This is a genomic window from Sphaerisporangium aureirubrum (assembly GCF_042658925.1).
Lineage (GTDB): Bacteria > Actinomycetota > Actinomycetes > Streptosporangiales > Streptosporangiaceae > Sphaerisporangium > Sphaerisporangium aureirubrum.
Genome location: NZ_JBHSRF010000046.1, coordinates 1 through 57303, shown reverse-complemented (window position 1 = coordinate 57303; position 57303 = coordinate 1). Strand labels below are relative to the sequence as shown.

The following is a 57303-nucleotide window of genomic DNA, read 5'->3' as shown; positions in this document are numbered from 1 at the left end:
CGCACGAACCCGACGGTGTCGGTCAGCGTGAACCGCCGGCCGTCGGGCGTGCGGGCCTGGCGCACGGTGGGGTCGAGGGTGGCGAACAGGGCGTCCTCCACCAGCACCCCGGCGCCGGTCAGCCGGTTGAGCAGCGACGACTTGCCGGCGTTGGTGTATCCGGCGATGGCGACCGACGGGACCTCGCGGGCGTGCCGCCAGGACCGCTTGGTCTCGCGGGCGACGGACATGCCGCCGATCTGGCGCCGCAGCTTGGCCATGCGCTCGCGGATGCGGCGGCGGTCCAGCTCGATCTTGGTCTCACCGGGACCGCGGCCGCCGATGCCGACGCCGCCCGCGGCCCGGCCGCCGACCTGGCGCGACAGGTTGCCGCCCCAGCCGCGCAGGCGCGGCAGCAGGTAGCTGAGCTGGGCCAGCTCGACCTGGGCCTTGCCCTCGCGGCTCTTGGCGTGCTGGGCGAAGATGTCCAGGATGAGGGCCGTGCGGTCGATGACCTTGACCTTCACGACCTCTTCGAGCTGCCGCAGCTGACCGGGGGTCAGCTCACCGTCGCAGATCACGGTGTCGGCGCCGTTGGCGATCACGATGTCGCGCAGCTCCGCCGCCTTGCCCGAGCCGATGTAGGTGGCGGTGTCGGGCCGCTGGCGGCGCTGGATCAGGCCCTCCAGGACCACGGACCCGGCCGTCTCGGCGAGAAGCTTCAGCTCCTGCAGGGAGTTCTCGGCGTCCATGATCGTGCCGGTGGTCCAGACCCCCACGAGCACCACGCGTTCCAGCCGCAGCTGCCGGTACTCGACCTCGGTGATGTCCTCGAGCTCGGTCGAGAGCCCGGCCACCCGGCGGAGCGCCTGGCGCTCCTCAAGTTCGTAGTCGCCGTTGGCGAGGGTCTCGTAGGGCTCGTTCCGCATGAAACTCGTCTTCGTGGCTATGTTGCGCTCCTCGGCGCTCGTTGGGCTCACCGCTTCACTCAGTCCAACACTGACGCACCTGCGGTGTCTTCCCCGATGGTGCCACGCGGGCCCGACGGTTTCACCTACTTATCACCGGGGTTTCCGCTCGTGCCCTCCCGGGTCAGGCCTTGAGCACCTTGGCGTCGCCCGAGCCGGTCTTCACGACGATGCGGTGCGGGGAGACGTCGTCGGTGGAGACGTCGACCGTCCGGTCGCCGGATCCGGTGTTCGCCGTCACCTGGTAGCTGCCGGAGGGCACCCGGACGACGCCGGTGCCGGAGCCGGTGCTCACCTGGACGTCGTCCGGCACCCCGGCGAAGCGCAGCTCGACGTCGCCCGAGCCGGTCTCGGCGATCGCCCGCTTGCCCGCCAGCTGGTTGGCGTCGATCTCCCCGGAGCCGGTGAACGCGTCGAGGTCGCCCCCGATGGCGCGCAGGGTGATGTCGCCGGAGCCGGTCTTGACCCTGACCCTCATCCCCTCGGGGACCTCCACGCGGTAGTCCACCCCGCAGGCCCAGTCGTCGCCCTTGCACTCGTAGGAGAGCCGCAGCGTGCCGCCGTCGACGGGGTGCGCGGCGGCGGGCCGGTCGCCCTTCCAGTGCAGCGTCTCGGTCACCCGGACCCCGGTGCGGGAGCTCCCGACGACCACGATGGCGCCGGACCCCGCCTCCACGTCGAGCGCGGTCACCGAGCCGGTCACGTCGTATCCCTTGGTCTCACTCTTGGTGGGCGAGGCGATGGTGCTCAGCCCGCAGCCGCTCAGCAGGATTCCGGCGCAGAGCACCGCTCCGGCGGCGATCACCGGTGTCGTCTTGGTCATGCTGTGAGAATGCCGTCCCGCATGGCCGCGCTCCATCGGGGAAGGCCCCGAGACAGACCCTGGCCCGACCCTCACCGGAGTCCGCGTTGACCCCTGAGACAGCCATGAAGTAGCGTCGATTCCGCGATTCAGAACAGATTTTCCATATCATGGAAACCCAGAAGGGAAGCCCATGGACGGCGTCGACATCAAGGGCCCCATGCTCGACCGTTTCGACCAGATCCTCACGCCGGAGGCCCTGGACTTCGTCACCGCCCTGCAAAGGGAGTTCGACGGCCGCCGCCGCGAGCTGCTGGACGTCCGCCAGGCCCGCCAGGCCGGCCTGTCCGCGGGCGGCACGCTGGACTTCCCCGCCGAGACCAGGGAGATCCGTGAGGACGGCTCGTGGCGGGTCGCAGCCCCGGCACCCGGCCTCGAGGACCGGCGAGTCGAGATCACCGGCCCGGTCGACCGCAAGATGACCGTCAACGCGCTCAACTCCGGCGCCAAGGTCTGGCTCGCCGACTTCGAGGACGCCAACTCCCCGCTGTGGGAGAACGTGATCAACGGCCAGCTCAACCTGCGCGACGCCCTGGACCGCACCATCGACTTCGACGCGGGCGGCAAGCGGTACGCGCTGCGCCCCGACGACGAGCTGGCCACCGTGGTGGTCCGCCCGCGCGGCTGGCACCTCACCGAGAAGCACGTGGTGGTGGACGGCGAGCCGTTCTCCGCGTCGCTGTTCGACTTCGGCCTGTACTTCTTCCACTGCGCCGCCCGGCAGATCGCCAAGGGCCGCGGGCCGTACTACTACCTGCCCAAGATGGAGTCCTACCTCGAGGCGCGGCTCTGGAACGACGTGTTCACCCGGGCGCAGGAGCTGCTCGGCGTGCCGCACGGCACCATCAGGGCCACCGTGCTGATCGAGACCTATCCGGCCGCGTTCGAGATGGACGAGATCCTCTACGAGCTGCGCGACCACTCGGCCGGCCTGAACGCCGGCCGGTGGGACTACCTGTTCAGCGTGATCAAGAAGTTCCGCACCCGGGGCCGGGAGTTCCTGCTGCCCGAGCGCAACGCGGTCACCATGACGGCCCCGTTCATGCGCGCCTACACCGAGCTCCTGGTGCGCACCTGCCACCGGCGCGGCGCGCACGCGATCGGGGGCATGGCGGCGTTCATCCCCTCCCGCCGCGACCCCGAGGTCAACAAGGTGGCGCTGGAGAAGGTCCGCGCCGACAAGACCCGCGAGTCCGGCGACGGCTTCGACGGCTCCTGGGTGGCCCACCCCGACCTGGTGCCGGTCTGCCGCGAGGTGTTCGACTCCGTGCTCGGCGACCGGCCGAACCAGCTGGACCGGCTGCGTGAGGACGTCTCGGTGAGCCCCGCCGACCTGCTGGCGGTGTCCAAGACCCCCGGCGAGATCACCGAGGCGGGGCTGCGCAACAACGTGGACGTGGCGCTGCGCTACCTGGCGGCGTGGATGGGCGGCACCGGCGCCGCGGCCATCCACAACCTCATGGAGGACGCCGCGACCGCCGAGATCTCCCGCTCGCAGATCTGGCAGTGGATCCACAACGACATCCGGCTCGCCGACACCGGGAAGGTGGTCACCCGGGAGCTGGTGGAACAGGTGATCGCCGAGGAGCTCGCCGGGATGCGCGAGGAGCCCGGCTTCGACGCCGGGCGCCTGGAGCAGGCCGCCGAGCTGTTCAAGGAGGTCGCGCTGGACGACGACTTCGCCGAGTTCCTGACCCTGCCCGCCTACGCCCGCATGCCATGACCGCCGCGCCGTCCCCGATCGCCGGGCTGACGGCCCGGCTCCTCGGCCTGTTCGGGCCCGGGTCGGTGATCACCGACCCGGTGCGGCTGCGCACCTACGAGTGCGACGGGCTGACCTACCACCGCGCGACGCCCGCCGTGGTGGTGCTGCCGGAGACGGCCGAGCAGGTGGCGGCGGTGGTCCGGGAGTGCGACGCGGCGGGCACGCCGTTCGTGGCCCGCGGCGCGGGCACCGGCCTGTCCGGCGGCGTGCTGCCGCGCACCGACGGCGTGCTGATCGTGATGTCGCGGATGCGGCGGATCCTGGAGGTCGACGTCCCGAACCGCCGCGCGGTCGTGGAGCCGGGGGTGACCAACCTCGCGATCACCGAGGCGGCGCGGCCGTACGGCTACTACTACGCGCCCGACCCCTCCAGCCAGCAGGTCTGCTCGATCGGCGGCAACGTCGCGGAAAACTCCGGCGGGGCGCACTGCCTGAAGTACGGCTTCACGGTGAACCACGTGCTGGCGGTGGAGCTGGTCACCCCGCAGGGCGAGATCGTGACGCTGGACGCCGCCGATCCCGGGTACGACCTGCTCGGCGCGTTCATCGGCTCGGAGGGCACGCTCGGCATCGCCACCAAGATCACGGTACGGCTGACCCGCGCGCCGGAGACGGTGACCACGCTGCTCGCCGCGTTCCCCGACGTGGAGTCCGGCGGCACGGCCGTGTCCGAGATCATCGCCGCGGGCATCGTGCCCGCCGCCATCGAGATGATGGACGCGCTCGCCATCGAGGCGGCCGAGGCGGCGGTGCGCTGCGACTACCCGGCGGGCGCCGGGGCGGTGCTGATCGTCGAGCTGGACGGCCCGTCGGCCGAGGTGGCGCACCAGTTCGCCCGCGTCCAGGACCTGTGCCGCCGCAGCGGCGCGTTCGAGCTGCGGGTGGCCGACGACCCCGCCGAGCGGGCGGCGATCTGGAAGGGGCGGCGGTCGGCGTTCGCGGCCGTGGGGCGGATCAGCCCCGCCTACCTCGTGCAGGACGGCGTGGTGCCGCGCACCGCGCTGCCCCGGGTGCTCGCGGGCATCGAGGAGCTGTCGGAGCGGTTCGGCATCCGGGTGGCGAACGTGTTCCACGCCGGGGACGGCAACCTGCATCCGCTGGTGCTGTTCGACGACGCCGAGGAAGGGGCGGGCGAGCGGGCCGAGCGGGTCTCCGGGGAGATCCTCGGGCTGTGCGTCGCGAACGGAGGGTCCATCACGGGCGAGCACGGCGTGGGGGTGGACAAGGCTAAGCACATGCCCGCGATGTTCACACCGGAGGACCTGGACACCATGCAGCTGGTGCGCTGCGCCTTCGATCCCCGCAACCTGTCCAACCCCGGCAAGATCTTCCCCACCCCGCGCCTGTGCGGGGAGGCCCCGGGCGTCCGCAAGGGCGTCCATCCCCTGGTCGCCTCCGGAGAGGCGGATCTGTTCTGATGCCTTCCCTCGCTCCCCCCTCCCCGGCCCACGGCGCGCGGGGCCGGACGTGAACGCCGCGGCGGCGCTGGCCGCGACCGGGGCGGCCGTGCGGGACGCCGGGCCGGACGACGCGGTCGCCGGGGTGGTGCCGCGCTGGGTCGCCTCTCCCGCGTCCACCGAGGAGGTCTCGGCGGTGCTGCGGGCCGCCGCCCGGCAGGGGCTCGCCGTGGTTCCCGCCGGCGGCGCCACGAAGCTCGGCTGGGGCGGCCCGCCGGAGCGCTGCGGGCTGCTGCTGGACACCCGCCGCCTGGACCGCGTCGTGGAACACGTGGCCGGGGACCTGGTCGTCCGGGTGGAGGCCGGCCTGCGGGCCGACACGCTCGGGCGGGTCCTGGCGGCGAGCGGGCAGGAGCTCGCGCTGGACGTGCCGCCCGGCCCGGCCACCGTCGGCGGCGTGCTCGCCGCCGGGGCCGCCGGGCCGCGGCGCCTGCGGTACGGCACCGGGCGCGACCTGCTCATCGGGATCACGGTGGTGCTGGCCGACGGCACCGTCGCCAGGTCCGGCGGCAAGGTCGTCAAGAACGTCGCGGGCTACGACCTCGGCAAGCTGTTCGCCGGTTCCCTCGGCACCCTCGGCGTGATCACCGAGGCCACCTTCCGGCTGCACCCGCTGCCCGCCGCCCGCGCCTGGGTCACCGCGACCGTGCCCGACCCCCGCCGCCTGGCCGCCGCCGAGGCCGTGGCCGGGTCGCAGCTCGACCCGAGCGCCGTCGAGATCGACGTGCCGGGCCTCGACGGCCCCGCGACGGTGGCCGTGCTCATCGAGGGCGTCGCGGCCGAGGAGCGCGCCAAGGCCGCGGGCGACCTTCTCGGCGCCGGCACCCCGCCCGCCGTGTCCCCGCCCCCCTGGTGGGGCCTGCCGCCCGCCGGGGAGTACCTCATGGAGCTGAGGGTGCCGCCCGCGGCGCTGGGGACGGCCCTCGGCGTGGTGGCCGCGGCCGCCGGGCCGCTGCCCGTCCGGGCGCGCGGCTCGGCCGCGACGGCCGTCCTCGGGCTCACGCTGCCCGCGGACACGCCCGCGGCGGCGGCGGGCGCGTTCGTGTCCGAGGTGCGTGACGCGCTGGCCGGGTACGGCGGGAGACTGGTGGTGCGGACCACCCCCGTGGAGACGCCCGAGCCGTTCGCCCGGTGGGGACCGGTGGCGGCGGCCGGGCTGATGCGGCGGGTCAAGGAGCGGTTCGACCCCGAGGGGCGGATGGCTCCGGGGCGGATGCCGGGAAAGGCCGGGTGACACCATGGACCCTGAGCTGATCGACGACTGCGTGCACTGCGGCTTCTGCCTGCCCGCCTGCCCGACCTACTCCCTGTGGGGCGAGGAGATGGACTCGCCGCGCGGGCGGATCCACCTGATGAAGCAGCACGTCGAGGGCACGCCGCTGACGGAGGAGATGGCGGGGCACTTCGACGCGTGCCTCGGATGCATGGCCTGCGTGCCCGCGTGCCCCTCCGGGGTGCGCTACGACCGGCTGATCGAGTCGGCCAGGGCCGAGGTGGAGCGGGTACGGCGCAGGCCGTTCGCCGACCGGGCGTTCCGCGCGCTGGTGTTCGGGCTGTTCCCCTACCCCCGCCGGTTGCGGGCGCTGCGGCTGCCCCTGAGGGCGGGCCAGGGGCTCCTGGCGCGGGCCCGTCCCGTGCTGGAGCGGGTGGACCCGCGGCTGGCGGCCATGGCGGAGCTGGCGCCCCCGGTGGCCCGCCGGGTGCGGCTGCCCGAGCGGGTGGCGGCGCGGGGGCGGCGCCGGGCGACGGTCGGGGTGCTCACCGGGTGCGTGCAGGGCGAGTTCTTCCCCGAGGTGAACGCCGCCACCGTCCGGGTGCTGGCCCTGGAGGGCTGCGACGTGGTGATCCCGCCCGCGCAGGGCTGCTGCGGCGCGCTGTCGGTGCACTCGGGGCGGCCGGAGGAGGCGGCGCGGTTCGCGCGGCGCACCATCGAGACGTTCGAACGGGCCGGGGTCGGCACCGTGGTGGTGAACGCGGCCGGGTGCGGGTCCAGCACCAAGGAGTACGCCGAGCTGCTCGCCGGCGACCCGGCCTGGGTGGAGCGGGCGCGGGCCCTGCGGTTCGCCGACCTCGCCGAATACCTGGCCGAGCTCGGACCGGCCGCCGAGCGCCACCCGCTGCCCCTCACCGTGGCCTACCACGACGCGTGCCACCTGGCCCACGCCCAGGGCGTGCGGGCCGAGCCGAGGGCGCTGCTCGCCGCCGTGCCCGGCCTGGTGCTCAGGGAGATCCCCGAGGGGTCGATGTGCTGCGGGTCGGCGGGGACCTACAACCTGTTCCAGCCGGAGGCCGCCAGGGAGCTCGGCGACCGCAAGGCCGAGCGGGTGCGCGAGGTGGGCGCCGAGCTGCTGGTGTCGGCCAACCCCGGCTGCACCATGCAGATCGCGGCGGCCGTGCGGCGCGGGGGCGGGGACATCCGGGTCGCCCACACCGCCGAGGTGCTGGACGCCTCCCTGCGGGGCCTCGCGCCCGGCGTGCTCGGCGCGTCCCGGGGCGGGGGCCGATGAGCGGGCCGGACGGCCGTGCGCGGGGCGGCGCGACGGTGCAGAGCGTGGACCGGGCGCTGGACGTGCTGGAGGCGCTCGCCGACCGGGGCGGGTCGGCGGGGCTGTCGGAGATCGCGGCGCGGACCGGGCTGCCGTACGGGACCATCCACCGGCTGCTGAGGGCTCTGCTGGCCCGGGGGTATGTGCGGCAGGAGTCGGACCGCCGGTACGCCCTCGGCGGGGCCCTGGTGCGGCTCGGCGGGGTGGCCGAGCGGATGGTCGGCGTGTGGGCGCAGCCGTACCTGGAGAAGATGGTGACGCTGTCCGGCGAGACGGCCAACCTGGCCGTGCTGGAGGGCGACTTCGTGGTGTACGTCGCGCAGGCGGCCTCGCCGCGCCGGCTGCGGATGTTCGCCGAGGTGGGGCGGCGGGTGCTGCCGCACAGCACGGCGGTGGGCAAGGTGCTGCTGGCGGACCGGCCGGACGCGGCGGCCGTCCTGGCGCGCACCGGCCTGCCGCGCCGCACCGGGCGCACCGTCACCTCGGTGGACACGCTGCTCGCCGAGCTGGAGCTGGTCCGGGACCGGGGCTACGCCGTGGATCTGGGCGAGGAGGAACTCGGCGTGCACTGCCTGGCCGTCCCGGTGCGGGACGGGAACCGGGTCGTGGCCGCGATGTCCATCTCGGGACCGGCCGAGCGCATCGAGTCGCTGGACAGGGCGGCCCTGGCCGAAGGCATGCGGGAGATCGCCAGGGACTTCGGCACCGAGGTCGGCCCGGGACGCTAGATCACGTGGCAGGCGCCGTGCTCGCAGAGGCAGAAGATCGCGCCCGCCGGGTCGGCGACCACGGCGACCCTGCCGTGCGGCATGTCGTAGGCGCCGATCAGCACCCTGCCGCCCGCGCGCCGGATCCGCGCCTCGGCCTCCCCGCAGTCGTGCACGGTCAGGTAGTTCTTCCAGTGCGGCGGCAGGCGCGCCGAGTCCTCCGACATGCGCAGCCGCCCGGCCACCGGCGTCCGGGCCACGCTCCACAACACGTAGTCGAAGTCGATCCCGTCGCCGATCTGCTCCGGTTCGTAGCCGAACAGCGCGGTGTAGAAGACGTCGGCCACGGTGGCGCTGCGGGCGTGCAGCTCGTTCCAGCACAAGGCGCCGTAATCCTTGTACTGGATGGGGCCGGTGTCCCTGCCCTTCTCGTAGAGGCCGAAGCACGCGCCCTCGCGGTCCACGGCCAGGGCGAGCCGCCCGAGTTCCGGCACGTCGGACGGCAGGACGACCAGCTCGCCGTTGTTGGCCTGGACCCGCACGGCCGAGGCGTCGACCTGGGAGGTGGCGAGGTAGACGTTCCACCTCGCCGGCGCCTTCTCCAGGCCGACGGCCGGCGGCAGCAGGCCCGCGACCGGCGCGCCGTCGAGGAGGCACACCGTGTAGTTCCAGACCTTCGGGCCGAGACCGTGGTAGGTCCAGCCGAAGATCTCGGTGTAGAAGCGAGCGGCGGTCTCCGGGTCGGGAGTGGTGAGCTCAGGCCAGCACGGCGCGCCGTCGGGGTAGTGGGTGCGCAGCATCCGGAGACCCCCTCAAGCGTGGACGGCCAATCAACTCATGGTTTCACCAGCCCCGCGGTGTGCCTCGGGCGGGGTTCAGCGCTGCTGGGGCGTGATGTTGATGGAGCCGTTCTGCGGGACCGGTACCACCTGCACGCGGCCGTCCTGGATGGCCTTCCAGAGGATGGCGCCCTGCGGGCCGAGCACCTTCACCAGCTCCTTGATCGACTCCAGCTCGGTCTGCACCTTGGTGTTGATCTGCTGCTGGGCGAGGTTCTGCTGCTTGGCGGCCTGCTCCGCGGCGAGCGCGTCGATCAGGCTTTGCGGCGGCTCGGGCTTCTGGATGGTCAGCACCACGTCGCCGCAGTCGCCGCTGCCCGCGTAGTTGGGCTGGCAGAAGTAGTCGGCCCCGGCCGCGTCCCTGATGAACTGCCGGGCGAGCTGGCCGACCCGCTGCTCCCACTGCTGCTTGGCGTTCGGGTCGTTGAACAGCTTCTTCCACTCGAACTCCTGGGACGCGGCGTCCATGGCGCGGTCCAGGGGCTGCTTGAAGTAGAAGTTGAGCATGCGGCGCCAGCCGTCGGAGGTGCGCTCGCCCTGGAAGTAGGCGCCGTACTTCAGGCCGATCTTCTCGTGGAACTGGCGCAGGACCGCGCAGTTGGTGTTCAGGGTGAACGTCGCCGAGCCCGCCACCTGAAGCTCCACGTTGTCCTTGGACACGATGCTTATCGGCTTGGACTCCGCGTCCTCGGAACCGGAGAAGTCGAACGTGCGCTGGCCGAACGGGTAGGAGTACGAGGTGTCGCCGGGGCCGAGGAACGTGGCACCGCTGGACGGGGTGATGCACTTGGTGAACTTGATCGGCTCGAACGGCCCGCCCGCGTAGTGCAGCAGTACCTCGTCCGGCGCCGTGCTCACCTTGGTGCAGCCGCTCGCCACGAAACCGAGCACCACGATCGCGATGACGGCGAGCAGCACGCCCCGCAGGAGCAGCCGCCTACGTCCCCCGCCGCCGGCCTGCCCGTCCGCTGTCTTCCGTGCGTTCATCGCCGTCCGCCTTTACTCGTCCTTTACGGTCGGCCGATCTTAAGGCACGGTCAGGCGCACTGCGCGAGCATTGTCTCCTTGTCCGCCGAGGTGACGGCGAGTTCGTACTTCAGCGCGACCTGGGCGAAGCGCAGGACGTACGCGCAGCGGATCCCCCGGTTCGGCGGCAGCCACGTGGCCGGTCCCGAGTCGCCCTTGGAGGAGTTGGTCGAGCCGTCCACCGGCATGAGGTTCAGCGGGTCGTTGGCGATCTGCATGCGCTTGGACCTGCTCCACCGGGAGGCGCCCATCTGCCAGTCGTAGGACAGCGGCATGACGTGGTCGATCTGGACCTCGGCCGCGTCCTCCTTGCGCCATTCGATGGTCGTGCCGGTGTAGGGGTCGTGCAGCGTCATCGACACCAGCACGCAGTCCGAGCCCGACCGGTACTTCAGCTCTTTGCCGTCCCGGGCCAGCACGTCGTTGCGGGTGTCGCACCCGTTGCGGCCGAACGGGATGCCGTCCACGCTGTCGGCCCACGCGTACCCGAACTCGTCGCGGTCGTAGCCGGTCTTGGGGCCCCGCCCCTTGGTGTCGAGCTTCTCGATCACCTTGGCCGCCGCCGAGCGGTCCTTGTCCGACTTGACGGCCCCGAGGCCGGGGTCCGTGCCGTCCGGGTTGTCCAGGGGGCTGACCCCGGTGCTCCCGGAGCTCTTCGCGCCGCCGTCCCCGCCGCCGTCTCCTCCTCCGCCGCCGCCACTGGTGGCGTCGATGGGCGCGCACCCCACCAGCAGCACCGCCACCAACCCGGCCACGACCGCCCGTGTCCCACGCCGACCCACTGCCCACCCCCAGGTAAAGGACCCGTAATACCTAGGTATAGCAGTTACCCCCCGGCGCCCCCTTTACCGCCAAATTTCGTGACTTCCAGGTGAAAACGGTCCGCCACCGGATGGTGACGGACCGTTTCATCGAATGGGTCAGGCTCTGCCGTAGGCGTCGTCGAGGCGCTCGATGTCGTCCTCGTCGAAATGGCCGAAGGCCACCTCGAGGATGCGGGCGGCGGGGCCGGAGGAGGCCAGGCGGTGGGTCTGGCCCGCGTGGATCAGCACCCGGTCCCCGACGGAGGGCTCGACACGCTCACCGTCGATCTCGAACACCAGACCCGGGTCCAGCGCCACCCACAGCTCGTCACGGTGCTTGTGACGCTGCAGGCTGAGCCGCTGACCCGCCGCCACCTCGATGATCTTGACGGTGGACGTCTCGTTGTGGGTGAACCGCTCGAAGGCCCCCCACGGACGCTCGTCCCGCACCACCGCGCCGAGCCGGTCGATCTCCAGCACTACAGCCCTCCACTCACCTGCGACAAAGAGAATGCCTACTCTCCCATAAACCGGTTAATAACCCGAGAACCTCATGAAAGCAGTAGGTATCCGACCTACGCGGTCAGAGGCCGTACTCCTTGATGATGCGCTCGTGACGCTCCACCTCGATGCCCGCGCTGCGGGCGAGGTCGAGCCAGGCCATGGGGTGCACCCAGCGCTCGGTGGCGTCGTCCAGGACGGCGTCGAGCTCGCCCGAGTCGACGCCGGGCGGCACGGCGATCCAGCCGTAGACGCCCTGGAGGCGCTCCCCCGAGGTGGGGTGGGTGACGGTGTAGTTCTCGTCGCTGTAGACCCACATGGGCCAGCCGCGCTCGGCCAGCACCTCGTTGAACTCGGTCCAGTCGTGCTCGTCGGGGGCGGCGCCGTCGAAGAACCAGCTGGTGTACCCGCCGGGACGCAGCATGGAGACCCCGGAGAAGGGGATGACGAAGCTCTCCTGCTCCTGGGGGTCGTCCGGCACCGGCTCCAGCGGGCGGGGGTCGATGACGATGACGTCGCCCGCGTTGTAGTCCATGCCGCGGGGCTGCGGGATCAGTAGCCGGGCGGTGGCGGGGCCGGTGCGGACCGACAGGACCTCGCGGCGGCTGCCGTCGGAGACGGGGAGCACCACCCGTACCAGGTGCCACTCCTCCTCGATGGGGCCCTCGGTGCTCTCGATCTCCATGCCGAGCTTCTCCGCGCCGGTGCGCACCAGGGCCCAGTCCTCGGCGGCGGTCGCCATGACGATCATGCGCCAGACGTCCTCCTCCTCGGAGGCCCCGGACTCGACGACCTCGCGGAGCACGGCCGCGCCGCCGGCGTTGTCGCCGAGCTGCTGCGCCGCACCGGCGAGCAGGCGGCGCGCCTCCAGCGCGACACCGCCCTCCGCGCCGGCCTTCAGCGACTCGCCGGCCGCGTCGCGCGCCTGCTCCCAGCGCTCGCGGGCGCGGTGCAGACGGCCGAGGGCGAGATGGCGGGCCGGGTCGGGCAGCATGGCGGCGAACCGCTCCACCCGGTCGTCCTGCTCGGCCTCGATGAGCACACCGGTGAGGTAGCCGACGTCGTCGGGGTCGGCGGTCGCGGGGTCGGCGTCGTCCACGATCTGCTTCCACAGCAGGTCCGCGCCGAGCGGGGCGTACCCGAGGAAGCCGAGGGTGGTGGCGTGGCGCCGGGTGGCCTCGAGGTCGGTGCCCGACAGCGGCCACAACCAGCCCACCCACCGCTCGGGGTCGGCGTTGTGACCGTCGGCGGCGTCGAAGTAGGCCACCAGCTCGTCCTGCGGGCCCGGGGCGGGCAGCGGCGTGACGGCGTCGGCGGCGGCCCGCAGCTCGGCCACGCGCTCGGCGACGCCGTCGGCCACCCGCAGGTCGCCCGTCCAGGTCTCGGCGAGGTCGGCCAGCGCGCGAGCCTGCCACACGCTCTTGCGGCCGACGGCGAGGTGGCCGCCGATGAGGGCGAGCTCGACCCGGCCGCGGTGCACGCCCATGGCCTCGTAGTAGCCCATCCACTGGCGCATGACCCGGCCGAGCTGCCAGGTGTTGGCGATCACCTGGTCCAGCAGGCGGACCGCACCGGCCCACTCGACCCAGTCGCGGGGGTGGTCGCCGATGACGTCGAGGTCGGGCAGCGCCTCGAGCGCCGGGGTGGGGCGCCCGGCGGTGGCGAGCACCAGCGCGCGCAGCACGCCCTCGCGGTGGGGCTTGGCCACCGGGTCGTCGGCGGGGAAATCTTTGGCGGAGTCGAGCTCGGTGAGCGCCTCCTCGGTGCGGCCGACGGCGAGCAGCGCGCGCACGCCCATGGCGGCGAGCTCCCAGCTCACCTGGCCGTCCGCGGCGCGGCGCCCGGCCACGGCGGACTCGTAGTACGCGATGGCCTGCTGCTGCTCCCCGGCGTCCAGCAGCGCGGAGACGTACTGCACGGCGAGCCCGCAGAAGGCCGCCGAGCCGTGCGCCATGTCGTCCAGGGCCGCGCCGAGGGCGGCCAGGCGGTCCGCGGCGTACCCGGGGCCGTCGGTGTTGGCCTGGGTGACGGCGAGCGCCTCGATCGCGGCGGGCGCCGACGGGCACTCCTTGACGTCCGCGCGGCGGGAGAACTCGATCAGGGCGTCGGCGTCGCCGATGGCCACGGCGCCCTGGTGGCGGTCGCCGACCCGGCTGAGCAGGTGCCAGTAGCGGGCGAAGTATTCGAGCCATGGCAGTTCCAGCGACTCGGCCTGCTGGGCCACCGCCGGTGCCATCACGTCGAGCTGGGCATAACGGCCCTCGAAGACCTGTGCGGGCAGGTCACCCAGCGCGATGGCCAGACCGGTGTTACCGGCTTCGTGCAATTGCCGCTGGGTGTCCGCCACCCATGCCCAGATGTCAACGTCCATGGCAGGCCAGTCTGCCAGTTCAGGGGGCGTGCCCCAAACATGCGGGCGGTGCGCTGGGGATACCGATGACCGCGTGCGGCCAGAAGCACGAGAAGTCACGGAAGTTGTCCACAGCGCCGCGACGGCGGAGCACCACGGCGCGTCCGGTTTGCGGGGGCCGGGCGGGGACGCCGTGCCGCGCCCGCGTCAGGTGAGGGTCGCGGCGGGGTAGTCGCCGGAGGCGACCAGGACGGCGGGGCCGGTGAGGTGGCTGGTGTCGTCGGCCAGAGTGACGGTGAGCAGGCCGCCGAGGACCTCGACGGTCCAGACGCCCGTGGTCTCGCCCGCCGCGTGCGCCGCGGCGACCGCGGAGGCCACCGCGCCCGTGCCGCAGGAACGGGTCTCGCCGCAACCGCGCTCGTGCACGCGCATGACGACCCGCCGGTCCCCCACCGAGTTGATCATCTCGACGTTGACGCCCGTCGGGAACACCGCGGGGTCGAAGCCCGGCTGGGGTCCGAGGTCGAACCGGGCCACCGGCTCACCGGTCACGCAGGCCACGTGCGGGTTCCCCATGTCGACGACCAGCCCCGGGTAGCGGGTGCCCGCGACGGTCGCCCAGCTCTCGCCCACGACACGCGGACGGCCCATGCCGACGGTCACCCTGCCGTCGGGCTCCATGCGCACCCGGCGCACCCCCGCCCGGGTGACCACGTCGAACTCCCCGGGGTCGGCCAGCCCGGCCTCGACCAGGTACCGCGCGAAGACCCGCAACCCGTTGCCGCACATCTCGACCGCGCCGCCGTCGGCGTTGCGGTAGTCCATGAACCACTCGGCGTCCCCGGTGTACCCGCCACGGGCCCGGATCTCGGTGGCCTCGGCGCTCAGCTTGGCGGGCACCACGTGCAGTACGCCGTCCGCACCGATCCCGGCCCGCCGGTCGCACAGCGCCGCGACCAGCGTCGCGGGGAGGTCCAGCGCGCCGTCCGGATCAGGCAGGATGACGAAGTCGTTCTCAGTGCCGTGCCCCTTGACGAACCGCATGTCACAACATCCTACGCCCGCCCCCCGCGGACCGTCCCGCCCCGGAGCGGGCCTAGGACCGCACCAGCCGGACGGCCCGCTCGACGAGGCCGGGGTCGTCATAAGGCAACCAGTGCACGCGGGGGTCGCGGCGGAACCACGACTCCTGGCGGCGGGCGAAGCGGCGGGTCGCCCTGATGGTCTCGTCGACGGCCTGGTCCTCGGTCCACTCGCCGGCCAGGAAGCGGAGCACCTGGGCGTAGCCGAGGGCGCGGCCCGCCGTGCGGCCGTCGGCCAGGCCCCGGGCGGCCAGGGCGCGGACCTCGCCGGGGAAGCCCGCCTCCCACATGCGGTGGACCCGCAGGGCGATGCGCTCGTCCAGCAGGGGCCTCGGGACCTGGAGGCCGATCTGGACGGAGGGGTAGACCGCGTCGTAGGACGGCATCGTCGCCGAGAAGGGGCGGCCGGACAGCTCGATCACCTCCAGGGCCCGCACGACGCGGCGGCCGTTGCTCGGCAGCACCGCCTCGGCCGCGACGGGGTCGAGCTCCTTGAGCCGCTGGTGCAGCGCCCCCGAGCCGAGCTCCGCCAGCTCGGTCTCCAGGCGGGCCCGGATCAGCGGGTCGGTCCCGGGGAACTCCAGGTCGTCCAGCGTGGCCCGCACGTACAGCCCGGAGCCGCCGACCAGCACGGGCACCGTGCCCGCGGCCAGCATGCGGTCGATGAGGGGGCGCGCCATCCGCTGGTATTCGGCCACGCTCGCCGTCTCGGTGACGTCCCAGACGTCGAGCAGGTGGTGCGGCACCCCCCGGCGCTCGGCCGGGGTCAGCTTGGCGGTGCCGATGTCCATCCCCCGGTAGAGCTGCATGGAGTCGGCGTTGATCGCCTCTCCCCCGAGCCGCAGCGCCAGCTCCACCGCCAGGTCGGACTTCCCCGCCGCCGTGGGCCCGACCACGGCCACGACCGGGGACCCGGCCGCCCCGGGGGCCATCACAGGTCCCAGTCGAGGGCCGGCTGGAGGTAGCCCTCCAGGGTGAGGAGCCAGCGTTTGTCCTCCACGCCCTCGCCGCCGCTGAAGCCGCCGAGGCCGTTGCCGGCGACGACGCGGTGGCACGGCACGATGACGGGGATGGGGTTGCTGCCCATCACCGAGCCGATGGCGCGGGCGGGGACCTTGGCGCCGCTGCTCTCGGCCAGGGCGCCGTACGTGGTCACCCGGCCGTACCCGACGGTGCCGGTCAGGGTGCCGAGGACCTTCCGCTGGAGGGGGGACATCAGGCGCCAGTCGACGGGCACGGTGAACGCCCGCAGCTCCCCGGCGAAGTATCGGGCCAGCTCCTCGCGGACCGGCGCCGTCCGCGCCGGGGCGTCGGCCTCGGGGAGGCCGAGGCGGCTCAGCATGCGGTGGCGCACGTCGTCGCCGTCCTGGAACACGGTCGCCACCACGCCGTCCGGGGTGACGGCCGCGAGGAACTCGCCGAGCGGCGTCGGCACGCTGCCGAACGCGACGTCCGTCATCGGTTCCCGCCCCTTCGTCCCGGTACCGCGTCACCTCTCACGGTAGCGGTCCCCGCCGACACCTCCGGCCCGCGATCAGGCGTCCCCGCGGCTCCAGGAGACCACCCGGTAGCCGACCCCGTAGGGCGCCTCGTCGTACAGCGGCTCGCCGTGGAAGGCCCCGGTGTCCCCCGCGGCCCCCGCGAGGACCTGGAACGCCGCCCGGCCCCCCACCCAGAGCTCGCCCGCCTCCGCCGGGTCCAGCGCGGCCAGCGCGGCGGTGTCCGCCGCGGCGAGGGCCCGCGCCAGGGCCGCGTCGTACTCCTCGGCGCCGGGGTGGAGGTAGCCGGGGGACTTCACGGTCAGCCTGGCCGACCCGTCCCCCATGACCAGCAGCGCCACCCTGGGCGCGCGTCCCGCGAGCTCGGCCCCGAGCGCCAGGCACTCGCGCGGCGCGGCGTCCCCCGCCACGATCTGGTACGCCGACGGCCGCGTCCCGGCACGGTCCAGCAGCCACCCGCCCACCGTCGCCGACAGCGGCAGCACCGGCTTCCCGGCGCCGACCCGCACGTCGGCGCCCCACGGGGCCAGCGTCCCCGCGGCCTCCCCCGGGTACGCCGCGGTCGCCGCTCCCCCGCCCACGACGACGAGCACGTCCGCCCGCGCCGCGGCCAGCCGCCGGATCGCCAGCCCGCAGCCGTCCCGCAGCCCGTCCAGCTCCGGCGCCGCCTCTCCGGCGAGCTCGGGAGCCATCAGCGGAGGATTCGGGCACACTGCGGCGGCGACGAGCACAAGATCAGGCTAGCCGGTGTGAGGGACACGGGCCGCCACGGGACGCACGGGTGAGACGGGACCGGCCGGGGCGTCCACGAGAGGACACCCCGGCCGGGAAGGACGAAACGGATGGGTCAGTCGCCGCCGAAGTCCTGGGTCCACCAGGGACCGCCGGACCCGAAGTGGACGCCCACGCCGATGGCCTTGAGCTTGCAGTTCATGATGTTGGCGCGGTGGCCGGGGCTGTTGAGCCAGGCCTTGACGACCGCCTCGGGGGAAGCCTGGCCCCGGGCGATGTTCTCGGCGAACATCGACGACTTGTAACCGGCGGCCTTGATGCGGTCCCAGGGGGAGCGGCCGTCGGCGGAGGTGTGGTCGAAGTAGCTCTTGGCGGCCATGTCGTCGGAGTGGCCCCGGGCGGCGGCGCGGAGCTTCTCGTCGATGCGCAGCGGGCCGCAGCCCTGGTCGGCGCGGGCCTCGTTGGTCAGGCGCGCGACCTCGTTCTCGGCGGTGACCAGCGTGCCGCCACCCTGGGGAGCCGGGGTGGGCTTCTTGGTGGGGGTCGCGGTCGGCTTCTTGCGCGGCTTCGGCTTGGGCTTCGGCGTGGGAGTGGCCGAGGGCTTGGCCGTCGGCTTCGGGGTGGCGGCCGGGCCGGGGATCTCCACCTTGCCGATGCCCTTGAAGGCGTTGGGCTGCTGCGGCAGGGGCTCGACGTAGCCGGCGTTGCCGTCGGGTCCCACACCCGAGCCGCCCCCGGTGGGGGCCTGCGCGTCCTCGCCCTGCTTGTTCTTGGCGCTGTCGCCGTCCCGGACGGGGGCGTCGGGCTGCGCGTCCTGCCCGCCGCCTGAACCACCCGAGCCGCCGGAACCGGCCGCGCCCGCGCCGGCGTCGCCGGCCGCGGGGTCCGCGGCGGCGGGGGCCTCACCGAGCGTCGCGTCGTCGGGGTCGGTCTCCGCGTCGGCCGGGGCCGCGTCCTCCGCGTCCTGGCCGGCGACCTGCTTGCCGGTGGAGGAGGCGGGGGCGGCGGTGCCGGGACCGCCGGTGAGGGCGATAACACCTCCGGCGGTGACGGCGGCGGCCACCACGGCGGCCGCGGCGCTGATCACCAGGGTGCGGCGGCGGCCCGAGGAGCGCGCGGCGGCCGAGCGGGCGACACGGGACGGCCGCGGCTCGGACGACAGGTATTCGGTGGCGAAGGAAGGTGATTCAGGGAGGGGGCTGGACTCGTCATAGCGGCCCGGCGACGGTCGGTCGTGCCGATCCATGTAGTTGACTCCTGCGGGCGTATCGGGAGGAAAGCGCTCCGGCTTCCGCGAGTGGACGTCACACTAGCCCCAAACGTCGCATTACCGCACCTCAATCACGGAAGAATCACGACTTGTCATCTGTTGGACCGATCTCATAACGGTCCAATGACCCCAGGGCACACACCACCCACACCGATGCGGCGAGCCTACCCAGGCGAGCACCGTCGAGTGTCCGAAATGCCGTATCTAACGGGAAAAGGGGAGATCGGAGCGGAGCGGCACCCGTCATCCCGAGATGCCCCGGAACGACGAGCCGGCCCCCCGGAAGGAGGGGACAGGTGCGGCGGAAAATTGCTCCGGAAGACGAGCCCGCCCCAGGGGCGGGACCGGCATCCCAGGTGCACTGAGACGAGGCGGCCCCGGGGAAGACCGAGACGAGCCGGCCCTGGGAAAAAGTGGATCAGGAGCGGCGCAGGACCGGCATCCCGAGCGACACAGGGCCCGGCTTGCCGCTCTCGGACGGCACCCCGCAGGCGGCGGCGTCCGCCGCCTCCCAGGCGTCCCCCGCCCGGGTGCGCCGGATCGCCAGCGCGGGCCCGTCGGCCACCAGGTGGTGCGGCGCCGCGTAGGTCACCTGGACCGTCACCATGTCCCCGGGCCGGGGCGCGGCCGCGGAACCGCCGGCGAGCTCGGGCACGAAGTGGACGAGACGGTTGTCGGGCGCACGCCCGGACATGCGGTGGGTGGCCTCGTCCTTGCGGCCCTCCCCCTCGGCGACCAGGACCTCCAGCGTGCGGCCCACCTGGGCGCGGTTCTCCGCCCAGGAGATGTCGTTCTGCAGCGCGACGAGCCGCTCGTACCGCTCCTGGACGACCGCCTTCGGCACCTGCCCGTCCATGGTCGCGGCCGGCGTGCCGGGCCGGATGGAGTACTGGAAGGTGAAGGCGTTGGCGAACCGGGACCGCCGGACCACCTCCAGGGTGTCCTGGAAGTCCTCCTCGGTCTCGCCGGGGAAACCCACGATGACGTCGGTGGAGATGGCGGCGTCCGGCATGGCCGCGCGCACCCGCTCGATGATGCCGAGGTAGCGCTCGGCGCGGTACGACCGCCGCATGGCCTTCAGCACGCGGTCCGAACCGGACTGCAGCGGCATGTGCAGCTGGTGCATGACGTTCGGCGTGGCGGCCATCGCCTCGATGACGTCGTCGGTGAACGCCGCGGGGTGCGGCGAGGTGAACCGGACCCGCTCCAGCCCCTCGACGCCGCCGCAGGCGCGCAGCAGCTTGCCGAACGCGAGCCGGTCGCCGAACTCGACGCCGTAGGTGTTGACGTTCTGCCCGAGCAGCGTGATCTCCAGCACCCCGAGCTCCACCAGCGAGCGGACCTCCGCGAGGACGTCCCCGGGACGGCGGTCCTTCTCCTTGCCGCGCAGCGCGGGGACGATGCAGAACGTGCAGGTGTTGTTGCACCCCACCGAGACCGACACCCACGCCGCGTACGCCGACTCGCGCTTGGTCGGCAGGGTGCTCGGGAAGACGTCGAGCGACTCCTTGATCTCGACCTGTGCCTCCTGGGCGATGCGCGCCCGCTCCAGCAGCACAGGCAGGGACCCGATGTTGTGGGTGCCGAAGACCACGTCCACCCAGGGGGCGCGCCGGACGATCTCGCCCTGGTCCTTCTGCGCCAGGCAGCCGCCCACGGCGATCTGCATGCCGGGGTTGCTCATCTTGGCCGGGCGCAGGTGGCCGAGGTTGCCGTACAACCTGTTGTCGGCGTTCTCGCGGACGGCACAGGTGTTGAACACGACCACATCGGCGGTCTCGCCGGTGCCCGCCCTGACGTATCCGGCGTCCTCCAGCAGGCCCGAGAGCCGCTCGGAGTCGTGGACGTTCATCTGGCACCCGTACGTGCGGACCTCGTACGTCCGGGAGCGCTCCTCGGTGACAGTCATCTCAAGAACCAAGGGTAGGCGCTCCGCGGCGCCGGGAACGCCTCGCGGCCCGGCTCCTCCTCTTTTCTCCGCCTGCGTACGACCACTATCCGACCCCGTGACCAGGCCGTGATGCGATCGGTACCGCGCGGTTAGTGACCGGCGGCCTTGACGACCTACGTTGTCCACCATGACGGACAACGGGGACGCGACTCCTCTAGTCAGAGTCGAGAACGTCAACAAACATTTCGGCTCGCTTCACGTGCTCAGGAACATCAACCTCACGGTGTCCCGGGGCGAGGTCGTGGTGGTCATCGGCCCGTCGGGGGGCGGCAAGTCGACGCTGTGCCGGGCGGTGAACCGCCTGGAGACCATCGACTCCGGCACGATCATCTTCGACGGCGCGCCCCTGCCCGCCGAGGGCAAGGCCCTGGCCAGGCTGCGGTCGGACGTCGGCATGGTGTTCCAGTCGTTCAACCTGTTCGCCCACAAGACCATTCTTGAGAACGTCACCCTCGGGCCGATCAAGGTGCGTGGAATGTCCCGCGCCGCGGCCGAGAAGAGGGGCATGGAGCTGCTCGAACGGGTCGGCATCGACAGCCAGGCGGGCAAGTACCCCGCGCAGCTCTCGGGCGGCCAGCAGCAGCGCACCGCCATCGCGCGGGCGCTGGCCATGGACCCTAAGATGATCCTTTTCGACGAACCCACCTCGGCGCTGGACCCGGAGATGGTTCAGGAGGTGCTGGACGTCATGGTCGGCCTGGCCCGGGAGGGCATGACGATGGTCGTCGTCACCCACGAGATGGGATTCGCGCGCCGCGCCGCCCACCGCGTGGTGTTCATGTCGGAGGGCCAGATCGTGGAGGAGAACACCCCTGACGAGTTCTTCACCAACGCCCGCACCGACCGCGCCAAGGACTTCCTGTCCAAGATCCTCACGCACTGACCATGCCACGACGCTCACGCCCGGTCTCGCCACGCCGAGGCCCGACGCGCCATCCCGCCTGCGCGGAAACGGAAACCGACCGTTCGTCACGAAGAAAACCGTAGGGAGACGCACATGCGTACACGACAGATCGGGGCCGTCCTGGTTTCCGCCGCGGCGCTGGCCGGAAGCCTCACCGCCTGCGGCGGCGGTGGCCCCACCACGGCCCTGCAGAAGGCCCAGGACGACAAGAAGCTCACCATCGGCGTCAAGTATGACCAGCCGGGCATGGGCCTGAAGAAACCGGACGGCACCGTCGAGGGCTTCGACGTCGACGTGGCGAAGTACATCGCCAAGGAGCTCGGCGTCCCCGAGAGCGGCATCACCTGGAAGGAGGCGCGGTCGGCCAACCGCGAGACCTTCCTCCAGCAGGGCCAGGTCGACATGATCGTCGCGACCTACTCCATCACGGCCGCCCGCAAGCCCAAGGTGACGTTCGCCGGGCCGTTCTACATCGCCCACCAGGACACGCTGATCCGGGCGGACGACTCGTCCATCACGTCGCTCGACACCCTCGCGGGCAAGCGCATCTGCCAGGTGACCGGCTCCAACTCCTGGAAGAACATCGCCGAGGGCACCAACAAGATGAACAAGAAGATCGACGTGGAGCTGGTCCCGGCCGGCGGCTACGACGAGTGCATCACCAAGCTCAAGGGCAACGCCATCGACGCGGTGACCACCGACGACATGATCCTCGCCGGGTACGCCAAGCGCGAGGGCAGCGCACTCAAGGTCGCCGGCGCGCCGTTCACCGACGAGAAGTACGGCGTCGGCCTGAAGAAGGGCGACAAGGACACCTGCGAGGCCGTCAACAAGGCGATCACCAAGATGTACCAGGACGGCACGCTCAAGTCGCTGTTCGACAAGCACTTCAGCGGCACCGGCCTGAACTTCACGGCCACCGCCGCGCCCGCCGCCGAGGGCTGTGCCTGATCCTTTTCCCGGGCGCCGGTGAGGTCCGCCTCACCGGCGCTCCCGTCTCCGGTGGAGCCAGTGGAGCCCAATGGAATCATTCATCGACTTCAGCCCCCTCGTCGAACAGTTCGGCACGATTCTGGTGGGCTTCTGGGCGACGATCCGTCTCACGCTGATGAGCGCGCTGCTCTCGCTCATCCTCGGCACCGTCCTGGTGGCGATGCGCGTGTCCCCCACGCCCGTCCTGCGCGCCGCGGGGACGATCTACGTCAACATCCTGCGCAACACGCCGCTCACGCTGGTGCTGCTGCTGTGCGTCCTCGGGCTGAGCGACACGCTTCAGTACACCCTGTCGAGTGACTCGTCCACCAACTACTACTGGTGGGCCACGATCGGCCTGTCCGCGTACACGGCGGCGTTCGTCTGCGAGTCGCTGCGGGCCGGCATCAACACCGTGCCTGCCGGGCAGGCGGAGGCCGCGCGGGCCATCGGGCTCACCTTCACGCAGACCCTGCGCCTGGTGGTGCTGCCGCAGGCGTTCCGCTCGGTGATCGCGCCGCTCGGAAGCATCCTGATCGCGCTCACCAAGAACACCACCATCGTCATCGTGGCCGGCTACATCGAGGCGGCCTCGGTGATGCGGCAGATGTTCGACGACTACGGCGGCACGCTGCCGATCTTCCTCGGCTTCGCCGCCGGGTACATGGTCCTGACCCTGCCCACCGGCTTCCTGTTCGGGTGGCTGGCCAAACGACTGGCGGTGAGCAGATGAGCACGGCCAGCGTCCTTTACGACGTCCCCGGGCCCCGCGCGCGGCTGCGCAACAACGTGCTGACGCTGCTGTCGGCCGTGGTGATCCTCGGCATCGGGTACCTGGTGGTGCGCGGGCTGGCCGACAAGGGACAGTTCGCGGGCAAGCTGTGGGAGCCGTTCCTGCGGGCGGAGGTCTGGACCGGCCAGATCATCCCCGGGCTCATCGCGACCGTGCAGGCCGCGCTGCTCTCGGCGGTCCTGGCGCTGGTCTTCGGCATGGTCTTCGGGCTCGGCCGGTTGTCGGACCACGCCTGGATCCGGGTGCCCTCGGGCTGGGTGGTGGAGTTCTTCCGCGCCATCCCGCTGCTGCTGCTGATCTTCTTCGTGCAGTTCTTCCCGGCCACCGCCAGCGGCTACACCGTCAGCGTCCCGGCGTTCGCCGCCGTGGTGATCGGGCTCACCCTCTACAACGGCTCGGTGCTCGCCGAGGTGTTCCGGGCCGGCGTCCTCGCCGTGCCGCGCGGGCAGTCGGAGGCGGGGTTCGCCATCGGGCTGCGCAAGGGCGGCGTGATGCGGCTCATCCTGCTGCCGCAGGCCACCACGGCGATGATGCCCGCGATCGTCAGCCAGATGGTGGTGCTGCTGAAGGACACCGCGCTCGGCTGGGTCATCGCCTACGAGGAACTGCTGAACTTCGGTCTCAAGCAGATCCCCGCCAACTTCGGCAACCTCATCCCGAGCGCGATCGTGATCTCGCTGGTGTACATCGCGATCAACATGGTCCTCGGCTACGTGGCCGTCCGCCTGGAACGCCGCAGCCGCCGCGCCCGCCGCACCGCGGCCGCCCCGGTGCAGGCGCCCGCGGCGATCGGCGTCGGCGGAGGCTCAGGCATGGACGCCGGCGGCGGAGGCAGCTGACGGGCCCGCCGCGTGTGGCCGGATCCGGTATCCCGGCCGTAGCGGCCACACGCGGCGGGGATTTCCGGCAGGATTCCGCTATGCCCCCCACGCCCGCACCCGGGCAGCACGGCCCGGCGCACGGCGCCTGGCCCTCACCGATCTCGACGGCCGACGTGGTCCGGTCCGGCGCACGGCCCGGTCACCCTTCGGTGATCGGCGCGGAGGTCTGGTGGGAGGAGGACCGCCCGGCGGAGGGCGGCCGGCGCACCGTCGTCCACCTCGCCGCCGACGGCACCCGCCACGAGCTGCTGCCCCCGCCGTGGGACGCCCGCACCCGGGTCCACGAGTACGGCGGCCGGTCCTACGCCGTGGCGCCCGGCACGGGCCTGGTGTTCGCCCACCACGCCGACCAGCGGCTCTACCTGCTGCCCGCCGGCGGCACGGCGCCCCGGCCGCTGACTCCCCAGCCCGAGATCGAGGGCGGCCTGCGCTACGCCGACCCCCTCGTCCACGACGGCGAGGTGTGGTGCGTCCAGGAGCGCCACACCGGGGACGGCAAGGTGACCCGGTCGATCGTGTCGGTCCCGCTGGCCGGCGGCGAGCCCACGCAGCGCGTGAGCGGCCACGACTTCTACGCCTCCCCCGTCCTGTCCCCCGACGGCGCGCACCTCGCGTACATCTGCTGGGACCACCCGTGCATGCCGTGGACCGGCACCGAGCTGCGGGTCGCGCGGCTCGCGGGCGGCGACTCCCGGTGCGTGCGCGGCGGCCCGGCCGAGTCGGTGCTCGCGCCGCGCTGGAAGGACGACCGCACGCTCTACCTCGTCACCGACCGCTCCGGCTGGTGGAACCTCGAAGAGGCCACGCTGGACGGCGGGTCCAGGCAGTTGTGCCCAGCCGAGGAGGAGTTCGCCTGGGTGTCCGCGGAGCTCGGCGGCGCGCCGTACGCCGTGCTCGGCGACGGGCGGCTCGCGGTGCTGCACGGCCTGGGGGACCTCCGCCTCGGCGTGCTCGACCCCGCCACCGGGGTGCTCACCGACCTGGACACGCCGTACGGCGGCTGGCTGCCCTGCCTCGCCGCCGACGGCGCCACGGTGTGCGGCGTCGCCTACGGCCCCGCCCTGCCCCGGTCGGTGGTGCGGGTGGACGTACCCACCGGACGGGCCGAGGCGCTGCGCCGCGAGCCCGGCGCGTCGCCCGGCTACCTGCCGGTCCCCCGGCCGGTGCGGATCGACGGCCGGCTCGGGCGGACGGTGCACGCCATCGTGTACCCCCCGGCGAACCCCTCCGTGCCGCCCGGCGGGGGCCCGGCGCCGTACGTGCTGTTCGCGCACGGCGGGCCCGCCGCGCACGGCGTCACCGCGCTCGACCTGCACAAGGCGTTCCTGACCAGCCGCGGCTTCGGCGTGCTCGACGTGAACTACAGCGGCTCCACCGGGTACGGCCGGGCCTACCGCGAGCGGCTGCGCGGCCAGTGGGGCGTGGCCGACGTCGAGGACACCATCGCCGCCGCCGAGTGGCTGATCGCCGAAGGGCTGGCCGACCCCGCGCGGATCGCCATCCGGGGTGGCAGCGCGGGCGGGTGGACGGCCATGGCGGCGTGCTGCTCGTCCGGGATCTTCCGCGGCGGCGTCTCCGTGGCCGGGGTGGGCGCGCTCGCGCCGCTGGCCGCCGCGACGCACGACTTCGAGTCGCGGTACGTCGAGTGGCTGGTCGGCCCGCCCGACCCCCTGCTGTACGCCTCAAGGGAGCCGCTGGCGCGGGTCGCGGGCATCCGGTGCCCGATGCTGCTGATGCAGGGGCGGAACGATCCAGTGGTGCCGCCCGCCCAGGCCGAGGCGATCGTGGCCGCCCTCACCGAGCGGGGGGTGCCGTGCGCGTACCTGTCGTTCGAGGGCGAGGGTCACGGGTTCCGCCGCGCCGAGACCCGCGGCGCGGCCCTGGCCGCCGAGCTGGCCTTCTACCAGCAGATCTTCCGCCCCTGAGTCCTTCCGTCATGAAGGGCTCCTGGGTCGTTCTCGCCACGGCCGGGCGGGCTCAGCGGGCGAACTCGGTGGCGCGGGACTCGCGGACGACCGTGATGCGGATCTGGCCCGGGTAGGTCAGCTCCTCCTCCACCTGCTTGGCGACGTCACGCGCGATCACCTGGGCCTGGATGTCGTCGATCGAGTCGGGGCGCACCATCACCCGGATCTCCCGGCCCGCCTGCATGGCGAAGACCTTCTCCACGCCGTCGTACGACTGCGCGATCTCCTCCAGCCGCTCCAGCCGCTTGACGTACGCCTCCAGCGACTCCCGGCGCGCCCCTGGGCGGCTGCCGCTGATCGCGTCGGCGGCCTGGGTGAGCACCGCCTCCACCGTGCGGACCTCCACCTCGCCGTGGTGGGCCTCGATGGCGTGCACCACGTCCTCGTGCTCACCGTACCGGCGGGCGATCTCGGCGCCGATCAGCGCGTGGCTGCCCTCGACCTCGTGGGTGAGCGCCTTGCCGATGTCGTGCAGCACCGTGCACCGCTTGAGGAGCATGGCGTCCAGGCGCAGCTCGGCGGCCATGATGCCCGCGATGTGCGCCGACTCGATGAGGTGCTTGAGCACGTTCTGGCCGTAGGAGGTGCGGTAGCGCAGCTGGCCGAGCAGGGTGATCAGCTCGGGGTGCATTTCGGTGATGCCGAGCTCGACCAGCGCGTCCTCGCCGGCGCGGACGCACAGGTGCTTCACCTCGTCCTTGCTGCGCTCGTACGCCTCCTCGATGCGCTGGGGATGGATGCGGCCGTCCAGCACGAGTTTCTCCAGCGTCAGCCGCGCGGTCTCGCGGCGCACCGGATCGAAACACGACAGCAGCACGGCCTCCGGGGTGTCGTCGATGATCAGGTTGACGCCGGTGGTGGACTCGAAGGCCCGGATGTTGCGGCCCTCGCGGCCGATGATGCGGCCCTTCATCTCGTCACCCGGCAGGTGGAGCACGCTGACCACGGACTCGGCGGTCTGCTCGGTGGCCACCCGCTGCACCGCCAGCGTCACGATCTTGCAGGCGCGCTTCTCGCCCTCCTTGCGGGCGTCGCTCTCGATCTCGCGGACGATCAGGGCGGCCTCGCGCTTGGCCTGGTTCTCGATGGTCATCACCAGCTCGGCCTTGGCCTGGTCGGCGGTCAGGCCGGCGACCCGCTCCAGGACCTCGCGCTGCTTCTCCTCGATCTCGTCCAGCGCCTGGCTGCGGCCGGCCAGCTCGGCCTCGGTCTCGGCCATGCCGCGTCCGCGCTCGGCCTGGCGGCGGGCCTCCTCGTCCAGGCGTTCCTCGCGCTCGGCGAGGCGGTGCTCGCGGCGTTCGAGGTCGGACCTGAGCTCCTTGAGCTCGTTCTTCAGGACGCGGGTCTCCTCCTCGGCGTCCTTGCGCATGCGCAGCGCGCCCTCGGCGGCGGCCTCCGCGCGGCGCAGCACCTCGCCGGCGTCGTTCTCGGCCTTTACGCGGATCTGGGTGCCCTCGCGGCGGGCCTGCTCCAGCTCGGCGTGCACCTCGGCGAGCTGGTCGGGAGTCGGGTCCTTGCGGCCGGCACGGTCACCGCTCGTCCGGCGTATCAGCACGACCAGCGCGACGATCGCGATGACTGCCAGCAGGACAACGGCTACCGCCAGCATGATCACGATTGTCGACGTCATGCGGGTGCACCCCTCCTCGCGTCGCGACCATCAGCTCACGAGGTGTCACACCCACAGCACGGAACGGCCCGGCCGGGCGATTCTGGTCAGACAAATATGGTCCAGCGTCCCGGCACCGAGGCACCCGGCCGCTGACTGTGATCGGTCTTGATCGTCCGTCGTCAACCGTTATCGCGATCCGCACTGCGCGGAGTAACTCCTCACTGTGGTCGAGATTAAGCGTCAGAGAGGTAACGAGCAAGCAAAGTCCGCCCGTCAAGACGGTTTTGCGCGCTCACGGCGGCCAAGCGGGGGCGCTCGCACGGCGTGTCGTGCCTGATTAGTCAGGATATGTCGGTTAACACGGAGGAATTGCGCCGGTGAGAACAGTGGCCGGTTCACCGGGCGCGCGACGATCGTCCGCCCTCGCCCCGGGCGGGCCCTGGGGCGCCGGGGCCGGGGTGCGGCGGGCCGGGCGGCGCCGATGGGTCCATTTCGGACGCTCCCGCCCCTCTGGAGCGGTCCCGCCCACCTTCTGCATTCCCAAGATTCTTCCCACGAGGCGGGCACATCGCCGAGCCGGGGGTAGAGGGCTGGCATGACCGGCATCGGATACACGCTGATGTGCGAGCAGACCCCGCCTCGGCAGCTGGTCGAGGACGCGGTGGCCGCGGAGCACGCCGGATTCGACTACGCCGTGATCTCCGACCACTACTTCCCGTGGCTGGAGGAGATGGGGCACTCGCCGTACGCCTGGTCGGTGCTCGGCGCGGTGGCGTACGCCACCAGGACCCTGCCGCTGATGACCTACGTCACCTGCCCGACCATGCGCTACCACCCCGCCGTCGTGGCCCAGAAGGCCGCCACCGTGGGCGTCCTGTCCGAGGGGCGCTTCACCCTCGGCCTCGGCGCCGGGGAGAACCTCAACGAACACGTCATCGGCAAGGGCTGGCCACCCGTCAACATCCGCCACGAGATGTTCGGCGAGGCCGTCGAGATCATCCAGGCCCTGTTCGAGGGCGAGTACGTCAGCTACCGAGGCGACCACTTCACCGTGGACTCCGCCAAGCTGTACGACCTCCCGGGCGGGCCGATCCCCATCGGCATCGCCGCCTCCGGCCCCCAGTCCGGGGACTTCGCCGCCGAGTACGGCGACGCCCTGATCGCCGTCCAGCCCGACCCCGGGCTGGTCGAGCGCTTCCGGAGCTCGGGTGGCTCCGGCAAGCCCGTCTACGGCCAGCTGGCCGTCTGCCACGACACCGACGTGGAAGCCGCCAAGGCCCGCGCCCACCGCCTGTGGCGCTGGTTTCCCGCCGGCTGGAAGGTTCTCTCCGAACTCCCCTCCCCCGTCAACTTCGCCGCCTACTCCCGGTACGTCCGTCAGGAGGACGTGACCTCCGAGGTCCCCTGCGGGCCCGACGTCCAGCCGGTGGTGGACGCCGTGCGGAGATTCACCGACGCCGGCTTCACCCATGTGGCCCTGGTCCAGATAGGCGCCGAGCACCAGAAGGACTTCCTCACCTGGTCCCGGGAGGAACTCCTCCCGGCTCTCCGCGCCGCCTGACCGTCCCGCCGCCTCTACTCCGCGTCGCCGGGGGGTGTGGCCGGTTTCCCGGTGGCGGTGGTCAGGGCGTACACCTTGCCGTCGTCGCTGCCGACGTAGACGGTGCCATCGGCCACCGCCGGGCCACCGTGGACGTCGTCGCCGGTGGTGTAGGTCCACCGCACGTCGCCCGTGGCCGCGTCCAGGGCGTACACCTTGCCGTCACTGCTACCCACGTAGACGACCCCGTCGCCCACGGCCGGAGTGGCGTCGACGTCGTCGCCGGTGGCGTGGGTCCATCGCACGTCCCCGGTGGCCGCGTCCAGGGCGTACACCTTGTCATCGCTGCTGCCGACGTACACGACACCCTCGGCCACCGCCGGCCCGGAGCTGACGGGAAGGCCGGTGGCGTGGCTCCACCGGACGTCACCGGTGACCGCGTCCAGGGCGTACACCTTCCTGTCCCAGCCGCCGATGTAGACGACCCCTCCGGCCACCGCCGGGCTGGAGTCGACGGCCCGCCCGGTGGCATGGGTCCACCGCACATCGCCGGTGACCGCGTCCAGGGCGTACACCTTCTTGTCCCAGCCCCCGACGTACACCACCCCGTCGGCCACCGCCGGACGCGAACGTACGTCGCCCCCGGTGGTGTACGTCCACCGCACGTCCCCGGTAGCCGCGTCCAGGGCGTAGACCTTGTCGTCGTTGCTACCGACGTAGACCACGCCCCCCGCCACCACCGCACCGGAGGACACCGAGTCACCGGTGGTATAGCTCCAGCGCACAGCACCGGTGGCCGCGTTCAAGGCATAGACCTTGTGGTCAAAACTCCCGATATAAACGACCCCACCGTCCACCGCCGGCCCCGAGGAGACGGAATTACCCGTGGTGTACGTCCACCGCACATCACCGGTGGCGGCATGCAGGGCATAAACCTTCTTGTCCCACCCCCCCACGTAGACGACGCCGTCCACGACCACCGGACTGGACGAAACGAAGCTACCGGTGGCATAAGGCCACCCGACGGCACGACCTGAGCCGAGAAGCGGCCGCAACCCGAGAACCGCGATCACCAGGACGACCACAGCGGCCAGGCCGATCCCGGCGAGCAGCACCGGCCGCCTGGATAACGGCCGCGGAACTTTCTTCGAGTCTGGAAGATTCATATTTGGATGGTGTCTAGAAGGAATGAGGCAAAGGCACCGCCGAACACCAGCGAAGTACTCGACAGCTGACCCCGCCCAGCGAAAACACCCCGCCGACCAGCACCCCAGCCACCCATCTCCACCCCGGCACCCCTCACAACAGGCACCTTTCCGCGATACCCGCCCTCATTGTGATCCCCAGCACACTCCCCCACCCCCCATACACGTCCGTCGTAACCAGATCTCTATGGTCCGAACACAACCCCCTCCCCCACCGCACCCCGACGCCGCCGTAAGGCGAGAAACCCCCATGGGTCACCAGACTAAGGACAATTGACACCAAGGGGCTAACAACGACAAACCCGCTTAAGCTGGGATGAATAGGCCCATGATCGGATCCCGTGAACGAAGCGGGAGGGTCAGTCCATGCCCTCGAACATGTCGTCTTCGGTGGGATGGCCTTCGGACTCGAGTGCCTCGCGGACGACGCGATAGGCGACGCTGCCGGAATACCCCTTGCGGGCGAGCATGCCGGCCAGGCGACGGACGCGGGCGGCGGGCTGCAGCCCCTCGGTGGCCGGAAGACGGCGGGCCACCAGGCGGCGGGCGGTCTCCAGCTCCTGCTCAGGATCCAGCCGGTCGACGGCGTCGCGGACGGTGTCCTCCGCGACGCCACGGGTACGCAGCTCAGCGGCCAGGGCCCGACGCGCCAGCCCACGCCCGGCGTGCCGAGAGCCGACCCACGCCTCGGCATACGCCTCGTCATCGATCAGCCCCACCTCGGTGTACCGGTTGAGCACTGCCTCCGCCACATCATCCGGCACATTCCTCTTCCGCAACGCCCGCGCCAACTCCACCCGCGTACGCGGCGCCAACGTCAACAACCGCAAACAAATCCCCCGCGCCACCGCCGCCGGATCGGCCTCCCCCCCCGACGCCGCCACCGACCCAACCACAGGCCCATCAAACCCCCGCCCAGCCGCCCCAGACCGACCCTCCCCAGACCGACCCGCCCTAGATCGACCCGACCTAGACGAACCCGACCTAGACGAACCCGACTCAGACGAACCTGCCCCAGACCCACCTGACCCAGACCGTCCCGGCTCGTGCCCATCCGGCTCGGGCCAGCCCGGCACGGACCCACCTGACTCCCACCGACCTGGCTCAGACCCACCTGACTCACGCCAGCCCAGCACGGACCCACCCGACTCAGACCCACCTGACCCAGGCCAGCCTGGCTCAGACCGTCCCGGCTCGTGCCCATCCGGCTCGGGCCAGCCCGACCCGGACCCACCTGTCTCCCACCGACCTGACTCACGCCAGCCCGGCACGGACCCACCCGACTCAGACCCACCTGACCCAGGCCAGCCTGGCTCAGACCGTCCCGGCTCGTGCCCGTCCGGCTCGGGCCAGCCTGGCACGGACCCACCTGAGTCGGGCCGGCCCGACTCGGAGCGAGCCGACTCGGATGTGCCGAGTCGGCCGTCCTCCTGGCCGGAGAACCCGGACCGGCCGGCCCCCCGTCTTGGGGAACCAGAGCCGTTGGACCCACGCCCTGAGAACCCGGAGGTGGCGGACTTCCGTCTGGAAGAGCCGGAGCGGCCGGATCTCCGGCCGGAGGGGCCGCTCTGGCCGTTCTCGCCCTTGGGAGGTTCGCTCTGGTTGTCCCCGAAGAAGGGGTGGGGATGGTCTGCGGGCATGGTGGGTCAGCTCCAAGGGGGCGGGGACGGTCAGACGTCGCCGGGCTTGGGGACCTTGGGGGCGCGGGTGGGGGCGGGGGAGGTGGTGGCGGCGGCTGCGGGCTCGGCGGGGGTGTCGATGCGGGGGCCTACGCCCAGCTTTTCCTTGATCTTCTTTTCGATTTCGTTGGCGATGTCGGGGTTGGTCTTCAGGAAGTTGCGGGCGTTCTCCTTGCCCTGGCCGAGCTGGTCGCCCTCGTAGGTGTACCAGGCGCCGGCCTTGCGGACGAAGCCCTGCTCGACGCCCATGTCGATCAGGCCGCCCTCGCGGGAGATGCCGAAGCCGTAGAGGATGTCGAAGTCGGCCACGCGGAACGGGGGGGCCATCTTGTTCTTGACGACCTTGACCCGGGTGCGGTTGCCGACGGGCTCGGTGCCGTCCTTGAGGGTCTCGATGCGGCGGACGTCGAGGCGGACCGAGGCGTAGAACTTGAGCGCCTTGCCACCGGTCGTGGTCTCGGGCGAGCCGAACATGACGCCGATCTTCTCGCGGAGCTGGTTGATGAAGATGGCGGTCGTGCCGGTGTTGCTGAGCGCGCCCGCGACCTTGCGCAGCGCCTGGGACATCAGCCGGGCCTGGAGCCCGACGTGGCTGTCGCCCATCTCGCCCTCGATCTCGGCCTTCGGCACCAGCGCCGCGACAGAGTCGATCACGACGAGGTCGATCGCGCCGGAGCGGATCAGCATGTCGGCGATCTCGAGGGCCTGCTCACCGGTGTCGGGCTGGGAGACCAGCAGCGCGTCGGTGTCGACGCCGAGCTTCGACGCGTAGTCGGGGTCGAGGGCGTGCTCGGCGTCGATGAACGCCGCGATGCCGCCTCCCCGCTGGGCGTTGGCGACGGCGTGCAGCGCCACGGTGGTCTTACCGCTGGACTCGGGGCCGTAGATCTCGACGATGCGGCCCCGGGGGAAGCCCCCGATGCCGAGGGCGATGTCGAGCGCGATGGCCCCGGTCGGGATCACCTCGATGGGGGCCCGGGCGTCATCGCCGAGGCGCATGACAGAGCCCTTGCCGAACTGCCGCTCGATTTGAGCGAGCGCAGTCTCAAGAGCCTTCTCGCGGTCGTTGGCTGCCATGGGATGCCCCCTGGAGGGTGTCGAAGTCGTTCCGTCGCCTGGGAAGCTACGGGGTGGCACCGACAATTTCCGGAACCCGCGGCACCGGGGCGTCGGCAGCTCTCAATATAGCGAACTATTGTTCGATCGTGGGGGAACTCCCGGCGGCTCGCCGGACGCGGACGGGGCCGTCTCCACCGTGCCCGAGACGGGCCGGGGGCGCGGGCTCAGCGCAGCCGCGGGTCGACGTCGACCACGTCGCACACCGCGCGCCAGATGTTCTTGGCCGACTCCCCCTCGGCGAAGGCCTGCGTCACGGTACGGCCGCCGAGCTGGGCGATGACGTAGTCGCGCGCCCAGGACTCGGCGTACCGCTCACCGAAGTGGTGGTTCATCCGGTTCCAGAATTCAGTGAGGCGCATCCCACCAGTATGGTCGCGGTCCCCGGCTGACCGGACCCCGGCCGCACCGCGTGGGGCGCCCGCTCACATGACCTTGTTGCCGTACATCTCCCCGAGCGGGTCGGCGAGCAGCTCCAGCCGGGCGCCGTCCGGGTCGCGGAAGTAGATCGAGGCGTCGCTCTCGAGTTGGTACGGGATGCCCGCGTCGTCGAGCTTGCCGCGCAGCTTCTCCCACTTGGCGCGCTCGACCGAGATCGCGATGTGGTGCAGGCCGCCGAGGACCTCCTGGTACTCCGACAGGTCCAGCCCCGGCAGGTCGAAGAACGCCAGCAGGTTGCCGTTGCCGATGTCGAAGAAGAAATGGTTGGAACCCTTGTAGTCGCGGTTCTCGAAGATCTCGGTGAGCGGGAACTCCAGCAGATCCTGGTAGAACTCGATGGTCTGCTCGACGTCGGAGCAGATCAGTGCGAAGTGGTGCAGCCCGCGGGCGCTGCTTTCCGGGCGCCGGGCGTGGAGGTGCTGGTCCCGGATGCGCTCCCGGGCCGCATCGATCGCCGCGTAGTCGATGTCCATGCTCTCAGGTGACGTCCCCCGGGTCCTCGGTGTCAAGCCCGCCGGCGGCCACATCGGCGCCCCCGCGCCGAAAGGTTCCGGCAGGACGACGGCCGGACTCGCCCGTGGTGGGCGGCGAGGTCCCTGAGCGGCGGATCGGTCCGTCCGGGACGGGAGCGCCGGTTTCTGTCGGTGGCGGGTTGCATGATGAGACGGTGACCGTTTCGGTGTTCGACCATTTCACACCGGTGACCAGGCGATGGTTCACCGGGGCCTTCGCGGCGCCCACGGCGGCGCAGGAGGGCGCCTGGCGGTCCATCGCCCGGGGCGACAACACCCTGGTGGTGGCCCCCACCGGCTCGGGCAAGACCCTCGCCGCGTTCCTGTGGTCCCTCGACCGCCTGGCCGCCGCCCGCATGGCCGAGGGCACGCAGCCGGCGGGCCCCGGGCCGAAGGCCGGGAAGAGCGCCAAGAAGGAAAAGGACGGCGCGGGGCCGCGGCGGTGCCGGGTGGTGTACGTGTCGCCGCTGAAGGCGCTGGCGGTCGACGTCGAGCGCAACCTCCGGGCGCCCCTGGCGGGGATCGGGCAGGTGGCACGGGCCATGGGGCTGCCCGTCCCGGACATCTCGGTGGCGATCCGCTCGGGTGACACCGCCGCCGAGGACCGCCGCCGGTTCGCCGCCCACCCGGCCGACATCCTGATCACGACCCCGGAGTCGCTGTACCTCCTGCTGACCAGCAAGGCGCGCGACGCCCTGCGCGAGGTCGAGACCGTCATCGTCGACGAGGTCCACGCGGTCGCGGGCACCAAGCGCGGCGCCCACCTGGCGCTGACCCTTGAACGGCTGGACGCGCTGCTCCCGCAGCCGGCCCAGCGCATCGGCCTGTCGGCCACGGTCCGCCCGGTGAGCGAGATCGCGGCGTTCCTCGGCGGCTCCCGCCCGACGACCGTGGTGCAGCCGCCGTCCGACAAGGTCATCGAGGTCCAGGTGATCGTCCCGGTCGAGGACATGACCGAGCTGGACTCCCCCCGGGCCCTCCCCGGCCCCCACTCCCCCGGCGGCACCGGCCCCGAGGCGGACGGCGACGCGGACCCGTGGGCGATGCAGGAACCGCCGCGCCGGTCGATCTGGCCGCACGTCGAGGAGCACCTCCTCGCCCTGATCGGCTCCCACCGCTCGACCATCGTCTTCGCCAACTCCCGCCGCCTGGCCGAGCGCCTGTGCTCCCGCCTCAACGAACTGGCCTACGAGCGGTCCGCCGAGGGCCACGCCACCGGCGAGGACGGTCCCGGGCCGGGCGCGCGGCAGGCCCCCGCGGAGATCATGGCGCAGGCGGGGGCGACCAAGGGGGTCGTGCCCGAGATCGTCCGGGCGCACCACGGCTCGGTGTCCAAGGAGCAGCGGGCGAAGATCGAAGAGGCGCTCAAGTCGGGACAACTGCCCGCCGTGGTGGCGACGTCCAGCCTCGAGCTCGGCATCGACATGGGCGCGGTCGACCTCGTGGCCTGTGTGGAGGCGCCGCCGAGCGTCGCCAGCGGGCTCCAGCGCATCGGCCGGGCGGGCCATCAGGTCGGCGCGGTCTCCAAGGGCGTGATCTTCCCCAAATACCGGGGCGACCTCATCCAGACCGCCGTCGTATCCGAGCGCATGAAGTCCGGGCAGATCGAGGAGACCCGCTACCCCCGCAACCCGCTCGACGTGCTGGCCCAGCAGATCGTGGCGATGTGCGCGCTGGACGAGTGGACAGTGGACGAGCTGGAGACCCTGATCCACCGCGCCGCGCCGTACGCCACCCTGCCGCGCAGCGCCCTGGAGGCCACGCTCGACATGCTGGCCGGGCGCTACCCCAGTGACGAGTTCGCCGAGCTGCGCCCCCGGGTGGTGTGGGACCGGGTGACCGGCCGGGTCACCGGCCGCCCCGGCGCCCAGCGGCTGGCGGTGACCAACGCGGGCACCATCCCCGACCGCGGCATGTTCGGCGTCTTCCTGGTGGGCGGCGACACCCGGCGCGGCGGTCGCCGTGTCGGCGAGCTCGACGAGGAGATGGTGTACGAGTCCCGGGTGGGCGACGTCTTCGTGCTCGGCGCCACCTCCTGGCGCATCGAGGACATCACCGCCGACCGGGTGCTGGTCTCCCCCGCCCCCGGCATCCCGGGCAAGCTGCCGTTCTGGCACGGCGACACCGCCGGCCGACCGGCGGAGCTCGGCCGGGCCCTCGGCGCCTTCCTGCGCGACATGTCCGGCGGGGACGCCGCCCGGCTCACCGAGGCCGGGCTGGACGAGTTCGCCGCCGCCAACCTTCTGGCGTACCTCGCCGAGCAGCGCGAGGCGACCGGGTACGTGCCCGACGACCGCACCGTGGTGGTCGAGCGGTTCCACGACGAGCTCGGCGACTGGCGGGTGGTGATCCACACGCCGTACGGCGCGCGGGTGCACGCGCCGTGGGCGCTGGCCGTCGGGCGGCGGCTGCGCGAGCGGTACGGCGTGGACGTGCAGGCCCTTCACTCCGACGACGGCATCGTGCTGCGCATCCCCGACACGCTGGAGGGCGCGCCCACCGACCTAGCGGTGTTCGACGCCGACGAGCTCGAGCAGATCATCACCGAGGAGCTCGGCGGGTCGGCGCTGTTCGCGTCGCGGTTCCGCGAGTGCGCGGGCCGGGCGCTGCTGCTGCCGCGGCGCAACCCGGGCAGGCGCTCCCCGCTGTGGCAGCAGCGGCAGCGCGCCGCCGACCTGATGAAGGTCGCGAGCAGGTTCGGCTCGTTCCCCATCGTGCTGGAGACGATGCGCGAGTGCCTGCAGGACGTGTTCGACGTGCCCGGCCTGGTGTCGCTGATGCGCGACATCGCCGCGCGCCGGGTCCGGGTGGTCGAGGTGGAGACCGGGCAGGCGTCGCCGTTCGCGGCGTCGCTGTTGTTCTCCTACATCGGTGCGTTCATGTACGAGGGGGACGCGCCGCTGGCGGAGCGGCGCGCGCAGGCGCTGGCGCTGGACACCCACCTGCTGGCCGAGCTGCTCGGCCAGGCCGACATGCGCGAGCTGCTGGACCCCGACGTGGTGGCCGACACCGAGCGCGAGCTGGCGCGCCTGACCCGGCCGCTGCGCGACGCCGAGGACCTCGCCGATCTCCTGCGCACGCACGGCCCGCTCCATGCGGAGGACGTCGCGGTGCGGGACGGCGCCCCCGGGTGGCTGTCCGACCTGGAGGCGGCGCGGCGGGCCATCCGGATCCGGATGGCCGGGGTGGAGCAGTGGGCGGCGGTCGAGGACGCCGCCCGGCTGCGGGACGCGCTCGGCGTCCCCCTGCCCATGGGGATCCCGCACGCCTTCCTCGAACCGGTCGCCGACCCGCTCGGCGACCTGCTGGCCCGGCACGCCCGTACCCGGGGGCCGTTCGCCGCCGCCACGGCCGCCGCCCGGTTCGGGCTGGGGGTCGCGGTGGTGACCGACGGGCTGCGGCGGCTGGCGTCCGCCGGGCGGGTGGTCTCCGGGGAGTTCCGGCCGGGCGGCCGGGGCGAGGAGTGGTGCGACGCCGGGGTGCTGCGGTCGCTGCGCCGCCGGTCCCTGGCGCGGCTGCGCAAGGAGGTCGAGCCGGTGCCGCCCGAGGCCCTCGGGGCGTTCGCGCCGGCCTGGCACGGCATCACCGGCGGGCGGTCCGCCCGGGGCATGGACGCGCTGGTGCACGCCATCGAGCAGTTGCAGGGCGCGGCGGTCCCGGCGTCCGCGCTGGAGACGCTGGTGCTGCCCGGCCGGGTGCCGGGGTACGAGCCCGCGCTGCTGGACGAGCTGACCGCCTCGGGGGAGGTCGTCTGGGCCGGTCAGGGGTCGCTGCCCGGCGGGGACGGCTGGGTGGCGCTGTACTTCGCCGACACCGCGCCGCTGCTGCTGCCCCCGGCCGCCGAGATCACCATGACGCCGCTGCACGAGGAGGTCCTGACGGCGCTCGGTGGCGGCGGCGCCCTGTTCTTCCGCGACCTGTCGGCGCGGACCGGTTCCCAGGACGACGGGGCGCTGGTCACCGCGCTGTGGGACCTGGTGTGGTCGGGCCGGGTGTCCGGGGACACCCTGGCTCCCCTGCGCTCGGTGCTCGGCTCCGGCCGTCCGGCGCACCGCCCCCCGTCGTCCCGCCGCCGCCGGGCCGTGCTGCCCACCCGCGCCGGCCCGCCCACCGTCAGCGGCCGCTGGTGGCTGCTGCCCGGCTCGTCCTCCGACGTCACCCAGCGCGCCCACGCGCAGGCCGAGGTCCTGCTGGAGCGGCACGGCGTGCTGACCAGGGGCGCCATGGGCGCCGAGCGTCTCGCCGGCGGCTTCGGCACCGTCTACCCGGTGCTGCGCGCCTTCGAGGAGTCCGGCCGCTGCCGCCGCGGCTACTTCGTGGAGGGCCTGGGCGGCGCCCAGTTCGCCCTGTCCGGCGCCGTCGACCGCATGCGCGCCATCGCCGCCACCCTGCCCTCCCCCGAAACCGGCGGCCTCCCGCAGGCTCCCAGTGCCGGCGGGCTTCCGTCCGGGCCAACGGCCGGTGGGCACCTGCCGTCCTTCGGGCCCGACGGACGTGCGGCCTCCTTCGAGGCGGGTGGACGTGCCTTCCCGACCGGAAGGGACACGGGCTCCTTCGGGGTCGCCTCCCGTCCCGACACCCCCGAACGCCGCGCGGTGGTCCTGGCCGCCGCCGATCCCGCCAACCCGTACGGCGCCGCGTTGCCGTGGCCCGCCCATCCCGGGGAGGTGACCCACAAGCCGGGCCGGAAAGCCGGCGCCCTGGTCATCCTCGTCGACGGCCGTCTGATCCTTTACGTCGAGCGCGGTGGCCGCACCCTTCTGTCCTTCGCCGACGACCACCGCCTTCAGCCCGCCGTGGACGCCCTGGCCCTGTCCGTCCGCGACGGAGCCCTCGGCAAACTGACCGTCGAGAAGGCCGACGGCGAATCGATCACCACGTCTCCCCTGGCCGCCGCACTGGAATCCGCAGGCTTCCACCCCACTCCCCGCGGCCTACGACTGCGCGCCTGAACGAAGAGAGTGCCGCTCCACCCACGCCACGGGCCAGTGGGTCCGAGTGCCTCCGCCCGCACCACGGGTCAGTGGGGTCTGGGTGCCTCCGGCCGCACCACGGGCCGCTGGCGTCTGGGTGCCTCCGGCCGCACCACGGGCCGCTGGCGTCTGGGTGCCTCCGCCCGCACCACGGGCCGCTGGCGTCTGGGTGCCTCCGCCCGCACCACGGGTCAGTGGGGTCTGGGTGCCTCCGGCCGCATCACGGGCCGGTGGCGTCTGGGTGCCTCCGGCCGCATCACGGGCCGGTGGCGTCTGGGTGCCTCCGGCCGCACCACGGGCCGGTGGGTCCGGGTGTCTTCGGTCGCGCCACGGGCGGGGGTGGGGGCCAGTGGGATCAGACGGTTTGGAATGGGAGCGGGCCGTAGATGGCGGTGGGGGTGTTGGTGGTCATGGCCCAGTAGCGGTCGCCGTGGGACCAGTGCCACCACTCGGTGGGGTAGTTGACCAGGCCGGCCGATTCGAGGGCGGCGGTGAGGATCTTGCGGTGTTCGCGGGCGGCGGGGGTGATGTTCGTGGCGGCGGTGTAGCAGGCGCCGTCGCTCTGTTCGGGGGTGGCGTTGACCTCGGTGCCCATGTCCAGCTCGGTGCCGTCATCGGTGGTGAGGGTGAGGTCCACGGCGGCGCCGGCGGTGTGGGGGGCCACTTCGATCGGGGAGACGTAGCGGCTGGCGGCGGTGTGGAGGTCCCCGGGCGACATGCCGGGGTGGAGGCGGCGGAGCTCGTCCTTGTACTCCTCGAAGTACTTCAGCTGGAGCTCCGGCGGGCGGTAGCCCTCGACGACGCGGAGGCGGTAGCCGTACGGAAGGGCGAGCTGTGCCTCACCGAGGCGGGCGAGCAGTCCCGCGCGCAGATGGGCGTAGGCACCTGGCGGGTCGGCGAGCCGCCCGTCCACCGCGAGGACGCCCCGCACGTCGGCCAGTGGCTCGCCGCATTCCTCGACGGGGATCGAGGTCACGCGCGGGTCAGAGATCAGCACGACATTCCGCATGACCGGCAATTCTGGCACAAGCCCTGGTAAAGACGTTGCCGGCCCGGCCATGTCAGGCGTCGACGGTGCTGGAGAAGACCTCTTCCCGGGCTTGGGCGAGGGCGGCGGTCAGGGCGCCGTGCAGGACGGGGTCGCCGGGTACTTCGGTGACCGTCACACGGGGGCGGCTGGGGCAGATGCGGGACACGGCCTCCTCGACCCGGGTGGCCAGGGCGGCGCCGCCCGCGCGGCCCACGTCGCCGCTGAGGACGACCAGACGGGGATCCAGGACGACGGTGACGGCGGCGACGCCGATGGCCAGTCTCAGGGCGAGGGCGTCGAGGAACGGGGCGCAATCGCCGGTGACGGCGATGTGGACGATCTCGGCGGCGGTGGGCGCGACCGGGACGCCGTGCTCGCGGGCCAGGTCGATCACCGCGGCCAGGCCCACCAGGCGCTGGAACGAACCGGACTGCGGCTCGGTGACGTCCACCGGGAGCGGCTCGCCGGGCACCGGGAGCCAGCCGATCTCCCCGGCGCCGCCGGTGAAGCCCCGGTGCAGGCGGGAGCCGAGCATCACGCCTAGGCCCTGCCCGACGCCGGCCCAGACCAGCACGAAGTCGTCCACCCCGCGTGCCGCGCCCGAGGAGTGCTCGGCCAGGGCGGCGAGGTTCACGTCGTTCTCGATCATGACGGACGAGCCCAGTGCCGCGCGCAGGTCGGCGAGCACACCGGCGTGCCAGGCGGGCAGGTCGAACGAGAAGCGCACGTCGCCGGTCCGGGGGTCCACCACGCCGCGCGTCCCGATGACCAGGGCGCGCAGCTTGGACATGCTGATCCCGGCCTCGTCGCACACCCGTCGCACCGCGGCGTGCACCGCCTTGACGGGGTCCACCGACCCGCCCACGTCCACGCGGCGCTCCGCGACGACCGCGCCGGTGATGTCGGCCACCCCGGCGGTGACGCTGCCGGGCAGCACCTCGAGACCGGCGACGTAGGCGCTGGACGGGACCACCGCGTACAGCGCGGCGTTGGGGCCGCGCCCGCCGGGCCGTTCGCCGGAGATGGCCACCAGCCCGCGTTCCTCCAGCCGGGCCAGCAGCTGGCCGGAGGTCACCTTGGAGAGCCCGGTGTGCTCGCCCAGCTCGGCCCGGGTGAGCGGCCCGATGGAGAGCAGCAGCTCCAGGGCCGCTCGGTCGTTCAGCCGGCGCAGCAGCCGGGGGGTTCCGGGATGTCCCTGGGGCATAGGACTGGCCCTCTCGTCACGATCCGCTAACGGGCGTTTTTTTTAAGAAAGTTTCTTGTTAGTTTAGCGGCAGTCGCCTCGCAGGCAAGGGATCAGGGCCTCGGGGTGCCGCAGCGCAGAGCGCGAGGATGGCGTTTCGCCTGGTCGCACCCAGTGCGCCCGGGTGAGCGCGAGCCCGACGCGAAGCCGGGAAGGGAGAACCCAGACGTGAAGATCGCGAAGATCACCGCCGTGGCGGCCACCACCGCCGCACTCGCCCTGGCCGTCGCCTCGTGCGGGAGCGGCGGTTCAGCGGAGCCGGCCCAGCCGACGGCCTCGGCCGCCGCCTCAGGGCCGAAGTTCGCAGGCCAGACCCTGACGGTCTGGCGACTAGGCGCACCGAACGACGTGCAGGACAAGTACATGCAGGACGTCAACGCCGCCTTCAAGCAGCAGACCGGCGCCGACGTCACCGTGCAGTGGATCCCCTGGCCGGACGCGCAGAAGAAGTGGACCGCCGCGCTGGCCGGCGGCGAGGGCCCCGACGTCACCGAGTTCGGCAACGACCAGGTCGCCGCCTGGGTGGCGCAGGACGCGCTCACCGACATCACCGACCTGGTCAAGTCCACCCCGGACTTCCAGCAGATCCCGCAGAACCTGTGGGGCTACGAGACGATCGACGGCAAGGTCTACGCCGCGCCGTGGGGCGGCGGCACCCGCGCCGTGCTGTACCGCAAGGACTGGTTCGACGACCTCGGCATCACGGCCCCCAAGACCTGGGACGAGCTGGTCGCCGCGGCCAAGAAGGTCGTCGCGGAGAAGGGCAAGGACGTCGACGGCTTCGCCTTCAACGGCGGCTCGGACGCCAACATGTCCCTCTCGCCGTTCGTCTGGTCGGCCGGCGGCGACTTCGCGGCCTTCGAGGGCGGCAAGTGGGTCGGCAAGCTGACCGAACCCGGCTTCAAGGAAGGCTTCCAGTTCTACACCGACCTGGTCGCCAAGGACGCCGTGTCCGGCAAGGGCCGCCTGTCGCAGAACTCGGTGGACATCAGCCAGCGCTTCGCCGCGGGCAAGGTCGGCATGTACGTGACCGGCGGCTGGGACATCGCCACCATCAAGGAGCAGAGCAAGGGCAAGGTCGGCGACGACCAGATGGCCTTCTTCTCCCTGCCCAGCAAGGACGGCAGCGGCCCGGCCCCGGCGTTCCAGGGCGGCAACGACATCGCCATCTGGAAGGACGCCAAGAACCCCGAGCTGGCCGCCGAGTACCTCAAGCTCGCCGCCGGCAAGGAGTACGGCACCCGGTACGCCAAGGAGGGCGGCCTGCTGCCGCTGTACCCGGACGCGCTCGCCGAGTTCGCCAGTGACCCGGTGCAGGCGCCGTTCGCCGAGACCTTCAAGGTCGCCAAGGGCTTCCCGGCCGACCCCAACTGGGCCGAGGCCAACGACACCAAGGCCGTGCTGCAGAACGCGGCCCGCGCCGTCATCGAGGGCAAGAAGGACGCCGACACCGCCCTCGCCGACGCCAACAAGGAACTCGAAGCCATCCTGAACCAGCAGTGACGATGGCTCAGACGTCCACGATCGCCCGGGGCGGGGACACTTCCCCCGCCCCGGCGCGGCACCGGTCCGGCCGGTCGCCGCGCCGGTCAGGCGTCCTGCCGCCCCGGGCGATCCCCTACGTGCTGCTGCTGCCTGGCCTGCTGGTCATCGCGGCGCTGCTGATCTACCCGCTGTACCAGATGGCCGACATGTCCTTCCACAAGGTGGGGCTGCGGCAGATCCGGCCCAACCCCCAGCCCGCCGATTTCGTGGGCGTGGACAACTACACGCAGCTCTTCGGCATGGACCTGTTCTGGACCTCGCTGCGCAACACGGTGGTGTTCGCGGCGGTCACGGTGGCGCTGACGCTGTTCACCGGAACCCTGGTCGGGCTGCTGCTCCACCGTCTCGGCAAGAAGATGTCGACCTTCCTCGTCATCGGCATCATGGCCGCCTGGGCGACCCCGCCGACCGCCTCGGCCATCATCTGGAAGTGGCTGTTCGACTCCGACGCGGGCGTGGTCAACTGGGCACTCAACCTGCTGCCGGACTGGTTGTCCTCCCTGCTGCTCGGCCGCGCCGACTGGTCGGGGCATCCCTGGCTGAACGACGCGTTCACCATCTACCTGGTGCTGGTCGTGGCGGTGGTCTGGGCGTCCTTCCCGTTCGTCGCGGTGTCGGTGCTGGCGGGCCTGAAGAGCATCCCGAGCGAGTTGTACGAGGCGGCCAGGGTCGACGGGTCGACGCCGCTCAAGACGTTCACGGGGATCACCTTCCCGCTGCTGAAGCCGGTGTTCTCCGTGCTGCTGGTGTTGTCCATCATCTGGGACTTCAAGGTGTTCACCCAGCTGTACGTGCTGGCGGGCGGCACCACCAACCGTGACGCCTTCAATCTTTCGCTGTGGGCGTACACCGAGGCGTTCAGCGCGCCGCCCAAGATGGGCATCGGCGCGGCCATCGCGGTGCTGCTCACCGCGATCATGCTCGTGATCACCGCCGTGTACGTCAGGCAGATCGTCAGGACGGAGGATGTGCGATGAATCCGCGGACGGCCAAGCGCCTGCGGGCGTTCGGGCTGAACGGCGTCGCGGTCGCGGTGTTCCTGATCGCGGTGTTCCCCGTGTACTGGATGGTCGCCACCGCGTTCAAGCCCAACGACGAGATCTTCACCACGCGGTTCATCCCGTTCCCGCTGTCGCCGACGTTCGACCACGTGGCCCGGGTGCTCACCCGGGGCGTCGCCGGGCACTCGATCTGGCAGTACCTGTTGAACAGCGCGATCGTGGCGGTCGGCACCGTGCTGGTCGGCTCGCTGTTCGCGCTGCTGGCGGCGACCGCGGTGGCGCGGTTCAGGTTCAGGTTCCGCACGTCGTTCCTGATCATGCTGATCATCGTGCAGATGGTGCCCGGCGAGGCGCTGCTCATCCCGCTGTTCCTGATGGTGCGGCGGCTCGGCCTGTACGACAACCTGATCGGCCTGATCGTGGTCAACGTGGGCTTCACCCTGCCGTTCGCGATCTGGATGTTGCGCACGTTCGTGGCGGCGGTGCCCAAGGAACTCGAGGAGGCGGCCGCGATCGACGGCGCCGGCAGGTTCGTCACCTTCTGGAGGGTAGTGTTTCCCCTGGTGGCGCCGGGTCTGGTCGCGACAAGCATCTTCTCGTTCATCACCGCGTGGAACGAACTGGTCTTCGCGCTGACCCTGATCAACGACCAGGGCAAGTACACGATGCCGGTGGCGCTGCAGTTCTTCACCAGCCAGAGGTCCACGGACTGGGGCGGCATCATGGCCGCCTCCACGCTCATGACCATCCCGGTCATCGCGTTCTTCCTGCTGGTGCAGCGGCGCATGGTGTCCGGCCTGGTCGCGGGTGCCGTGAAGGGCTGACGCCTTCCCGCTTCTCTTCTAGTCAAGGAGTCGAGTACAGCCATGTCTGAGTTCTCCGCAACGTCCGCCGGCGGGCCCGCCACGGACGGGGACGACCCGGGGCTGCGCCGTCTGGCCGCCGGCACGCTGCTCGCGGCCTTCCCCGGCACCACCGCGCCCGACTGGATCCTGCGCGACCTGGAGAACGGCCTCGGCGGGGTGACGCTCTTCGGCTTCAACGTCGCCTCGGCCGAGCAGCTCGCGGCGCTCACCGGGCGGCTGCGGTCGGCCGGCGACCCGGTGATCTCGCTGGACGAGGAGGGCGGGGACGTCACCCGGCTGGCGTACCACGTCGGCAGCCCCTACCCGGGGAACGCGGCGCTCGGCGCGGTGGACGACGTGGAGCTGACCCGGGGGGTGTACCGGTCGATCGGGAACGACCTGCTGCGCTGCGGGGTCAACCTGGACATGGCGCCGGACGCGGACGTCAACACCGCCGAGGACAACCCGGTGATCGGGACCCGGTCGTTCGGGGCCGATCCGTCGCTGGTGGCCCGGCACACCGTGGCCGCCGTGACGGGGCTGCAGGAGACCGGGGTGGCGGCGTGCGTCAAGCACTTCCCCGGGCACGGGGCCACGCGGCAGGACTCGCACCTGGAGATCCCTACCGTGGACGTGTCGCGGGAGGTGCTGTGGGAGCGGGAGCTGGTGCCGTTCCGCGCGGCCATCGAGGCGGGGACCCGGTCGATCATGACGGCGCACGTCCGGGTGCCGGTGCTGACCGGCACGGCGCCCGCCACGCTGTCGGCCGCCGCGCTGACCGAGCTCCTCAGGGGTGAGCTCGGGTACGACGGCGTGGTGGTGTCCGACGCGCTGGACATGCACGCGATCAGCCGGAGCGTGGGGCTGGGCGGCGGGGCCGTGCTGTCCTTGGCGGCCGGGTCCGACCTGCTGTGCCTCGGGCCGCTGCCGACGTTCGAGGAGATCCGCGAGATCGAGTCGGCGATCGTGGCGGCGGTGCGCGAGGGACGGCTGGCGGTGTCGCGCCTGGAGGAGGCGGCCGACCGGGTGGCGCGGCTGCGGACGTGGTTCGGCACCGCCCGTCGGGAGCCTCGTGACGGTGGGGTGATCGGCCTGACGGCCGCCCGCCGCGCCGTCCAGCTCTCCGGCACGGCTTCCCCGCTGGTCGACCCGTACGTGGTCGAGATCGACACTCCCCCGACCATGGCCGTCGGCGAGGTCCCCTGGGGCTTCGCCCCCTGGCTCCCTGAGGCCGAGATCACCCGTGTCAAGCCCGACGAGGCCGACCCCGCGCTGCTCCTGGCCCACGCCCGCGGCCGTTCCCTGGTCATCGTGGTCAAGGACGCCCACCGCCACCACGAGAGCCAGTCCGTGGTCTCCACCCTCCTGTCCGCCCGCCCCGACGCCATCGTGGTGGAGATGGGCCTCCCCATCTGGCGCCCCTCGGCCGCTACCTACATCGCCACCTACGGCGCCGCCCGCGCCAACGCCCAGGCCGCCGCCGAACTCCTCACCGCCTGAACGAACCCGGCCGGCCGCCATACGGCGGCGCCGACTTCGCCGACCCACGACCCGCCGTCCCCGGCGCCGATAAGGCCCCACGCAGCGAGGGCCGTGAGCCCCGCGCCCGCGCCACGGGCGCGGGCAGGGGGGTGGGGTGGTGTGTGGCGATCAGGGGCGGGGGCCGCTGTCAGCGGAGGGTGCAGAGTTGGAGGGGGGAGTCGGGGGTGGTGCAGGGGCGGAAGCCGGATTCGGTCAGGTGGGAGCGGGATTGGGGGTGGTGGAGGGTGAAGTTCAGGAAGGTGGCGGTCAGGGTGCCGGGGGTGGGGTCGGATTTGGTGTACAGGTATTCGACGGTCCAGAAGGGGTAGCCGGAGTCGACGGCGGTGGAGGTGTCGAAGGCCCGGCCGTCCAGGGTCAGGGCGGTCACCTGGTTGGCTCGGCGGGCCTCGATCAGAGATTGGGCGTCGGAGTAGCCGATGGCGCCGGGGACTTCGGTGATCTTGCGGACTATCTCGGAGTTCTGGTCGCGTTGGCAGCGGATGACGGGGGCGTCGGGGGCGCGGTCCTTTTCCAGGCACAGGTCGGAGGAGAGGGGGCCCTCGGGGGTGCCCAGGACCTGTTGCTCGAAGAGCTTGCGGGTGCCTGAGTCCTCGCCGCGGCCGACGATCCGGATGGGGAGGGATCGGGCGGAGGCGCCGGGGACCTGGTTCCAGTCGGTCCAGGTGCCGTCGTAGATCTTGCGGAGGTCGGCCACGCTCAAGGTGGTCAGGCCCACGCCGCTGTTCACCACCACGTAGAAGACCACGATCGCGATCTTCTGGTGGTAGAGGCGGTCGTGGAACTGGCTGGTGCCGTCCGAGAAGGCGATCAACTCCTCGCCGGGCGTGGACTCCACGACCCCGCGCACCCCGTCGAGCGACCCGTTGGCCTCCACGGTGATCCGGGCGCCGTCCCCGCACGCCTTGACGTACTCGTCGCGGATCGCCTCGACCGCCGGCAGGAACACCGTCGACCCCTCGATCCGCAGGGTCCCGGCGGCGCAGGCCACCGAGCCGTCCGGCGGGTCGGAGACCAGGCTGAGCAGCAGCACGACGGTGAGCAGGCCGGCCAGCGCGCCGCTGACCCGTGGCAGCGTGATCCGGCGCCGCAGCCTCTCGTCCTTGATGAGCCCGGTGTCCCGCAGCTTCCCGGCATGCTCGACGACCTTGGTGACGTCGTCCCCGGAGGAGCCGTTCCCGGCCTCGCGCAGCACCACGACCAGCTTGGCCTTCTGACCGGGCCGCAGCGTGAGCCCGTCGATGCGCACCCCGTGCCAGTGCGGCTCGGCGACCTCCTGCCCGCTCGGTGCGCCGAGCCAGCGGGTCATCCGCTCCGACAGCCGCTGCCGCACCGTCAGCAGGTTGTCGCGCGGCGGCGGGTTCTCCTCGGTGGAGAAGAACCGCAGGCTTTCCCGCAGCCGGGCCCGCAGCTCGGGGGTGCTCGCGTCCGACACCCGGGCGTTCCACACCACGCGCCCGCCGAAGGTGAACGACAGCGGCCGGTCGAAGTCCTCGGGCCCGATGTCGTAGCTGCCGCTGTTGCGGATCCGGATGACGACCATGCTCATCCGGTCGAGCAGCCGCATCACCTGGCGCAGCTGCGGCGGCCCGGACCGGGCGGGCTCGGCGCCGTCGTGCAGCGTCTCGGGACCGAGGCCGATCTTCGAGTTGTACAGCACGCGGAACCCGAGGCGCTTGCGCCGTACGAGCAGCCGGTCGAAGTACGGGGTGGCGATCAGCAGGGCGATCGAGAACAGCACCGGGCCGGCGCCACCGAGGAAGTTCACCAGCCTCGCCAGCCACTCCAGTACGGCCACCGATGCCACCCCCTCGCGACTGTTTCGATTCTCACGGCCGCGCGGCGACCGGCCGCGGCGAGGGCGATCAGTTCATTGGGAATTCAACCCGTGGACACCATTCGTCCGGAATGTAGGTCCGAAATGTCATCGAAGGGGAAGCGGTCAGGACGCGAAGATCTCCTCGCGCGCCTGGTCCAGCGCGGCCAGCACGGCCCCGCGCAACACCGGACGCCCCCGCACCCGGCTCACCACGACCTCGGGCCGGATCGGGCAGATGCGGGCGACCGCCTCCTCGACCCTGCCGGTCAGCTCGTCCCCGCCGGCCCGGCCCACCTCGCCGTTCAGCACGACCAGGGTGGGGTCCAGCACCACGCACACCGACGCGACGCCGAGCGCGAGGCGGTGCGCCAGCTCGTCCAGGAACGCCGCCCCCGACGGCCCGCTCTTCACCGCGGCCCGCACGGCGTCGGCGGCCGAGCCGCCCGCGAAGCCGTACGGCTCGGCGAACTCGGCCACCGCCTCGGCGCTGATCAGCGACTGAAGGCCCCCGGCCAGCGACGGCAGGCGCCCCGGCACGGCACGCACGTCCCCGGCGGTCGGCACGCCGGGCACCGGGAGGTACCCGATCTCCCCCGCGCTGCCGGACCGCCCGCGGTGCAGCCGCCCGCCGAGCACGACGGCGAGGCCGACGCCCCGCTCGACCCACAGCAGCACGAAGTCGTCCACGCCCTTGGCCGCGCCCTCGGAACGCTCCGCGATGGCGGCGAGGTTCACGTCGTTCTCGATGGTCACCGGCCGCCGCAGGTCGCGGGCGAGCGCCTCGTGGCTGCCCTCGTGCCACCCCGGCAGGTCGAAGGAGAACCGCACGTCCCCGGTGCGCGGGTCGACCACGCCGGGCGTGCCGATCACGATGCCCTTGAGCCGGGACAGGCCGACCTTGGCCGAGCGGCAGGCCTTGACGACCGCGTTGTGCACCATCGCGACAGGGTCGTCGTGCCCGTCGGGCGAGACGGTCACCTCGGCCACGACCTCGCCGTTGATGTCGGCGATGGCGGTGGTGACCGACTCGGGGCCGACGTCCAGCCCCGCGACGTAGGCGGAGGAGGGGATGACGCCGTACAGGGCGGCGTTCGGCCCGCGGTTGCCCGCCTGCTCGCCGACCACCTCGACCAGGCCGCGCTCCTCCAGCCGGGACAGCGTCTGGGACGCGGTGACCTTGGACAGGCCGGTCAGATCCCCGATCTGACCACGGGTCAGCGGACCCGAGGAGAGCAGCAGCTCCAGCGCGGCCCGGTCGTTGATCTCCCGCAGCAACCTGGGCACGCCAGGACGTCGCTCCATCGCATGCCTTCTTGTCGTCGATCCCCCGTTCACCGGCGAGCGGCGCACACCGCTCATCGGTAAACCTTCCTGGGAGTTTAGCGGCATCACCTGCGGCGTCGGCGCTCTTGCCTTCTCCCCCAGCAGACCCGAGGATCACTCATGTCCCCGCCTGAGGAGTGGTCATGGGTGAGCCCGACACCGCAGCTCTGGAACGAGCCCGAGGTATCCGTCTTCCAGTGGATCTGCCCGGTTTGATCACCCCGCGACGGGCGGCGGTGCTCACCATCGCGCTCGGCGTGGTGCTGTTCACCGATGTGCTCGGCGTCTTCCTGCCGTCGCTGATCACGCTCTTCGGCCAGGCCGGCGCCACTCCCCCCGAGCAGATGGGGCTGTTCGCGGCCGTCTGGTTCGTACTGCCGTTCGCCGCGATCCCGGCGGCCCGCCTGCTCGGCCCCCGCGCGGTGCTGCTGGGCGGGGCGGCCCTGCTGGCCGCCGGCCGCCTGGTGCTCCAGGCGCAGGGGGGCGGCGACGCTCAGCTGTACCCCGCGAGCGTGGGGGTCACCGCGGCCCTGGTCTTCCTGTACGGCTGCGCGCGGACGGTCTCGCGCCGCGCCGTGCCGAGCGGGCTCGCGGGGGGCCTTGCCGCGTCCGCGGTGATCCATCTGGCGCTGGACCAGATGGACCTGACCTGGCGGGACGGCCCGCTGCCCTGGGTCGTCGCCGCCCTCGCGGTCGCCGCCCTCCTGTGGTGCGCGTGGCGCGTCCCGGCCACCGGGGACCTCGCCCCCGCCGGGGTGTGGGGGATCTTCGGCCCGGTCCTGGCCCTGCACGGGATGCTGCTCGCCACGCTGGGCCTGGCGGACCGCCCGGGGGCGGCGCAGGCGGGCCCGTGGCAGGTGGCGGCGGTGGCTGCCGCGCTGGTCGCGGCGCAGTTCCTGCTGGCGTCCTGCGCGGCCCGGCCACCCCGCCCGGCCTGGGCCATGGCCGTCCTGCTGCCGGTGGCCTGCGGGGCGCTGCTGCCGCTCGCGTCCCCGCTGATCGCTCTGCTCGCCGCGCCCGCGCTCGGGACCTGCGTCGGGACGGCCGGGCTGCCCCGGCCCGGGGACCGGAGCCGGGGCGGGGTCGCGCTGCTCGGCGGGATGCTGGTGTTCCTGGTGGCGGTCTTCCTCTACTACGCGGCCTACGACGTGAGCCTCGGTTTCCCCAACGCGGTGGTGCCCGCCGTACTCGGCGCGCTGGTGGGCCTCGTGGCGTTGCGCGCGTCCAGGCGGGGCTCCCCCGGCACCGCCGTACGGCCCCGGCCGTACCGCCTCGCCGCCGCCGGGGTCGCGGTGGCTGTGGCGGTGGCCGCGCTCACCTGGCGGCCGCTGCCCTCCGTACGGCCGGTGGCCGGGCCGGAGTTCACGCTGATCGCCTACAACATCCGGATGGGGTTCGGGCTCTCCGGAACCCTGGACCTGGACCGGATCGCCGCCTGGGCGCGAGCCGAGCGGCCGGACGTGGTGCTGATGTCCGAGGTGGACCGGGGGTGGCTGCTCAACGGCGGCCACGACGACCTGGCCAGGATCGCCAAGGGACTCGGCATGAGGTACCACTTCGCCCCCGCCGCCGACGGCCTGTGGGGCGACGCGCTGCTCACCAACCTGCCGGTGCGGCAGATCACCTCCCACCCCCTCGGCCGGTACGACTACCCGACCGGCGCGCAGGCCCAGGCGGCCGTCGTCGAGGTCGGCGGCCGGGAGGTCGGCATCGTCAACACCCACCTGCAGGCCACGGCCGGTCAGGCCCCCGAGGTCGCCGCCATCGCGCGGGACCTGGCCGGGGGCGCCACCACCGCGACGGCGGGCACGGGCTCCGGCGGCACGGGCGGGGCGGTGACGCGGCCGGTGCTGCTGGCCGGGGATCTCAACGTCACCAAGGACGATCCGGAGATGCGGGTCCTTGCGGCCGCCGGGCTCACCGACCCCCTGATCGCGCTCGGCGATCCGCCGACATCCCCCGCCGACGCCCCGGTCAAGCGCATCGACCACGTGCTGCTCGGCGCGGGTCTTTCCGCCGTTTCCGCCCGGGTTTCACGGGTGCCGTACTCCGACCATCTGCCGGTCGTGGTGCGGCTGCGGCTGAGCGACCTGCCACAGGCGGGATAATCAGCTACATGCGACTTTCCGCCCGCGTCGACTACGCGCTGCGCGCCGCCGCCGAACTGGCCGCCGCCGGCAGCGGTCCCACCACGGTGGGCGAGCTCGCCAAGGAGCAGGAACTCCCCCCGAAGTACCTGGAGAACATCCTTCTCCAGATGCGGCGGGCGGGCCTGGTCCGCGGCCAGCGCGGCCCCGAGGGCGGCTACGTCCTGGCCAGGCCCGCGGCTCAGATCACTTTGGCCGACGTCATCCGCGCCGTGGACGGGCCGCTGGCCAACGTCCGCGGCGAGCGTCCCGAGCACGTCGGCTACCGGGGCGCCGCCCGCTCCCTGCAGGAGGTATGGATCGCGCTGCGCGCCAGCGAGCGCATGATCCTGGAAGAGGTCACCCTGGAGCAGATCGCCACGGGCAAGCTGCCGGCCCGGGTGATGGAGCTCGCGGCCGATCCCGCCGCCTGGGACTGACCCGCGATGCCGGAGGGCGACGCCGTCCACCGGACCGCGGCCAGGCTGCGCGCCGCCCTGGACGGACGGGTGCTGGCCCGCAGCGACTTCCGGGTGCCCCGATACGCCACGGCCGACCTGTCGGGACGCGCGGTGCTGACCACCGAGGCACGCGGCAAGCACCTGCTCACGAGGGTGGAAGGCGGCCTGACCGTGCACACCCACCTGCGCATGGACGGCAGCTGGCGGGTACAGGCGGCGGGCACCCCGGTGCGCCGGGGCGACGCCGTGCGGCTGATCCTGGTGAACGACCTGCGGCAGGCGGTCGGCGTCAAGCTCGGCATGGTGGACCTGGTGCCCACCGGCCAGGAGGACCGCCTGGTGGGCCACCTCGGGCCCGACCTGCTGGACCCGGCGTGGGACGCGGAGCACGCGGCACGGGCCGCGGCCAACATCGCGCGCCACCCCGGGACGACGATCGGCGAGGCGCTGCTGGACCAGCGCAACGTGGCGGGCATCGGCACCATCTGGCGGGCCGAGACCCTGTTCCTGGCTGGCGTGTCCCCGCACCGCCCCGCCGGAGAGGTCGCCGACCTTGCGAAGATGATGGACCTGGCCCACCGCCTGCTCGACGCCGCCAAGGACCAGCCCGGCGGCCCGGTCACGACGGGCGACCCGCGCCCGGGACGCCGGCTGTGGGCGTACGCCCGCGGCGGCCGCCCGTGCCTGCGCTGCGGCGGCCGCATGATCGCCGGAGAACTCGGTGATCGCTCATACGAACGGCCGATCTTCTACTGCCCCACGTGCCAGACCTGAGCGTGCCCGAAGGGGACGCGCGCCTGAACGGGATGTATGCAGTACAGCATGCCGGACCGGCTGGGGGTCAGGTGCCGCGTACCGGATCTGGGCGGCTTTGTGGGGTTCCCGCCGGGACCGGGCGGGTTCGGGTGATGTCCCGTGGCCCGCGGTTAAGAGGAATCCGGGTGACCTGTGCGGGACATGGCTTATAGAGGGCGTGGCGGCCGGTGGCCGTCGCGGACGGCGAGGGTCCGGCGCGCCTGGGACCGGTTGGGCCGGCGCTGCCTAGGCGGCGACCATGTCCTTGACCTCGGGGAAACCATCGAACTCTGGACCCGAGATCGTGCTGGGCACGGTCTCGGACATGGGCAGACGCTCGTGCTCGGGAGCATCCGCCAGCACGGGTGCGTGCTGGAGCTCGGCCAGCGCGAACTGGTCCGAGACCTCGCGGAGCACCTGAGACAGCGGCACACCTAGAGCGCCGCAGATCGACGCCAGCAGCTCCGAGGAGGCTTCCTTCTGGCCACGCTCCACCTCGGACAAATAGCCAAGGGAGACACGTGCCACGGTGGAGACCTCTCGCAGGGTGCGTGCCTGCCGCACCCTCAGCCGCCGCAGGACGTCACCGAGCAGCTGACGCAGCAGGACCATCTGTCGCTCCCTCCCGGGCGCAGGCGTTTTCACGACGCTCCGCGCGGTCGGTTCGTATCGCCCATTCTTCGACTGCCCTTCGTGCATGCTCCTCGCCGTCATCCTGGGTTCGCTCGGCCCCGTCGCCGGGCGTACACCGGACCTGCTCCTCACCGATGGGTCACGAACCTCGCTCACAGCTCCACCGTACCTTCAACGGCCAGCAGGGCGGCAGACCGTGCTGAGCATGTTCGCTGGTGACGTAACGCGGTAATCATCCGGTATGTTCCCCCACGGTGGTATCCAGCACACCTCTCAGAAGATCCAAACTCTCTCTGACGGTGTTTTCGCGGATCTGTTCCCGGGAACCGGCCAGCGACACATCACGGTGCCATAAGCCCGACTCCGGGCCGCTCAGCGCGATATGCACGGTGCCGACGGGTTTCCCATCCTGCTCGTCCGGCCCGGCCACGCCGGTCACCGCGAGCCCGTACGTGGCGCCGGTGACCGCGCGGACGCCGCGCGCCATGGCCGCCGCCACCTCGGGGTGCACGGCACCCTCCCGGTCGAGTAGATCTTCGGGCACGCCCAGCAACGCGGCCTTCAGATCCGTGGCGTAGGCGATAACCCCGCCCCGGAACGCCGCCGACGCCCCCACCGCCGTGGTCAGCGTGGCGCCGAGCAGCCCGCCCGTCAGGGACTCCGCGACCGCCACGGTGGCCCCGCGGCGCACCAGGGCGGCCAGCACACCGGCCGCCGCGGCGGTGCTCATCCGCCGCGTGCCTTCCGCGCGACGCCGCGTAGCCGCACCGCCCGGGTGACGTAGTCGGCGCCCGTGGCCACGGTCACGACCAACGCGGCGCCCATCGCGACCCACCGGATCGGATCGGGCACGCCGGGAAGGATGTACAGCGCGATGGCGAGGATCTGCAGGACAGTCTTGATCTTGCCGCCGTAGCTCGCCGGAATGACGCCGTGCCGGATCACCGCGATGCGCAGCACCGTGACGCCGACCTCCCGGCCGAGGATCACGATGGTGACCCACCATGGCAGCTCGCCCAGGAGGGACAGCGTGACCAGGGCCGCGCCGATCAGCGCCTTGTCCGCGATCGGGTCGGCGATCTTGCCGAAGTCGGTCACCAGGCCGTACCGCCGGGCGAGCCACCCGTCGAGCTGGTCGGTGAGCGAGGCGAGCAGGAAGATCACCAGCGAGGCGTACCGCCACGCCTGGCCGTCCAGGAACATGCCGGCGACGAACACCGGGACCACCAGCAGCCGGAGCACGGTGAGGACGTTGGCGACGTTCCACGGGCTGACGCTGCGGGCCGCGGCCGGCGTGACGCGCTCGACGCCGGCCTCTGAGGGGTTCGTCATGGGCCGGCCTTGATGCGGGCGATGAGGTCGACGCCCTCGGCGTCGACGACCATGGCGCGCACGATCTGGCCGGGCACCAGCCCGATGCCCTGGACGGTCACCGAGCCGTCCACCTCGGGCCCCTGGTGGGCCGCACGGCCCTCGTAGCCGCCGTCGCCGAGGTCCTCCTCCACCAGCACCTCGATCTCGGTGCCTATGCGCTCCTCGGCGCGCTGAGCGGTGAGCTCCTCGGCGAGCTCGCTGAGCGCCGCCACCCGCTCGCCGATCACGTCCTGGTCGAGCTTGCCGCCGAGGCCGGCGGCCTCGGTGCCCTCTTCGTCGCTGTACCCGAACACGCCGATCACGTCCAGGCGCGCCTGGTCGAGGAAGCCCACCAGCTCGGCGAACTCGGCCTCGGTCTCGCCGGGGAACCCCGCGATGAAGTTGGACCGCACGCCCGCCTCTGGCGCCAGGGCCCGGACGCTCTCCAGGAGGTCCAGGAACCGGGCGGGGTCCCCGAAGCGGCGCATGCGGCGCAGCACCGGGCCGCTGGCGTGCTGGAACGACAGGTCGAAGTACGGCGCGACGCCCTCGGTGCCGGCGATGACCTCGAGCAGGCCGGGCCGCAGCTCGGCGGGCTGGAGGTAGCTGACCCGGACGCGCTCGACGCCGTCCACGGCGGCCAGCGCGGGCAGCAGCTTCTCCAGCGCGCGAAGGTCGCCGAGGTCCTTGCCGTAGGAGGTGGAGTTCTCGCTGACGAGGACGAGCTCCTTGACGCCCCGGGCGGCCAGCCACTCGGCCTCGGCCAGCAGTTCCTCGGGGAGCCGGGAGACGTACGCGCCGCGGAACGCCGGGATGGCGCAGAAGCTGCACCGCCGGTCGCACCCGGAGGCGAGCTTCAGCGACGCCACCGGGCCGCCGGAGAGCCGCTTGCGCAGCGTCCGGGGGCCGCTGGCGGGCGCGAGGCCCGCGGGCAGCTCCCCGTGCCCGGGGACGTGCGCGGCGCGCTGGGTGCGGGCCACGGGCGTGATGGGCAGCAGCGTGCGCCGGTCCCGCGGGGTGTGCGGCGTCAGCGACCGACCGGCGACGACGTCGTCCAGCCGGCCGCCGATGTCGGTGTAGTCGTCGAACGAGATGACCGCGGCCGCCTCGGGCAGCGCGTCGGCCAGCTCCTTGCCGTAGCGCTCGGCCATGCAGCCGGCGGCGACGACCTTGGCGCCGGAGTCGGCCGCGGCGAGCAGCGTGTCGATGGAGTCCTTCTTCGCCGAGTCGATGAAGCCGCAGGTGTTGACGACGACGACATCGGGGTGGTCGTCGTCGAGCCGCCACCCGGCGGCCTCCAGGCGCGCGGCCAACTCCTCGGAGTCGACCTCGTTGCGCGCGCAGCCCAGTGTGATCAGCGATGCGGTTCGGCGGGAAGACATGATGGCTCTACGGTATCGGCAGTCAGCCCCCGCACGGCGCACTCCCCCCGTTCTCGCGCCGGTATCCCTGACCGCCACCGATGCCCATCCGGCATGACTCGCCCCCGCCGTCACCCTGGGTCACCGCGAGCGCGGCGGCTCCGGGCCGAACGACCGGGTGACCAGCTCGCCTGACTTGCCCGGCACGCCGAGACGCTTGCCGTTGACCTTCAGGTCGACCCCGCCGGCGTTACCGATGGTGATCTGCATGCGTTTGCGGGTCTTCCAGGTGGAGGTGACGCCGGCGGGCAGGGTGCCGCGGAACATCTGTTTGCCCTTGCTGTCGCTGATCTCCAGCCACGAGGGCTTGGTGGCCTTCACCTGGAGCGTCACCATGTCGCTCACCGGCTTGGCGGCGGCCTTGGACGCGGCGGGCGGCCGGGCGGAGGCGGTGGCCTTGGGGGTGGCGGCGGGCTTGACGCCGTCCACGGTGGCGACCGGGGTGCCGGATCCGCTCATGACGCGGGTCACGCCGAACACCGCGACGATGGCGAGGGCGATGGCCATCGCGGTCGACCAGTTCGGGCTGCGGCGCTCGCGGAGCTTGATGCGGGTCTCGGCCTGGAAGACGGCGGCGGCCCGCACCGGGCGTGGCGCGCCGCCGTGCTCCTCGTCGAACTGGTGGACGATCGCGTCGGGGTCGAGCCCGAGCGTCCTCGCGATGTTGCGGACGTGCCCCCGGGAGTAGAAGTCGCCGCCGCACATCGAGAAGTCGTCCCGCTCGATGGCGTAGATCACCGTCTCCCTGATCCGCGTACGACCGGCCAGCTGCGCGACCGTCATGCCCGCCGCGTTGCGCGCAGCGGCCAGCGTCACCCCGATGCTCATGCGTCCCCCTCGCCGGGCGCCCGCGTTTCCCGCCCATATTCCGACGATGCGTAGTCATTCATATTCAACCAGTTATCGCGCGGGGGGAGTGCGGAGGGGTCACCCTCCCCGCAAGTCGGTGAGCAGGCCGGGTAGTTCGTCCGGTTTGACCATCACTTCGCGGGCCTTGGAGCCTTCGCTCGGCCCCACCACGTTCCTGCTCTCCAGAAGGTCCATCAGGCGGCCTGCCTTGGCGAACCCGACGCGCAGCTTGCGCTGGAGCATGGAGGTGGACCCGAACTGCGTGGTGACGATCAGCTCGGCCGCCTGCATCAGCAGGTCGAGGTCGTCGCCGATCTCCTCGTCGATCTCCTTCTTGGCGGTCGCCACGGCGGCCACGTCGTCGCGGTACTCGGCCTGCATCTGCGTC

Annotated in this window: 48 protein-coding genes (1 of these 48 only partly in view); 19 read left to right on the top strand and 29 right to left on the bottom strand. The window is 72.2% G+C overall.

Annotated features, from left to right (window positions below; all coding sequences use genetic code 11):
• Positions 1-908: the 5' portion of a GTPase HflX gene (gene hflX / locus ACFP1K_RS26105; RefSeq protein WP_380757967.1), read on the bottom strand. 499 nt of this gene lie to the left of the window's left edge; only the first 908 of its 1407 coding nucleotides appear in the window; the start codon lies at positions 906-908; its stop codon lies beyond the left edge, outside the window.
• A 163-nt stretch (positions 909-1071) separates the two neighbouring features.
• Positions 1072-1770: a DUF4097 family beta strand repeat-containing protein gene (locus ACFP1K_RS26100; protein ID WP_380757950.1), complete on the bottom strand. Its 699-nt coding sequence runs from the start codon at positions 1768-1770 to the stop codon at positions 1072-1074.
• 172 nt (positions 1771-1942) lie between these two features.
• On the opposite strand from ACFP1K_RS26100, the gene aceB reads away from it, so the two are divergent.
• From aceB to ACFP1K_RS26075, 5 genes are read left to right on the top strand one after another with little or no spacing between them, the layout of a single operon-like run.
• Positions 1943-3532: a malate synthase A gene (gene aceB, locus ACFP1K_RS26095; protein WP_380757948.1), complete on the top strand. Its 1590-nt coding sequence runs from the start codon at positions 1943-1945 to the stop codon at positions 3530-3532.
• The gene (locus ACFP1K_RS26090; RefSeq protein ID WP_380757946.1) at positions 3529-4992 is read left to right on the top strand and encodes an FAD-linked oxidase C-terminal domain-containing protein; all 1464 of its coding nucleotides are present in this window, start codon (positions 3529-3531) and stop codon (positions 4990-4992) included. The genes aceB and ACFP1K_RS26090 overlap by 4 nt, the downstream gene beginning before the upstream one ends.
• A gap of 49 nt (positions 4993-5041) precedes the next feature.
• Entirely contained in the window at positions 5042-6265 is a 1224-nt protein-coding gene (locus ACFP1K_RS26085; RefSeq protein ID WP_380757944.1) for an FAD-binding oxidoreductase, read from the top strand.
• A 4-nt stretch (positions 6266-6269) separates the two neighbouring features.
• Positions 6270-7538, top strand: a complete 1269-nt coding sequence (locus ACFP1K_RS26080) for a (Fe-S)-binding protein (RefSeq protein WP_380757941.1) — start codon at positions 6270-6272, stop codon at positions 7536-7538.
• Positions 7535-8305 carry an IclR family transcriptional regulator gene (locus ACFP1K_RS26075; RefSeq protein WP_380757939.1) on the top strand — a complete coding sequence of 257 codons (771 nt, stop codon included), beginning with the start codon at positions 7535-7537 and terminating at the stop codon, positions 8303-8305. The genes ACFP1K_RS26080 and ACFP1K_RS26075 overlap by 4 nt, the downstream gene beginning before the upstream one ends.
• Here ACFP1K_RS26075 and ACFP1K_RS26070 read toward each other — a convergent pair.
• From ACFP1K_RS26070 to miaB, 11 genes are all read right to left on the bottom strand, one after another.
• A complete protein-coding gene (locus tag ACFP1K_RS26070; RefSeq protein WP_380757937.1) occupies positions 8302-9084 on the bottom strand; it encodes a VOC family protein in 783 nt (260 codons plus the stop codon). The genes ACFP1K_RS26075 and ACFP1K_RS26070 overlap by 4 nt on opposite strands.
• A 75-nt stretch (positions 9085-9159) precedes the next feature.
• Positions 9160-10110, bottom strand: coding sequence for an SPFH domain-containing protein (locus tag ACFP1K_RS26065; RefSeq protein ID WP_380757935.1), 951 nt, complete (start codon positions 10108-10110; stop codon positions 9160-9162).
• A gap of 50 nt (positions 10111-10160) precedes the next feature.
• Positions 10161-10904, bottom strand: a complete 744-nt coding sequence (locus ACFP1K_RS26060) for an HNH endonuclease family protein (protein WP_380757932.1) — start codon at positions 10902-10904, stop codon at positions 10161-10163.
• 165 nt (positions 10905-11069) lie between these two features.
• Complete coding sequence (locus tag ACFP1K_RS26055) at positions 11070-11432, bottom strand: phosphomannose isomerase type II C-terminal cupin domain (protein ID WP_380757930.1); 363 nt, start codon at positions 11430-11432, stop codon at positions 11070-11072.
• Positions 11433-11535: 103 nt separating this feature from the next.
• Complete coding sequence (locus ACFP1K_RS26050) at positions 11536-13824, bottom strand: tetratricopeptide repeat protein (protein ID WP_380757928.1); 2289 nt, start codon at positions 13822-13824, stop codon at positions 11536-11538.
• A gap of 186 nt (positions 13825-14010) precedes the next feature.
• Positions 14011-14847, bottom strand: a complete 837-nt coding sequence (gene dapF, locus ACFP1K_RS26045) for a diaminopimelate epimerase (protein WP_380757925.1) — start codon at positions 14845-14847, stop codon at positions 14011-14013.
• A gap of 52 nt (positions 14848-14899) precedes the next feature.
• Positions 14900-15817 (bottom strand): tRNA (adenosine(37)-N6)-dimethylallyltransferase MiaA, encoded by a 918-nt coding sequence (gene miaA, locus ACFP1K_RS26040; protein WP_380757923.1) that lies wholly within the window; start codon positions 15815-15817, stop codon positions 14900-14902.
• Positions 15817-16344: a methylated-DNA--[protein]-cysteine S-methyltransferase gene (locus ACFP1K_RS26035; protein ID WP_380757921.1), complete on the bottom strand. Its 528-nt coding sequence runs from the start codon at positions 16342-16344 to the stop codon at positions 15817-15819. Before ACFP1K_RS26035 ends, miaA begins: the two co-directional genes overlap by 1 nt.
• A 75-nt stretch (positions 16345-16419) precedes the next feature.
• Positions 16420-17076 (bottom strand): hypothetical protein, encoded by a 657-nt coding sequence (locus tag ACFP1K_RS26030; RefSeq protein WP_380757919.1) that lies wholly within the window; start codon positions 17074-17076, stop codon positions 16420-16422.
• Between the two features lie 155 nt (positions 17077-17231).
• A complete protein-coding gene (locus ACFP1K_RS26025; protein ID WP_380757916.1) occupies positions 17232-18362 on the bottom strand; it encodes a CAP domain-containing protein in 1131 nt (376 codons plus the stop codon).
• Positions 18363-18804: 442 nt separating this feature from the next.
• The gene (gene miaB, locus ACFP1K_RS26020; RefSeq protein ID WP_380757914.1) at positions 18805-20295 is read right to left on the bottom strand and encodes a tRNA (N6-isopentenyl adenosine(37)-C2)-methylthiotransferase MiaB; all 1491 of its coding nucleotides are present in this window, start codon (positions 20293-20295) and stop codon (positions 18805-18807) included.
• A gap of 169 nt (positions 20296-20464) precedes the next feature.
• Between miaB and ACFP1K_RS26015 the strand changes: the two genes are divergently transcribed.
• The 5 genes from ACFP1K_RS26015 (at position 20465) to ACFP1K_RS25995 (ending at position 25812) form a co-directional block, all read left to right on the top strand.
• Positions 20465-21220, top strand: coding sequence for an amino acid ABC transporter ATP-binding protein (locus ACFP1K_RS26015; protein WP_380757912.1), 756 nt, complete (start codon positions 20465-20467; stop codon positions 21218-21220).
• A 114-nt stretch (positions 21221-21334) separates the two neighbouring features.
• Entirely contained in the window at positions 21335-22192 is an 858-nt protein-coding gene (locus ACFP1K_RS26010; RefSeq protein ID WP_380757910.1) for a glutamate ABC transporter substrate-binding protein, read from the top strand.
• Between the two features lie 70 nt (positions 22193-22262).
• Complete coding sequence (locus ACFP1K_RS26005; RefSeq protein ID WP_380757908.1) at positions 22263-22946, top strand: amino acid ABC transporter permease; 684 nt, start codon at positions 22263-22265, stop codon at positions 22944-22946.
• Positions 22943-23845 carry an amino acid ABC transporter permease gene (locus ACFP1K_RS26000; RefSeq protein WP_380757906.1) on the top strand — a complete coding sequence of 301 codons (903 nt, stop codon included), beginning with the start codon at positions 22943-22945 and terminating at the stop codon, positions 23843-23845. Before ACFP1K_RS26005 ends, ACFP1K_RS26000 begins: the two co-directional genes overlap by 4 nt.
• A gap of 80 nt (positions 23846-23925) precedes the next feature.
• Positions 23926-25812: a S9 family peptidase gene (locus tag ACFP1K_RS25995; protein ID WP_380757904.1), complete on the top strand. Its 1887-nt coding sequence runs from the start codon at positions 23926-23928 to the stop codon at positions 25810-25812.
• 52 nt (positions 25813-25864) lie between these two features.
• Here ACFP1K_RS25995 and rny read toward each other — a convergent pair whose 3' ends face one another.
• The gene (gene rny / locus ACFP1K_RS25990) at positions 25865-27484 is read right to left on the bottom strand and encodes a ribonuclease Y (protein ID WP_380757902.1); all 1620 of its coding nucleotides are present in this window, start codon (positions 27482-27484) and stop codon (positions 25865-25867) included.
• 577 nt (positions 27485-28061) lie between these two features.
• Here rny and ACFP1K_RS25985 point away from each other — a divergent pair.
• Complete coding sequence (locus ACFP1K_RS25985; protein ID WP_380757899.1) at positions 28062-29027, top strand: TIGR03557 family F420-dependent LLM class oxidoreductase; 966 nt, start codon at positions 28062-28064, stop codon at positions 29025-29027.
• A gap of 14 nt (positions 29028-29041) precedes the next feature.
• Here ACFP1K_RS25985 and ACFP1K_RS25980 read toward each other — a convergent pair whose 3' ends face one another.
• From ACFP1K_RS25980 to ACFP1K_RS25960, 5 genes are all read right to left on the bottom strand, one after another.
• A complete protein-coding gene (locus ACFP1K_RS25980; protein WP_380757897.1) occupies positions 29042-30172 on the bottom strand; it encodes an outer membrane protein assembly factor BamB family protein in 1131 nt (376 codons plus the stop codon).
• A 398-nt stretch (positions 30173-30570) separates the two neighbouring features.
• The gene (locus ACFP1K_RS25975) at positions 30571-31059 is read right to left on the bottom strand and encodes a regulatory protein RecX (protein ID WP_380757965.1); all 489 of its coding nucleotides are present in this window, start codon (positions 31057-31059) and stop codon (positions 30571-30573) included.
• 822 nt (positions 31060-31881) lie between these two features.
• On the bottom strand, positions 31882-32967 hold the full coding sequence (gene recA / locus ACFP1K_RS25970; RefSeq protein WP_380757896.1) for a recombinase RecA: 1086 nt from the start codon (positions 32965-32967) through the stop codon (positions 31882-31884).
• A 206-nt stretch (positions 32968-33173) separates the two neighbouring features.
• Positions 33174-33368 carry a DUF3046 domain-containing protein gene (locus tag ACFP1K_RS25965; protein WP_380757894.1) on the bottom strand — a complete coding sequence of 65 codons (195 nt, stop codon included), beginning with the start codon at positions 33366-33368 and terminating at the stop codon, positions 33174-33176.
• Between the two features lie 63 nt (positions 33369-33431).
• A complete protein-coding gene (locus ACFP1K_RS25960; RefSeq protein WP_380757892.1) occupies positions 33432-33920 on the bottom strand; it encodes a VOC family protein in 489 nt (162 codons plus the stop codon).
• 194 nt (positions 33921-34114) lie between these two features.
• Between ACFP1K_RS25960 and ACFP1K_RS25955 the strand changes: the two genes are divergently transcribed.
• Positions 34115-38911, top strand: a complete 4797-nt coding sequence (locus ACFP1K_RS25955) for an ATP-dependent helicase (protein ID WP_380757890.1) — start codon at positions 34115-34117, stop codon at positions 38909-38911.
• A gap of 376 nt (positions 38912-39287) precedes the next feature.
• On the opposite strand, the gene ACFP1K_RS25950 is transcribed toward ACFP1K_RS25955, so the two are convergent.
• Positions 39288-39941, bottom strand: coding sequence for a M15 family metallopeptidase (locus tag ACFP1K_RS25950; protein WP_380757888.1), 654 nt, complete (start codon positions 39939-39941; stop codon positions 39288-39290).
• A 52-nt stretch (positions 39942-39993) separates the two neighbouring features.
• Positions 39994-41166: an ROK family transcriptional regulator gene (locus tag ACFP1K_RS25945; protein ID WP_380757886.1), complete on the bottom strand. Its 1173-nt coding sequence runs from the start codon at positions 41164-41166 to the stop codon at positions 39994-39996.
• Between the two features lie 207 nt (positions 41167-41373).
• Here ACFP1K_RS25945 and ACFP1K_RS25940 point away from each other — a divergent pair, with 207 nt between their 5' ends.
• From ACFP1K_RS25940 to ACFP1K_RS25925, 4 genes are read left to right on the top strand one after another with little or no spacing between them, the layout of a single operon-like run.
• Positions 41374-42708, top strand: coding sequence for a sugar ABC transporter substrate-binding protein (locus ACFP1K_RS25940; protein WP_380757884.1), 1335 nt, complete (start codon positions 41374-41376; stop codon positions 42706-42708).
• A gap of 2 nt (positions 42709-42710) precedes the next feature.
• Positions 42711-43727 carry a carbohydrate ABC transporter permease gene (locus ACFP1K_RS25935; RefSeq protein ID WP_380757883.1) on the top strand — a complete coding sequence of 339 codons (1017 nt, stop codon included), beginning with the start codon at positions 42711-42713 and terminating at the stop codon, positions 43725-43727.
• Entirely contained in the window at positions 43724-44575 is an 852-nt protein-coding gene (locus tag ACFP1K_RS25930) for a carbohydrate ABC transporter permease (RefSeq protein ID WP_380757880.1), read from the top strand. The genes ACFP1K_RS25935 and ACFP1K_RS25930 overlap by 4 nt, the downstream gene beginning before the upstream one ends.
• Positions 44576-44617: 42 nt before the next feature.
• Positions 44618-46096 (top strand): glycoside hydrolase family 3 protein, encoded by a 1479-nt coding sequence (locus tag ACFP1K_RS25925; RefSeq protein ID WP_380757878.1) that lies wholly within the window; start codon positions 44618-44620, stop codon positions 46094-46096.
• A gap of 169 nt (positions 46097-46265) precedes the next feature.
• Here ACFP1K_RS25925 and ACFP1K_RS25920 read toward each other — a convergent pair whose 3' ends face one another.
• Positions 46266-47933 (bottom strand): PstS family phosphate ABC transporter substrate-binding protein, encoded by a 1668-nt coding sequence (locus ACFP1K_RS25920; RefSeq protein ID WP_380757876.1) that lies wholly within the window; start codon positions 47931-47933, stop codon positions 46266-46268.
• Between the two features lie 144 nt (positions 47934-48077).
• Positions 48078-49256 (bottom strand): ROK family transcriptional regulator, encoded by a 1179-nt coding sequence (locus ACFP1K_RS25915; RefSeq protein ID WP_380757875.1) that lies wholly within the window; start codon positions 49254-49256, stop codon positions 48078-48080.
• Positions 49257-49420: 164 nt separating this feature from the next.
• Here ACFP1K_RS25915 and ACFP1K_RS25910 point away from each other — a divergent pair, with 164 nt between their 5' ends.
• From ACFP1K_RS25910 to ACFP1K_RS25900, 3 genes are read left to right on the top strand one after another with little or no spacing between them, the layout of a single operon-like run.
• Positions 49421-51385: an endonuclease/exonuclease/phosphatase family protein gene (locus ACFP1K_RS25910; protein WP_380757873.1), complete on the top strand. Its 1965-nt coding sequence runs from the start codon at positions 49421-49423 to the stop codon at positions 51383-51385.
• 8 nt (positions 51386-51393) lie between these two features.
• Positions 51394-51843, top strand: a complete 450-nt coding sequence (locus ACFP1K_RS25905; RefSeq protein WP_380757871.1) for an RrF2 family transcriptional regulator — start codon at positions 51394-51396, stop codon at positions 51841-51843.
• Between the two features lie 6 nt (positions 51844-51849).
• Positions 51850-52638, top strand: coding sequence for an Fpg/Nei family DNA glycosylase (locus ACFP1K_RS25900; RefSeq protein WP_380757869.1), 789 nt, complete (start codon positions 51850-51852; stop codon positions 52636-52638).
• Positions 52639-52905: 267 nt separating this feature from the next.
• Here ACFP1K_RS25900 and ACFP1K_RS25895 read toward each other — a convergent pair whose 3' ends face one another.
• The 6 genes from ACFP1K_RS25895 to ACFP1K_RS25870 all read right to left on the bottom strand — a co-directional run.
• Positions 52906-53271 (bottom strand): helix-turn-helix domain-containing protein, encoded by a 366-nt coding sequence (locus tag ACFP1K_RS25895; protein WP_380757867.1) that lies wholly within the window; start codon positions 53269-53271, stop codon positions 52906-52908.
• Between the two features lie 253 nt (positions 53272-53524).
• A complete protein-coding gene (locus tag ACFP1K_RS25890; RefSeq protein WP_380757865.1) occupies positions 53525-54022 on the bottom strand; it encodes a CinA family protein in 498 nt (165 codons plus the stop codon).
• Complete coding sequence (gene pgsA, locus ACFP1K_RS25885) at positions 54019-54624, bottom strand: CDP-diacylglycerol--glycerol-3-phosphate 3-phosphatidyltransferase (protein WP_380757863.1); 606 nt, start codon at positions 54622-54624, stop codon at positions 54019-54021. Before pgsA ends, ACFP1K_RS25890 begins: the two co-directional genes overlap by 4 nt.
• Positions 54621-56027, bottom strand: a complete 1407-nt coding sequence (gene rimO, locus ACFP1K_RS25880; RefSeq protein ID WP_380757861.1) for a 30S ribosomal protein S12 methylthiotransferase RimO — start codon at positions 56025-56027, stop codon at positions 54621-54623. Before rimO ends, pgsA begins: the two co-directional genes overlap by 4 nt.
• A gap of 120 nt (positions 56028-56147) precedes the next feature.
• Positions 56148-56894: a helix-turn-helix domain-containing protein gene (locus tag ACFP1K_RS25875; protein WP_380757859.1), complete on the bottom strand. Its 747-nt coding sequence runs from the start codon at positions 56892-56894 to the stop codon at positions 56148-56150.
• Positions 56895-56993: 99 nt separating this feature from the next.
• On the bottom strand, positions 56994-57303 hold a 310-nt coding region (locus ACFP1K_RS25870; RefSeq protein WP_380757856.1), incomplete at its 5' end, for a DNA translocase FtsK.

What these genes read in the sequence shown, in the direction of transcription:
- dapF (WP_380757925.1), bottom strand. Translation starts at nt 14,847, where the DNA reads ATGCGGTTCGTCAAGGGGCACGGCACTGAGAACGACTTCGTCATCCTG.
- ACFP1K_RS26000 (WP_380757906.1), top strand. Translation starts at nt 22,943, where the DNA reads ATGAGCACGGCCAGCGTCCTTTACGACGTCCCCGGGCCCCGCGCGCGG.
- ACFP1K_RS25900 (WP_380757869.1), top strand. Translation starts at nt 51,850, where the DNA reads ATGCCGGAGGGCGACGCCGTCCACCGGACCGCGGCCAGGCTGCGCGCC.
- ACFP1K_RS25905 (WP_380757871.1), top strand. Translation starts at nt 51,394, where the DNA reads ATGCGACTTTCCGCCCGCGTCGACTACGCGCTGCGCGCCGCCGCCGAA.
- ACFP1K_RS26025 (WP_380757916.1), bottom strand. Translation starts at nt 18,362, where the DNA reads ATGGATCGGCACGACCGACCGTCGCCGGGCCGCTATGACGAGTCCAGC.
- ACFP1K_RS25965 (WP_380757894.1), bottom strand. Translation starts at nt 33,368, where the DNA reads ATGCGCCTCACTGAATTCTGGAACCGGATGAACCACCACTTCGGTGAG.
- ACFP1K_RS26035 (WP_380757921.1), bottom strand. Translation starts at nt 16,344, where the DNA reads ATGACGGACGTCGCGTTCGGCAGCGTGCCGACGCCGCTCGGCGAGTTC.
- ACFP1K_RS26070 (WP_380757937.1), bottom strand. Translation starts at nt 9,084, where the DNA reads ATGCTGCGCACCCACTACCCCGACGGCGCGCCGTGCTGGCCTGAGCTC.
- ACFP1K_RS25925 (WP_380757878.1), top strand. Translation starts at nt 44,618, where the DNA reads ATGTCTGAGTTCTCCGCAACGTCCGCCGGCGGGCCCGCCACGGACGGG.
- ACFP1K_RS25930 (WP_380757880.1), top strand. Translation starts at nt 43,724, where the DNA reads ATGAATCCGCGGACGGCCAAGCGCCTGCGGGCGTTCGGGCTGAACGGC.
- ACFP1K_RS26075 (WP_380757939.1), top strand. Translation starts at nt 7,535, where the DNA reads ATGAGCGGGCCGGACGGCCGTGCGCGGGGCGGCGCGACGGTGCAGAGC.
- recA (WP_380757896.1), bottom strand. Translation starts at nt 32,967, where the DNA reads ATGGCAGCCAACGACCGCGAGAAGGCTCTTGAGACTGCGCTCGCTCAA.
- ACFP1K_RS25915 (WP_380757875.1), bottom strand. Translation starts at nt 49,256, where the DNA reads ATGGAGCGACGTCCTGGCGTGCCCAGGTTGCTGCGGGAGATCAACGAC.
- rny (WP_380757902.1), bottom strand. Translation starts at nt 27,484, where the DNA reads ATGACGTCGACAATCGTGATCATGCTGGCGGTAGCCGTTGTCCTGCTG.
- pgsA (WP_380757863.1), bottom strand. Translation starts at nt 54,624, where the DNA reads ATGACGAACCCCTCAGAGGCCGGCGTCGAGCGCGTCACGCCGGCCGCG.
- ACFP1K_RS25910 (WP_380757873.1), top strand. Translation starts at nt 49,421, where the DNA reads ATGGGTGAGCCCGACACCGCAGCTCTGGAACGAGCCCGAGGTATCCGT.
- miaA (WP_380757923.1), bottom strand. Translation starts at nt 15,817, where the DNA reads ATGGCCCCCGGGGCGGCCGGGTCCCCGGTCGTGGCCGTGGTCGGGCCC.
- ACFP1K_RS25985 (WP_380757899.1), top strand. Translation starts at nt 28,062, where the DNA reads ATGACCGGCATCGGATACACGCTGATGTGCGAGCAGACCCCGCCTCGG.
- ACFP1K_RS26005 (WP_380757908.1), top strand. Translation starts at nt 22,263, where the DNA reads ATGGAATCATTCATCGACTTCAGCCCCCTCGTCGAACAGTTCGGCACG.
- ACFP1K_RS25945 (WP_380757886.1), bottom strand. Translation starts at nt 41,166, where the DNA reads ATGCCCCAGGGACATCCCGGAACCCCCCGGCTGCTGCGCCGGCTGAAC.
- ACFP1K_RS26080 (WP_380757941.1), top strand. Translation starts at nt 6,270, where the DNA reads ATGGACCCTGAGCTGATCGACGACTGCGTGCACTGCGGCTTCTGCCTG.
- ACFP1K_RS25980 (WP_380757897.1), bottom strand. Translation starts at nt 30,172, where the DNA reads ATGAATCTTCCAGACTCGAAGAAAGTTCCGCGGCCGTTATCCAGGCGG.
- ACFP1K_RS26030 (WP_380757919.1), bottom strand. Translation starts at nt 17,076, where the DNA reads ATGGCTCCCGAGCTCGCCGGAGAGGCGGCGCCGGAGCTGGACGGGCTG.
- ACFP1K_RS25875 (WP_380757859.1), bottom strand. Translation starts at nt 56,894, where the DNA reads ATGAGCATCGGGGTGACGCTGGCCGCTGCGCGCAACGCGGCGGGCATG.
- ACFP1K_RS25935 (WP_380757883.1), top strand. Translation starts at nt 42,711, where the DNA reads ATGGCTCAGACGTCCACGATCGCCCGGGGCGGGGACACTTCCCCCGCC.
- ACFP1K_RS25960 (WP_380757892.1), bottom strand. Translation starts at nt 33,920, where the DNA reads ATGGACATCGACTACGCGGCGATCGATGCGGCCCGGGAGCGCATCCGG.
- ACFP1K_RS26100 (WP_380757950.1), bottom strand. Translation starts at nt 1,770, where the DNA reads ATGACCAAGACGACACCGGTGATCGCCGCCGGAGCGGTGCTCTGCGCC.
- ACFP1K_RS26015 (WP_380757912.1), top strand. Translation starts at nt 20,465, where the DNA reads ATGACGGACAACGGGGACGCGACTCCTCTAGTCAGAGTCGAGAACGTC.
- aceB (WP_380757948.1), top strand. Translation starts at nt 1,943, where the DNA reads ATGGACGGCGTCGACATCAAGGGCCCCATGCTCGACCGTTTCGACCAG.
- ACFP1K_RS26050 (WP_380757928.1), bottom strand. Translation starts at nt 13,824, where the DNA reads ATGGACGTTGACATCTGGGCATGGGTGGCGGACACCCAGCGGCAATTG.
- ACFP1K_RS25895 (WP_380757867.1), bottom strand. Translation starts at nt 53,271, where the DNA reads ATGGTCCTGCTGCGTCAGCTGCTCGGTGACGTCCTGCGGCGGCTGAGG.
- ACFP1K_RS25950 (WP_380757888.1), bottom strand. Translation starts at nt 39,941, where the DNA reads ATGCGGAATGTCGTGCTGATCTCTGACCCGCGCGTGACCTCGATCCCC.
- ACFP1K_RS25995 (WP_380757904.1), top strand. Translation starts at nt 23,926, where the DNA reads ATGCCCCCCACGCCCGCACCCGGGCAGCACGGCCCGGCGCACGGCGCC.
- ACFP1K_RS26065 (WP_380757935.1), bottom strand. Translation starts at nt 10,110, where the DNA reads ATGAACGCACGGAAGACAGCGGACGGGCAGGCCGGCGGCGGGGGACGT.
- ACFP1K_RS26010 (WP_380757910.1), top strand. Translation starts at nt 21,335, where the DNA reads ATGCGTACACGACAGATCGGGGCCGTCCTGGTTTCCGCCGCGGCGCTG.
- miaB (WP_380757914.1), bottom strand. Translation starts at nt 20,295, where the DNA reads ATGACTGTCACCGAGGAGCGCTCCCGGACGTACGAGGTCCGCACGTAC.
- rimO (WP_380757861.1), bottom strand. Translation starts at nt 56,027, where the DNA reads ATGTCTTCCCGCCGAACCGCATCGCTGATCACACTGGGCTGCGCGCGC.
- ACFP1K_RS25890 (WP_380757865.1), bottom strand. Translation starts at nt 54,022, where the DNA reads ATGAGCACCGCCGCGGCGGCCGGTGTGCTGGCCGCCCTGGTGCGCCGC.
- ACFP1K_RS26090 (WP_380757946.1), top strand. Translation starts at nt 3,529, where the DNA reads ATGACCGCCGCGCCGTCCCCGATCGCCGGGCTGACGGCCCGGCTCCTC.